Here is a 57671-nt window from a genome sequence, read left to right on the forward strand (position 1 = left end):
TCTTTTTTACACGAAACCTTAGTCCAAAAGAAAACAATTTTCTTATTTTGACTATTGAACTCAACATATTTTTCATCAAATACCTTGATAGACTTGACAAATGGTAGAAAAGATGCCCTCATCCGACTGAATAGGAAGCACTTCCTCCATACCAATGAAACAATAACATGCTCCAACAAAACTTAATAGGATAGAAAGCCCAATCACAAACCAATTCCATACTCTCTTCATAGCAAACCTCCGTTTTATATAGTATAACAGAAAAAGACTAGGAAACCTAGTCTTCGCTTGTTTTTTTTAGTAATCTTATTCTTAGGAATTTGGATCATCCAAACTACGTCCATGCAAGCCTTTTTCACGTTGGACTTGACGAAGTTTTTCAGGCGTCACATCATTACCGTCCTCATCGACTACCTTGATGCCTTCGATATGGGCACGCACGCTACGGCGGTAGCCCTCGATGTACTCCTCACGAAGAGCTGCTTGTTCCTGCAACTCCTCCTCTGTCAAGCCTTCCGCCTTTTTCTTGCGGGCCAGTTCATTGATGCGATCGATTTTTGCTTGTTCCATGAATGCCTCCTACTTACTATTCAAGAGATTGAAGACCGCCACAGCACTTGCCTTATCCGCCAGAGCTTTCAAGAGAGCCAAGCGGTTGGCTTTGACTGCTGCGTCATCTGCCATAACCATGGTATTGTCGAAGAAGGCCGCGATGACTGGGCTAAGAGCAAATAGCTTGTCCAAGTTGCCCGCCATGTCTTCTGTCAACTCCAAGCTCGCCACTGCAGCAGCAAGGGCTTTTTCCTGGTCGTTTTCGAAGAGGGCCTCATCAATGACAGTCGCCTCCGCCTTTTCAGCCAAGTTGAAGACACGTGACAAGTTTTCCACGGCTTCCTTATAGTCAGCCTCTTTTGATTTTTGGAAAATAGCAGAGCTGGCTGCCAGTTGTAGTCTGACCACAAAGGTTGAGCTGGCAAGTACAGCCTCACGGATGTCTTTCGGAATCGCCTTATCCATCATCTTCTCTACACGAGCACGGATAAAGTCCATCACAGCTGGCTGGTTGTCATAGGTCAAGCTAGCAAAGTTCAAGCTGTAGAGCTCCGCAATCAACTGATCCAATGGAATTTCCCAACCAAATGCTTCCAAAATCCGCACGATACCCTGTGTCGCACGACGAAGAGCGTAAGGGTCGTTTGAGCCAGACGGAATCAAACCAACTGAGAAGAAGGATAGAAGGGTATCGAATTTGTCAGCCAGTGCCAAGACCGCACCAACCTTGCTCTCAGGCAATTCGCCCTCTGCAGAGTTAGGAAGATAGTGCTCACGGATAGCTACTGCCACCGCAGGTTTTTCCCCTGCAAGCAGGGCATACTTCTCACCCATGATCCCTTGTAATTCGTCAAACTCGCCGACCATACCTGTCAAGAGGTCAAACTTGTAGATGTCCGCCGCACGTGCCACATCCGATTTTTCATCTGCAGACAAACCTGCCAAGTCAGCCAGTTTTTCTGCGATAACTTTGGTGCGTTCCATGTGCTCGTAAAGTGAGCCGATTTTCTCATGGAAGGTCACGACTTTGAGGCGTTCTACCAAGTCGGCAATCTTGAGTTTTTGGTCCTCACGCCAGAAGAACTCACCGTCTTCCAGACGAGCCACCAAAACTTTTTCATTTCCTTTGATGACATTGTCAAGGTGCTGGTCGTTCCCGTTGCGGACGGAGATGAAGTTTGGCAAGAGTTTGCCAGACTTATCACGCACCACAAAGTAGCGCTGGTGGTTTTTCATGGAAGTCACCAAGACTTCTTCTGGCACTTCCAAATACTTGGTATCAAAGGAGCCCATAAAGGCAGTTGGGTACTCGACCAGGTTGAGAACTTCATTGAGCAGATCTTCATCAATCTCAACCGTCACATTGTGTTTGTCCTCGATAGCCTTGATTTGCTCAACAATCATATTTTGACGCTCTGCAGGATCTGTAATGACAAACTGTTCACGCAAGTCTGCCTCGTAAGAATCTGCACTTGCAATCTCAGTTTCATTTCCAAGGAAACGATGACCACGGCTGATGCGAGCGGATGTAATGTCCAAGAAATCCATATCCAGTGCCTCATCGTCCAAGAGAACCGTCAAGGTGTGGACAGGACGGATGTAGGAGAATTTGTTGGACGCCCAGTTCATGCTGACTGGGAAGGTCATAGCCTTCAAGACCTCTGGAATGCCCGCAAAGACTGCCTTAGCTGGCTGACCAGCTTCGTGTTTGGTCACATAGACATACTCTTCGCCCTTGATCTCGCGGAATTCGATGTCCGCTGTCGTCAAGCCTTTGCCACGGACAAAACCTTCAGCCGCCTTGGTGAAGTTTCCGTCTGCGTCCAAGGCAATTTTCTTAGCAGGACCCTTGAAATCTTCCGTCAAGTCAGTCTGCTGGTCTGCCAAACCACGGACACGCACAGCCAAACGGCGTGGTGTTGAAAAGATATCGATGCTATCAAAAGCCAAACGGTTGTCTGCCAAAAAAGTCGCCATGCGGTCACGCAACTGGTGCATGGCTGGGGTTACGATGTAGGCAGGGATTTCTTCCAAGCCAAGTTCAACAAGTAAATTCTTTGTCATTATTCTGCGTCCTCCTTCAACAATTCTGCTCGTGTTGCTTCGTCTAAAAGTGGGAAGCCCAGTTTCTTGCGCTCTGCCACAAAGGTCTTGGCAACGACACGAGCAAGGTTACGGATACGGGCAATGTAGCCTGCACGCTCGGTTACAGACACAGCTCCACGCGCATCCAACAGGTTAAAGGTATGAGAACATTTGAGCACATAGTCAAAGGCTGGGTGAACCAAGCCTTCTTCCAGAGCGCGCTCTGCTTCTTTTTCAAACTTAGTGAAGTTTTCAAGGAGCATATCTTGGTCCGATACTTCAAAGGAATATTTTGAATGCTCATACTCTGGCTGGATAAAGATTTCACCGTATTTGACACCGTCTGCCCACTCGATATCGTAAACGGAGTCAACCTCTTGAATGTAAGAAGCCAGACGCTCCAAACCATAGGTTACTTCGGCTGTGACAGGACCTGTCGCCAAACCACCAACCTGTTGGAAATAGGTAAACTGCGTGATTTCCATACCGTCCAACCAAACTTCCCAGCCCAGACCAGCTGAGCCTGTTGATGGGTTTTCCCAGTTATCCTCAACGAAACGAATGTCGTGTTCCAAAGGATTGATGCCCAAACGCTCCAAAGATTCCAAGTAGAGTTCTTGGATATTAGATGGAGATGGTTTCATGACCACTTGGAATTGGTGGTGCTGATACAAACGGTTTGGGTTTTCCCCGTAACGACCATCCGCAGGACGACGAGATGGCTCTACATAAGCCGCATTCCATGGCTCAGGACCGATAGCACGCAAGAAAGTGTAGGGACTCATGGTACCCGCACCCTTCTCCGTATCATAGGCCTGCATGAGCAAGCACCCCTGCTCATTCCAAAATTGTTGTAAAGTCAGGATAATTTCCTGAAAGGTAAGTTTTTTAGACATATTCTTCCTTCTTTCTATTTTAAATAATCTTGCGACGTGAGCCTTCCTAGCCGATATTGCTAGGAAAGGCGAACTAGTACAGCGTCTAGCTCAATCGCACTAGCGATGAGCGTGTGGCAATTCGACTGAAAGGAGACGATGCCACTGACGATGTGAAATGTAAGTTTTTTAGACATATATTTTCTCCGTTTTTGTTAGACAGACAAAAAGAACCACATTCTCTTCCCCTGTCAGCAGACATAGGGGCGTTGAGAACGCGGTTCCACCCTAATTTATTACTTCATTTATATGATTGATAAGTAGTCGGATGAGGTCACGACTGGGAAAGCGCCAATTATTTCAAGACTGGCTTGGCTTCCACTCTCCCAAGCTCGCTAGACAGGCTTTTGAAACAACCTTCTTTCATGCTTAGTATTGTAGCAGAAAAAGAATATTTTGTCCAGAAAGAGCACTATTTATCCGATTATAAACCCATAGTAGGACTGTTGTAATCCAATAGATATTTTTCTGGCAATACTCCCAAGAATTTTTCTGCCTGTTGACTGATAAAATCTAGGGCATTTTCCAAATCCTCTACTCTATCAGAATTGACCAGTTCCATAACCAAGAAAGCATTCTTCGTGCTATCTGTAATCATGGTCCGCTCACCATCACGCCAGTTGAAACAGCGACAAACTGCTCCTTTATCATCCTTGTAGCAAACTTCCCCTGGTAGAGTTGGATTATTGGTTTCATCACCAATGAGATAGAATTCATCCCCACCCTCAGTGACCGTTAGTTGAAGATCGCCTACAAATGTATCTAAATCTTCAGCACCACATGGAAGACCGAAACGCAAACTTGCCGCATTATAGATATCCACTAGCGGAGAGATAGTTGAAACTGGACGGTCACTAGCAGAACGCTTCAAAAGGGCTTCGATACTAGAACGTGCGCCTTTTTTTGTTTTAAATTTTTGATAGGCTTGACGATATGTACGAATGACCTCGTTCTCACTAAAGGTATCTTCCGTAAGAAATTTCTGGGCAATTCCGTTGCTTTCTTCCAGTAATTTCACTAATTCATCAGGTGATTGCGCCGGCGTTTTATACCCCTTCAATAATAGCACTCCTATTTTTGCATCTGGAAATAAACTCCAAAACGATGAATCAACAATAAATTGTGACATATTCTCACTCCTTTTATAGAAAAATCAGCACCCTATGAACATCTTCTAAGACCTAACGATGTTCATAAAATGCTGTTGCATGACTACCCGATGGCAGTGTTTATTTAATTAAATTTATTGTATAAAAATGCTTTAAATAAGTCAAGGACTTTCCAAAATTTGAAAAAACACGGCAATATTTCTATCTATGACTAATCTTTCTGGTCAAGAAATCACCAATGAATTGAATGGCAAAGATGATAACCAAAATCAAAAGAGTTGCTAAAAAGGTCACATCATCATTGTAGCGCAGGTAACCGTAGGATAGTGCAACCTGCCCCAAACCACCTGCTCCGATGGCTCCTGCCATGGCAGTGTAGCCCACCAATGAAACCAGGGTCAAGGTTGTCACACGAATCAAGTCAGGCAGTCCCTCACGCAGATAGACAAGGACTATATCCCAGAAAGTCGCACCTGATGCCTGAGCTGCCTCAATGACACCACGGTCCAATTCTGACAAGACCACTTCAACCTGACGGGCAAAGAAAGGAAAGACTGACAGGGCTAGAGGCACCAAGGCTGCCTCTGTACCAATGGTTTTGCCAACAATAATTTTGGTTAAGGGAGAAATCGCCGCCAACAAGATAATAAAGGGAATGGCACGGAAAATCGAAGCCACCTTGTCCAAAATCCAGTAGGCAGTCTTATTAGCAATGACCCCACGTGGACCTGTCAGAACTAAGAACAAACCGGATACCAAGCCCATAAAACCACCAAAAGCAAAGGAAACAAAGGTCATATAAAGAGTCAAATTAAAATGTGTTAACCAACCTGTCTGACCATCCCAGCCCAATTTATAAATATCTGGAAAATTCGTTTGAATCCATTCTAACATCTAGTTCGCTCCTTTCAAAATCGTCACTTCTACACGGGCCTCTGTCACAGCTTCTAAAGCACGGTGTAACTGTCCAGGTTCTCCTGAGAGAATGACTACCATTTCACCGACTGGCGTATGGTCCAATATCTCAATATTACCATACAAAATATTGGCAGACACTTGATAGAATTTATATAAGTCATTGACAATCGCCGTATCCGTATTGGAACCAGCATACTTGAGTTGTACTAAAATGCTATTTTCAGGTAAATTCTGAACAATATCCTGCTGGTAAATTTTCACCAAGGCCTCATCAATTCCTGTTGCTGTTTTGATGAAATCCTGAGTCAATTCTTCTTCTGGATGTGAGAAGATTTCTAACACCGATCCCTCTTCAATCAAGCGACCATCCTGCATAACAGCCACACGGTTACAAATATCTTTTACAATCTGCATCTCATGGGTGATCATTACAATGGTCAAGCCCAATTTTTCATTCAATTCCTGCAAGAGTGCTAAAATTTGCTTAGTCGTTTTCGGATCCAAGGCAGAAGTTGACTCATCTGAAATCAAGATTTTAGGATCATTTGCCAAGGCACGCGCAATGGCAACACGTTGCTTTTGACCACCGGACAACTGAGCTGGATAGTTTTCAGCACGGTCAGAAAGCCCAACCAAGTCCAAGAGTTTGGCTACTTTTTCCTTCTTCTCTTCCTTGCTCAAACCCGAATGCTTAAGGGCAAAGGCTACGTTTTCTTCTGCCGTCATCTGCGCCATCAGATTGAAATGCTGGAAAATCATGCCAATCTCACGACGTTTGCTTCGCAATTGAGCTGGGGTCAGAGTAACCTTGTCCCCCTCGTAAATCACATCTTCATCAACGGTAATCTTACCCGCAGACGGCACCTGCAATAAATTGATGACGCGGACAAGGGTAGATTTACCAGCTCCAGAATACCCTACGATACCGTAAATATCCCCTTGATTGATATGAATGGTCACATCCTTGACCGCTTCAATGGTCCGTTTTTTCTGCTGGAAAGTTACATCAATATTATCTAGCTTAATCATTTCCTTACTCATAACTTGCTATTAACTCCTCTACTAATTCAACATGGCTATAGTAGTCAGCAATGCTGACATTCTCATCACCTGCATGGTCACGACTGTTGGCATTACCCAGACCAAAGCCCGCAATCGGTACTCCTAAAGCATGAAAGACGGTGTGCATTGGTCCAGTACCTGGCGAGGTAGGTAAAACTGCCACACCCTCTGGGGTCAACTTTTTAGCCAATTCAATCACATTGACAATGGCTGGAGCTGACATATCACTTCGATAACTCTTTTCACCCAAGGTAAAGATAACTTCTACCTGTTCAAAACCATGCTTAGCTAAATGCTGACGAATTTTTTCCAAAACATCATGGGGGTCCAAACCTGGCACCAAACGAACTTCCATCTTAGCAGAAGCCTGAGCTGGAATGATGGTCTTGACACCTTGACCAAGGTAACCTGTCGATAAACCTTCGATAGTGATTGAAGGCTCAAAATATAAACGCTTGAGAAACTCGCGCCGTTCCTCTACCAAAGTAGGCAGTGTTAGACCATAAATCTCCTTCATAGACTGACTGGTCGCAAGAGCAAATTCCTCCACCAAGGCCAGTTCACGTTCATTTGGTTCTTGAACTTGTTCGTAAATACCATCTACCAAGATTCGTCCATCTGCCGCTCTCATGGATTGAAGAGCTGACAACAAATACCAACTTGCCGAATCAATAACTCCTCCATAAGAAGAATGAATGTCCAAGTCAGCTGATTTAACCTGAAGATCGAAGGTCACAATTCCCTTATTGCCCCCAGCAATTTCTAGCTGATGCAAGCTATTGCGATGCCCCTGCTCCCAGACCAGCAAATCAGCACCAATCAAGTGTTCTTTGTATTTTGAAAGATACTTATCCAAGTCGACAGAAGCTGACTCCTCTGCCCCTTCCATAATAAAAATCACATTGACTGGTAAATGGCCATTCTGTCTAGACTGATATTTTTTCAAGGCCGACAGACGAGCTGTGATATGGCCCTTATCATCATCCACCCCACGACCATAGATATAGCCATCAGAAACAGTCAATTCAAAGGGTTTACCCTTCTCCCAGACCTGATCGGCATCAGCAGGAACAGTGTCATAGTGATTGTAAAAAATCAAGGTTTTGGCATTTGGAACACTTGCCTCAAACCTAGCCATGACAAATGGCGCTGCGTAGCTGTCATCTAAAACAACAGTTGCCCCAGCCTCTTCAAACATTTCTTTCAAATAAGTGGCTACATCCAGTAAACCAATCTGTTGAGCAAAGATGGATTTCTTTGAAATCAAGACTTTTAATTTTTCAAAATAGGTCTGAATAATCGCATCTTGCTCAAAAGCTTGAATTTTCACTTCTGACATATCTTCTCCTCTATCCAATCTACTAACCACAATCAAAAATACTATACTATTTCTAACTTTAGTTAAGAGATTGTCTTATCTCTATAAAAACAGATAGAGGGCTGAACAATTCTGTCCAGTCCTCGACCTATTTGCATTTTACCAAACTGGCTCATCCATACCGTCAGATGTTGTTTCAATAACTTCACGAACTTCATCTGTGTGGTAAGCAGCAACGATTTTCTTAATCGCTTCAGCTTGTTCTGATTTTTCCCAATCACTACGAGCCGCAATCAAGTTATACCATTGTGCTGAGTTTTCATCTTTTTGCTCTTTATAAAGGGCATTTTTGTAATCCAAACCAGCTTCCAATACGAAAGTGTTGTTTACAACCGCTGCATCAACTGAGCTAAGTGAGCTTGCTGTTTGGCTCGCATCCAACTCAGTAATCTTCAAGTTTTTCTTGTTTTCAGTAATGTCAGCAATCGTTGCCAATTCTGTACCAGATACACCAACCTTGATCAAACCTGCTGCTTGAAGAAGGTAAAGGGCACGGCTTTCGTTTGTTGGGTCATTTGGAACCGCAATTTCTGCACCATCAGGAATTTCTTCCACTTTCGTGTACTTGTTTTTACCATCAGCTGTACCTGAGTAAAGACGGATTGGTGAGATATAAGTATCCGCAATAGCCACCAAATCTTCACCGTTTTCTTGATTCCAGTTATTCAAGAAGTTGTAGTGCTGGAATGCGTTGATGTCTACTTCATTTTCAGCTACTGCCTTGTTTGGCTGTGAATAGTCCGTAAATTGAGTGAACTCCAATTTCACTTCATCACCAAGAATTTCTTGGATTTTGTTCCAACGTGCTTCTTCTGATTCGCTCAAGCTCATCACACCAACACGAACAGTTGTCGCTGAACCTGCAGCCTCATTTGAAGTTGAGCTACCACACGCAGCAAGAACACCTACTGACAAGGCAGCTGCTGCTAAACTAAACAATTTTTTTAATTTCATAAGAATATCTCCTTAATTTTTGAACTGAAACTATCTTAACACAGAAAAGACTATCTGGCTAATTGGCTTTTTTTATAGAATGTTATAACTTTTACTTATAACAAATACCCTTGCAATTATAAGGATTGATAATAAAAAGAGGGAAGTCATTTCCCTCTTAAAACACATCCACCAAATACTGAAACAAATCTCTGTGCTGCTTGCAATCCTTGTATAAAAACTCTGGGTGCCATTGAATACCAAACAAGGCCTGTTTGCCCTTGCTTTCATAGACCTCAATGGTCCCATCTCGTGGATCTAGTCCAGTTGCCACTAAGCCTGGCGCCAAATCCTTGATCCGTTGATGATGAAAGGAATTGATTTGACTGCCCTGTGCGAACAATTGACTGACACGACTTTTAGGTTTAACCTGCAAACGATGCGAAGTTCCTTCTATATCCTCTTGCCAATGGTCAGCCACTTCCTGTTCCAAACTTCCACCTAAAGCAACATTGAGCAACTGCATCCCTCGGCAGACTGCAAAAATTGGTTTTCCTTGCCGAATTGCTTCCTTAATCAAGGCCAATTCAAACTCATCCCGCTCCAAGAGGTAATCCTCACTATCTATCAAACGTTTTTGACCATACAAACTTGGATCCACATGCTGACCACCGGATAAAATCAACTTATCAATCATATCGATATAATCCTTGGCTAAGTCAGGAGTTCCCATGGGAATGACCAGTGGCACACCACCAGCCTGACGGACACTATCTGCCAATTCACGCGCTACCGTTACATAAACGCGACCAGATTTTGTTGGAAATTCTTGCTCATTGCCTGAAATACCAATAATCACCTTTCCCATAAAAAAACTCCTTTCTGTGATTTTCTACATTGTAACACGACCAGCCAAGTCTGTCTAATATAGAAGTTTTATAGACCGATTAAAAAATATTTATCAAGGATACATATAAATCATAATTTTAATTCCCTCTACCATCTCATAGATAAAACCTATCTCCCACATAAGAAAAAACTATACCAGTTCCAAGACCCAAAAATGCGATAGGAATAAATAGCCGTATTTCAGGCTTTTATATAGAAGAAATAGTGTCTAAACCCATCTCGTTCCAGTTTGTTATAGCCAAAACTTATAACATACCCTAATTTTTTCCAATTATACAAGTGGGATTTTTTCTGTTAGGATAAAAGCATAGAAATATTTTTGGAGGAAATCCCATGACGACAACTATTATCGGCTTCCCACGTATCGGAGAAAACCGCGAATTAAAATTTATCACTGAAAAATACTTTAGAAATAAAATTCCACAGGAAGAACTTTTGACGGCAGCTAAAGACTTGCGTGCCAAGCACTGGACTATTGTTAAAGAAGCAGGCATTACTGAAATCCCAAGCAACGACTTCTCTCACTATGACAATGTTTTGGATGCAGCTGTCCTCTTCAATATCGTACCCAAAGCAGTTCAGGAGCTTGAATTGACAGACCTTGAAAAATACTTTGCCCTTGCGCGTGGCTATCAAGGTGAAAAAGGTGACGTTCGTGCTAGACCCATGAAAAAATGGTTCAACACCAACTACCACTATATCGTTCCTGCCATCGAAAAAGACACAGAGATTAAACTAGCAGGTCATAAGATTTTCGATGAGTTCCAAGAAGCAAAAGACTTGGGCATCACTACTCGTCCAGTTTTGATCGGTCCATTCACTCTCTTGCAATTGACAGATTTCGAAGAAGGTACGACTGCTACTGATTTCGCTGACAGCTTAGTTGCAGCCTACGGACAAGTCTTTGAAAAATTGGCAGAGCTCGGTGCGGAAAAAATCCAGTTAGACGAGCCTAGCTTGGTCAAGGACTTGACTGCAGAAGAAAAAGCACTTTTCCTAAACATCTACCAAACACTCTTGGCAGATAAAAAAGGCTTGCAAGTCCTCATCCAAACCTACTTCGGTGATGTTCGTGATATTTACACAGAATTGACCAACCTACCAGTCGATGCCATCGGTCTTGATTTTGTAGAAGGTAAGGAAACGGCTGCCCTTGTGGCAACAGGCTTCCCAGCTGATAAAACGCTCTATGCAGGTATCGTCAACGGTAAGAACATCTGGCGCAACAATTATGAAAAGAGCCTGGCTGTACTCGATGCCATCCCTGCTGAAAATCTTGTCTTGACAACTTCTTGCTCTCTACTTCATGTACCATTTACAACAGCCAATGAAGAATTTGAACCAGCTATCCTCAACCACTTCGCTTTTGCAGTTGAAAAATTGAGCGAATTGCGTGACTTAGATGCTATCCAAAATGGTCAAGGAGATGCAGCTCTTGCAGCCAATAAGGAACTCTTTGCCCTTGAACGTGTTGGTCGTGATGCAGCACTTGCTGATCGTTTGGCAGGTTTGACAGACGCAGACTACACTCGCCTGCCTGTCTTTGCAGAACGTGAGGCTATTCAACGTGAAAAATTGAACCTACCCCTTCTTCCAACAACTACTATCGGATCCTTCCCTCAAACCAAGGATGTCCGTAGTACCCGTTTAGCTTTCCGCAAAGGAAATATCTCAGAAGAAGAATACGATACATTTGTCAAAGCGCAAACAGATGAATGGATTGCTTGGCAGGAAGAAGTTGATTTCGACGTGCTTGTACACGGTGAATTCGAGCGTAACGACATGGTAGAATACTTCGGTGAAAACTTGTCTGGCTACCTCTTCAGTAAAAACGGTTGGGTACAATCCTACGGTATGCGTGGAGTTAAACCACCAATCATCTGGGGCGATGTGACACGCTTGAACCCAATTACTGTCAAATGGTCAAGCTACGCACAAAGCCGTACCAATAAACCAGTCAAAGGCATGTTGACAGGTCCTGTAACCATCCTCAACTGGTCATTCCCGCGTGAAGATATCTCTATCAAAGAATCAACTCTTCAAATTGCCCTTGCTATCAAGGAAGAAGTTCTCGACCTTGAAGCAGCAGGTATCAAGATTATCCAAATCGACGAAGCAGCACTTCGTGAAAAATTGCCACTCCGTCGTAGCGACTGGTACAGCGAGTATCTTGACTGGGCAATTCCAGCCTTCCGTTTGGTTCACTCAACTGTTGCGCCAGACACACAAATCCATACCCACATGTGCTATAGCGAATTTACAGACATCATTCCTGCTATCGACAACATGGATGCGGATGTTATCTCCTTTGAAGCTAGCCGTTCAAATCTAGTCATCCTCGATGAACTCAAGGCTAAGAACTTCCAAACTCAGGTAGGTCCTGGTGTCTATGACATCCACTCTCCACGTGTCCCTGCAGTTGATGAAATTGCACACACTATCCAAGCCATCCTTGCCAAAGTACCGAAAGAAAAAGTTTGGATTAACCCAGACTGCGGTCTTAAAACGCGTGGCGAATCAGAAACAAAAGCTAGCCTTATCCACTTGACCCAAGCAGCTAAGGCAGCCAGAAAGGAACTCTAATTTATGATCGGTCAAACCCCAAGTCTATCATTTGAAATTTTCCCTCCAAAACCAGAAGTAGGCAATGAAAAGATTATCCAAACCCTTGATCAGATGCAGGGTTTGGCCCCTCATTTTATCAGTGTTACCTGTAGTAATAACAACCTCAATATTGAAGAAACCACTGTTCGCCTGGTCAACCATGTCCGCAACGAGTTGGGCATTCCAACCATTGCCCACCTACCAGCAGCCTATTTGACCAAAGAAAAGGTCAAATCTGTCCTTCAATCACTTGATGAGGTCGGAGTGCATCAGATTTTAGCACTGCGTGGAGATATTATCGATGGACTTCCACCCAAAGAGGACTTCCAATATGCAACGGATCTCGTTTCCTTCATCAAACATGAGGCTCCCCACTTTGATATCATTGGAGCTTGTTATCCAGAAGTACACCCTGAGTCCCAAAACTCTGTAACTGACATCAAAAATTTGAAAAAGAAGGTTGATGCAGGATGCTCAAGCTTGGTAACCCAGCTCTTCTTTGATAACGAAGCCTTCTATGACTTTCAAGAGAAATGTTCGCTAGCGGACATCGAAGTGCCGATTATCGCAGGTATTATGCCTATCATCAACAGGAATCAGGCACTTCGTCTCTTGAAAACCTGCGAGAACATTCGCTTGCCACGCAAGTTCAAAGCTATCTTAGAAAAATATGAGCACAATCCTGAGTCACTACGTGCAGCAGGCTTGGCTTACGCAGTTGATCAGATTGTCGACCTAGTGACCAACGATGTAGCTGGTGTCCACCTCTACACCATGAACAACGCGGAAACTGCCCGTTATATCCACAAGGCTACACACTCTCTCTTTAACCACTACCAAGGAAATTTATCAAGCGTAACTGGTAGATAGAACACCAAGAAGACTTGAAAAGTGTTTTAGAAGACACCTTCCAAGTCTTTTTTCGATGGCAAGAAACCCAAATATGATTGAGATAAGTGATAGGCATTCGAATAAAATAGACAGACAAATGCCATTCCTAGCAGTATCAGGAAGAAAAATTTGCCAACACTTCCTAAACCCTTCTCACTCCCCAAAATATAGATAATGTTTTTGAGGCCCTCTTCATCAAATTCCACTGACATAAATCAATTCTTTCATATTTATAGGTGAATTTGAAACAGCCCATTAGATGTCTTGAACAGCCTCTATTTGACAGAGTACAACAAGGCAAGTTCAAAATTCGGTAGGATAAAGTGTCCAAGGATTGGTTTTATCCAAGCCAAAAACTCGCAAACAAGGTTAAGAGATCGGAGATAGAGAAACAAAGTTGCAAACTCCAATCTGATATTGACAGGTGATAATACAAGAAATATTATAGCAATAAAGAGAAAACTAAATAGCGATAACTTGCACTAAAGTCTACCTAATCGAGAACAGTAACTAGAAGCCTTCGCTAACCGAAATGACTACTTCTTCTCGAACAAATAATAAGCAAACACAAAAGCTGACCACTTAAAGCAGTCAGCTCAGATAAATAAATGTTAGTTGTTTATCTTCTTATAAGAAGGCAAGAATGATAAAGTTAAGAATGAAGAGGGCAGTTGCTCCCCAAAGGATTGGGTGAATTTCTTTTGTTTTACCAGTTGAAATTTTTACCAAGCAATAGAAGATGAAGGCTGCTGCAATACCGTATGAGATAGAGAAGCAAAGTGCCATGAAGAAGGCTGCAAAGAAGGCTGGAAGCGCATCTTCAAAGTGACTCCAATCAACATCAAGGAATGATGAAACCATCATAACACCGACGATAATCAAGGCTGGAGCTGTTGCAGCTGCTGGTACAATACCGATAAATGGCAAGATAAGGATTGAAAGCAAGAATAGAACTGCTGTCGTAACAGCTGTCAAACCAGTACGACCACCCGCAGAGATACCTGCCGCAGACTCAACATAAGTCGTTGTATTAGATGTACCGAAAATAGCACCAATTGAAGTACCGATAGCATCAGCAAAGAGCGCTCTATCCATCTTAGAGTTAAATCCAGTACCATTTTCAAGAGCTTTCTCATCTTCTTCTGAGAAGATACCTGTCTTACGACCAGTACCGATAAAGGTACCGAGTGTATCAAAGGTATCTGACAAGCTGAAGGCAAAGATAGTCATCAAAACAAGTGGAAGACGGCTTGAATCAGCAAAGAGAGAAGACAAACCACCGAAGGCTGCTAGGAAAGTTGTACCCAATTCTGCAAAGGCAGTTCCAATATTGTTATTAGCCAAGTCAATTGTAGAAAGGTCTACAACACCTGCTGGAATACCTGCCAAAGTTGTCGCAAGGATACCAATCAAAATCGCACCACGAACATTTTTAATAACCAAGACAGCTGTCAAGAGAAGACCGAAAACAGTCAAGAGAACACTTGGATCAGTAAAGGTTGAAATACCAGGTACGACACCACCACCAGCAAAAACTGAGAAGACCCCATTTGCGAAAGTTTCTGCTGTAGCATCTGCAGGAGCAACCCCGTTAACAGTAATAATATCTGAACCAGAAGTCAAGAAGGTAATCAAGTTAGAGTTCTTGAAACCAAGGTAGGCAACGAATACACCGATACCACCACCGATAGCGTGTTGCAAGCTAATAGGAATAGCCTTAATGATGCTCTTACGGACCTTAGTAACTGTAATAAAGATATTGAATAAACCACAGAGGAAAACCATAGCCAAAGCTTCTTGCCAAGTAAAACCAAGACCGATAACAACTGTATAGGTAAAGAAAGCGTTCAAGCCCATCCCTGGTGCCAAGGCATAAGGAACATTTGCAAATAGGCCCATAACAAGCGTTGAAACCGCGCTGGCAATGATGGTTGCCAAGAATACTGCCTGAGTTGGCATACCAGCAACACTGAGGATGCTTGGGTTAACAAACAAAATATAGCTCATGGCGAAGAAAGTCGTAAGACCAGCCATAATTTCAGTAGAAACGGTCGTTCCATGTTCTTTTAGTTTAAAAAACTGTTCCATTTTTCAATTATTCTCCTTTTATTTACGAACGATATAGCTATTATATACAAATCGCTTTTATACTTCAAGCAATTCGTGTATGAAAACGTTATTTTCTCAAATAATGTTCGTTTTTAACGAACATTTTCTATTGATTTTGCTTCACATCCTAAAAACGATTAGCTTTTTGCTTTTCTACAGGCATTTTGCTATACTGGAACTTATTAGTTTCAAAAAGGATAAGACAAGTATGAAGAAAAAAATTATTTCCATTGACCTAGATGGTACCTTACTAAATCAAGATAGTCAACTAAGTGACTACACAGTTTCTACTATTAAAAAAGTAAAAGAGGCTGGACATACCGTTTTGATTGCTACAGGTCGTCCCTATCGTATGGCAGAGCAATTTTACAACCAATTAGAGCTAGATACGCCCATGATTAACTTCAATGGTTCCCTCATTCATCTCCCAGGAAAAAAATGGGCGTGGGAAAAGAATATTCTTATTGATAAAAAATACCTACTCGATTTTTTGAAGGAAGAGGAGCGGTTTGAAGCAGACTTTATCGCAGGAGAATACAAAAATAAATTCTTCATTACGCAAAAACATTTAGATAAAATCGACCCTTCCCTCATGGGAGTTGAGCAAATTACACCAGACACACTCATTAAACCTGAGCTGATTACCAGCGATCCCCACTCTATCCTCATGCAAACACGGGCTACAGATAAGTATCAGCTTGCCAAGGAAATGAAGGCCTACTTCAATGATGAACTGGAAATCAATACTTGGGGAGGTCCCTTAAATATTCTAGAAACTTGTGCTAAAGGAGTTAATAAAGCTACCGCCCTTAGCTATGTCTTAAACCTCTTCCAAGCCAGTCCGAGCGATCTAGTCGCTTTCGGAGATGAGCACAATGATGTCGAAATGCTGGAACTGGCTGGCATTAGCTATGCCATGAAAAACTGTAGTGATACCCTTCGTCCCCACGCAGACCGCTTGACTGAATTTACAAATGTTGAAGATGGGGTTGCCAAAGAACTAGAAAAATTATTTCTATAAGAAAGAACTGCGTCTGCAGTTTTTTTCTTTTGTTTTGCATAGCCAGCAACAGATTTCTGAAAAGAGTATGTAAAAATTTCGGAAATTTTTTCTGTTTTTAACACAAATTTGCTTGACAAATTACATGAAAACGTTTTATAATATACAAGTTCAAGGAAATGTAAGCCCATTCATTAGTTTTACATTTCAAAGGAACTAGAAAAAATTTAGGGGGAACAATAATGAGTATTGGAATCATTATTGCAAGTCATGGTGAATTTGCAGCTGGCATTCATCAGTCTGGTCAAATGATTTTTGGCGAACAAGAAAAAGTTCAAGTTGTAACTTTTATGCCAAGTGAAGGACCAGATGATTTATATGCTAAGCTCAATGCAGCTGTTGACTCATTCGATGCTGATGATGAAGTGTTGGTATTGGCGGACCTTTGGAGTGGTTCTCCATTTAACCAAGCAAGTCGCGTTGCTGGCGAACGTCCAGACCGTAAATTTGCCATCATCACTGGACTTAACTTGCCAATGCTAATTCAAGCCTACACAGAGCGTCTAATGGATGCATCTGCAGGAGTTGAAAAGGTTGCCGCAAACATTATCAAGGAAGCCAAAGATGGTATCAAGGTTCTTCCAGAAGAACTTCAACCAGCTGAGGCTGCTCCAGCTGCAAGTGCTGCTCAAGCACCTAAAGGAGCAATCCCTCCAGGGACTGTTATCGGAGATGGTAAGTTGAAAATCAACTTAGCTCGTATCGATACTCGTCTCTTGCATGGTCAGGTCGCTACTGCTTGGACTCCAGCTTCTAAGGCTGACCGTATCATCGTCGCTTCAGATACAGTTGCACAAGACGACCTTCGTAAGCAATTGATCAAGCAAGCGGCTCCAGGAAACGTTAAAGCAAACGTTGTTCCTATCAAGAAACTGATTGAGGTTTCTAAAGATCCTCGCTTCGGTAACACACACGCTTTGATTCTCTTTGAAACACCTCAAGAAGCTCTTGAAGCAATCGAAGGTGGCGTAGAAATCAAGGAATTGAACGTTGGTTCTATGGCTCACTCAACAGGTAAAACAATGGTGAACACTGTTCTTTCTATGGATAAGGACGATGTTGCAACCTTTGAACGCTTGCGTGAACTTGGTGTCAAATTCGATGTCCGTAAAGTTCCAAACGATTCACCAAAAGATTTGTTTGACTTGATTAACAAGGCAGATGTTAAATAATAACTGATTAACACTGTGTGATTATCAGAAATATGAAAGGATTATAAATATGTCAGATATTTCAATTATTTCTGCAATTTTGGTCGTTTTTGTGGCCTTTCTTGCAGGTATGGAAGGTGTCCTTGACCAATTCCAATTCCATCAACCAATCGTTGCATGTACCCTCATCGGTCTTGTTACCGGTAACCTAACAGCTGGTGTTATGCTTGGAGGAACTCTCCAACTTGTTGCTCTTGGCTGGTCAAACATCGGTGCTGCGATTGCACCAGACGCTGCCCTTGCTTCTGTTGCTGCCGCTATCATCTTGATTAAGGGTGGTGACTTCTCAGCAACTGCTATCTCAGTTGCTCAAGGTCTTGCTATCCCTCTTGCTGTTGCAGGTCTTTTCCTTACAATGCTTGTGCGTACTGCATCTGTTGCCCTTGTACACGGTGCTGACGCTGCTGCAGAACGCGGTGATTTTGGTGCACTTGAGCGCTACCACTTGATCGCTCTTTCACTTCAAGGTCTTCGTATTGCTGTTCCTGCTGCCCTTCTTCTTGCTATCCCAACTGAGGCTGTTCAAGCTGCTCTTGAATCTATGCCAGCTTGGTTGTCAGGCGGTATGAACGTCGGTGGTGGTATGGTTGTTGCCGTAGGTTTCGCTATGGTTATCAACATGATGGCTACTCGTGAAGTATGGCCATTCTTCGCTATCGGTTTCGCTCTTGCTGCTGTTAGCCAATTGACACTTATCGCTCTTGGTGCTATCGGTGTATCTCTTGCCTTCATCTACCTTAACCTTTCTAAAAAAGGTGGAAACGGTGGCGGAGCTGGTTCTAACGATCCAATCGGCGACATCCTAGAAGACTACTAAGAAGAAAGGAAGAACACAATCATGACAGAAAAAATTCAACTTTCAGTAAAAGATCGTAAAGCGATTTGCTGGCGTTCAACCTTCCTTCAAGCATCATGGAACTTTGAGCGTATGCAAAACTTGGGTTGGGCTTACACAATGGTTCCAGCTATCAAAAAACTTTACACTAAGAAAGAAGATCAAATTGCGGCTCTTAAACGCCACATGGAATTCTTTAACACACACCCATACGTTGCTGCACCTATCGTCGGTGTAACACTTGCCCTTGAAGAAGAGCGTGCAAACGGTGCTGACATCGATGACGCTGCTATCCAAGGTGTGAAAATCGGTATGATGGGACCTCTCGCTGGTATCGGTGACCCAGTATTCTGGTTTACAGTACGTCCTATCCTCGGTGCCCTAGGTGCTTCACTTGCTGTGTCAGGTAACATCCTTGGCCCAATCCTCTTCTTCGGTCTTTGGAACGCTATCCGTATGAGCTTCCTATGGTACACTCAAGAGTTTGGTTACAAATCAGGTAAAGAAATCACTAAAGATATGTCAGGTGGTATCCTCCAAGACATCACTAAAGGGGCTTCTATCCTCGGTATGTTCATCCTTGCCGTACTTGCTCAACGTTGGGTATCTATCGGCTTCAACTTCACGGTTTCTGAAGTTCCACTCTCAGAAGGTGCCTACATCGAGTGGGATAAATTGCCAGAAGGCTACGAAGGTATCCAAAAAGCCTTTGAATTGGTTGGTCAAGGTTTGTCACAAACTCCAACTAAAGTTACTACTTTCCAACAAAACTTGGACGGTCTTATCCCAGGCTTCATGCACTTGCTTCTTACCTTCCTATGTATGTGGTTGTTGAAGAAAAAAGTTTCTCCAATCACTATCATCGTTGGTTTGTTCGCATTCGGTATCGCAGCTCGCCTACTTGGAATTATGTAATCCATTAAGAAACCCCGCTCATGCGGGGTTTTATGGTATAATTAAACAAGAAATGAGGTAACTATGGCACAATCATTAAACAAACACGTCGAACTATCCACAACAGGCGTTTCCTATCTCAGTCTTGCAGGTGGAACGGTTGGCAAGTTCCTGCTAGGTGATCAAGCTCTGGAATTTTATGCTGATAACAACGTTGAAAATTACGTTCAAATTCCTTGGACATCTATCGATCAAATCGGTGCCAATGTTTCCAACAAGAAAATCAGTCGCCACTTCGAAGTCTATACTGATAGTGGCAAGTTCCTGTTTGCTTCTAAAGATTCTGGTAAAATCCTAAAAATTGCTCGTGAACATATTGGCAATGAGAAAGTTGTCAAACTGCCAACTCTCCTGCAAATTCTAGGACAGAAAATCTCAAATCTATTTGCAAAAAAATAAAAAATCAAGTATAATAAGACAAACGGATAAGTAGTATCAGGCGTTTTTCAGAAAGTCTGCGGTCGCTGTGAGCAGATAAACAAAGGATATGAAATTCTACCGTTGGCTAAAAATGACATACTTAAAGTGCACAGAATGTGAAGCTGGATGGAACCGCGGTAAATATCGCTCCAGCATCTCTCATTCTGTGTTTTTTATTCTAAAGGAGACAACTATGCTAGATATCAAACGTATTCGTACAGATTTTGAGGGAGTGGCTGCTAAACTTGCTACTCGTGGTGTGGCTGCTGAAACCTTGGCAAACATCAAGGACTTGGATGCTAAACGCCGCGAAATCTTGGTTACTGTAGAAGAATTAAAAGCAGAGCGCAACACCGTTTCTGCCGAGATTGCTCAAGCAAAACGCAACAAGGAAAATGCTGATGACAGGATTGCGGCTATGCAAAAATTGTCTGCCGATGTAAAAAACTTGGATGCTCAACTCTTGGAAATTGATGAAAAACTAAATGCCATCCTTGCAGTTCTTCCAAATACGCCGCACGATTCTGTTCCTGTTGGGGCAGATGAAGAAGAAAACGTGGAAGTTCGCCGTTGGGGTACTCCTCGGGAATTTAGCTTCGAACCAAAAGCTCACTGGGACTTGGGCGAAGACCTGGATATTTTGGACTGGGAACGTGGGGCAAAAGTAACCGGAGCCCGCTTCCTCTTCTACAAGAACTTAGGTGCCCGCTTGGAGCGTGCCCTCTACAACTTCATGTTGGACGAGCATATCGCAGAAGGCTATCAGGAAATCATCACACCTTACATGGTCAACCACGACTCTATGTTTGGTACTGGTCAGTATCCTAAGTTCAAGGAAGATACTTTTGAGTTGGCAGACACTAACTTCGTCCTCATCCCAACTGCGGAAGTACCATTGACCAACTACTACCGCAACGAGATTTTGGAAGAAAAAGACCTGCCAATCTACTTCACAGCCATGAGCCCATCTTTCCGTTCTGAAGCAGGTTCTGCTGGTCGTGACACCCGTGGTCTGATCCGCCTTCACCAATTCCACAAGGTTGAAATGGTCAAATTTGCCACACCAGAACAGTCTTATGATGAATTGGAAAAAATGACAGCAAACGCAGAGAATATTCTCCAAAAACTAGGCTTGCCTTACCGCGTTTTGGCCCTCTGTACAGGAGATATGGGCTTCTCAGCTGCTAAGACCTATGACTTGGAGGTCTGGATCCCTGCCCAAAATGCCTACCGTGAAATCTCTAGCTGTTCAAATACTGAGGATTTCCAAGCCCGTCGCGCTCAAATCCGCTACCGCGATGCTGCTGACGGCAAGGTCAAATTGCTCCACACCCTCAACGGTTCTGGTCTAGCAGTTGGTCGTACCGTAGCTGCCATTCTTGAAAACTACCAAAACGAAGACGGCTCTGTCACTATTCCAGAAGTTCTCCGTCCATACATGGGTGGGGTTGACGTGATTAAGCCTTAGAGGTAAGGAATATGAACAAGAAATGGTATAAGGACAAAAGTCGTGGTGAACTGGCTGGCGTTATCGCAGGACTTTATGACTACTTTGACCTATATGAAAACTACGGTTGGAAATTAGAGAACGTTCGTTTAGTGGTCATTATATTAGCTATTGTGACCAACCTACCCTTTCTAACTGCCTACATCATTCTGGCTATACTTTTACCAGACAAGTCTGAACTCACCTAAAGCACACAAAAGACGACTCCGAACGGAATCGTCTTTTCGTTTCCCTTATTGAAAATAGTAGAAAGCCACTACCGACCAGGCATTATTGATAAAATGCACTGCCATGGGGTAGATGAGGTAATCTGTCTTGTAGTAGAGGTAAGCCATTAAAAATCCTGGGCTGGCATAAATGATCCAAGAACCCAAATCTGTCGGTCCATGTAAGACGGCAAAAATCAAACCAGATACTACAATTCCTAGTATCTTGTGCTTTTCAAATAACTTTTTGAATAGATAGCCTCTGACAATGATTTCCTCGGTAATGGCTGCCTGACAGGCTATTCTTACAAAGGCTAACCAAAATGGGATTGTTTGTAACAGCTTTTCAATGCCAATCTGATTAGCGGTATCTTCAATCCCTTGAAGGTCCATGATAAACTGCCCGAGATACTTGAACAACTGGGCCACACTATAGGTTAAGAGAACAATACCCAGACCCTTCCAAGTTAAGATTTTTCTATCCCAAATGGCTAGCCCTTTCCTTTCTGCCAACCAACACATAAAGACCATTATTCCAATAGAAGATAGGCCTGCAGTCCATTGAGCGACTGGCGAGGTGGATTGTTCCAATATGGAAATTGGAATATGATCGATAAGCAACAATAGAAAGGCCAGCAGTAAAATCCAGATTTTCCGACAAAACCACTCTAATTTTTGACTGAATGTTTCTAGCATTTCCAAACTCCTAACCACTTCTTCATATAGTCCATGTCTATACCTTCCTGCTCAAAAACTATAGATAATAGTAAGCCAAAAAGGCCCAAGCATTATTGATAAAATGAACTGCCATGGGATAGACAAGATAATCTGTCTTATAATACAGGTAGCCATATAGGAAACCCGGAAGAGAATACAAAACCCAAGAGCCCAAGTCCGTTGGTCCGTGTAAGAGGGCAAAAATCAAACCAGAGACTACAATTCCCAAAACCTTGTACTTTTCAAATAACTTCTTGAACAGATAACCTCTAACAATTATTTCTTCTGAAATAGCAGGTAGACATACAAAATTTATGAAGGCTAACCAAGCTGGTATTTTCTCCAAAATCATTTCAATATACAGCTGATTAGCGGTATCCTCAATTCCTTGAAGATCCATGATAACATAACCTAGTTTTTTACTTAAATAAATCCCTGAAAATGTTAGTGCTACCAGTCCAAAGCCCTTCCAGGTCAAGATGTTCCTATTCCAAATAGCGAGGCCATTCCTCTCAGCTCGCCAGTACATAAAAACAATCAAAACCAGTGATACCAAACCAGCAGCCCATTGCGCGACTTGCGCGACAGAGCTATTCAATATTACAATCGGAATAACAGCAAGGACTAACAAGCCAAGCACTCTCACCAAAAGCCAAAGTTTTCGACCAAGCCATTTCAATCGTTGACTAAATGTTTTCATATCATCCTCCTACTCTAATAAAACAGCACACAAGTATAGCTCGTCGCTACAGAATTTATTATATTATTTAACAAGATTTTACAACGATAGTTTTCTTTTGTCAATATCAGCAAGAAAAAAATACTAGGTCTTCCTAGTATTTTCTAAAGCGTTGATAGCGATTTTCGAGTAGCTCATCAAGCGGCAAGGCTTGTAGTTGAGCCAAGTGGCTGACCAAGTTTTCCTTGATGTCAGCCAAGACTTCCTTGGTCGCTCTGCCATTTTCCAAAACAACCCGATCGACCACTTGGAGTTTCTCCAACTCGTAAGAAGTGATCTTCATGAGTTCTGCCGCTTCCATGGCCCGACTGCCATCTTTCCAGAGGATTGAGGCGAAACCTTCGGGGCTGAGGACGGCGTACATGGAGTTTTCCAACATCCAGACCTGGTCTGCGACCGCTAGAGCCAGAGCTCCACCAGAGCCCCCCTCGCCGATGATGATGGCGATAATGGGTACCTTGAGGTCGCTCATCTCCATGAGGTTACGGGCAATAGCCTCGCCCTGCCCACGCTCCTCGGCACCGACACCTGGATAGGCTCCAGCGGTATTGATAAAGGTGACAACGGGACGACCGAACTTCTCCGCCTGCTTCATGAGGCGAAGGGCCTTGCGGTAGCCTTCTGGGTGAGGCTGACCAAAGTTGCGTTTAAGGTTGTCCTGAAGGTTCTTCCCTTTTTGGATACCGATAACTGTCACTGGCTGACCTGCTAGAAAGCCGATGCCACCCACTACAGCACCGTCATCGCGGAAATTCCGATCGCCGTGCAGTTCGATAAAGTCATCAAAGAGTTGTGTGGCATAGTCCAAGGTCGTCAGGCGAGCCTGGTCACGTGCCAAACGGATCATACGTGCTACATCACTGGTCATCTGACACCTCCATGCATTCTCAACAAGCGACTAATGGTCGCTGGCAAGTCCTGGCGTTTGACAATGGCATCGACAAAACCATGTTCCTGTAAAAATTCCGCCTTCTGGAAATCGTCAGGTAGATTTTCCCGAACGGTTGACTCAATAACCCGCCGTCCTGCAAAACCAACCAAGGTCTGCGGTTCTGCTAGGATAATATCGCCTTCCATAGCAAAACTAGCCGTCACACCTCCTGTTGTGGGGTCTGTCAAGACCGTCAGGCAAAAGAGGCCAGCGTTGGAATGGCGTTTTACAGCTGCCGAGATCTTGGCCATTTGCATCAGGCTCATAATGCCTTCCTGCATGCGAGCACCACCAGATGCGGTAAAGAGGACGACTGGCAGTTTCTCTTCAGTAGCCAACTCAAAGAGGCGGGTAATTTTCTCACCAACTACCGTTCCCATAGAAGCCATGATAAAGTGCGAATCCATGATGCCAAGGGCAACTGGCTGACCGCCGATGGTCGCCTTGCCTGTCAGAACAGCCTCGTCCAAACCTGTCTTTTGACGGGTGGCTGCCAATTTCTCTAAATAATTGGGGAAGTCCAGCGGATTTGTGGTTTCAATCCCTGTAAACAATTCCTCGAACGAGCCTTTATCGACTGTCAAAGCCAGGCGTTCCTGGGCTGTAATCCGAAAATTATAGGAACAGTGTTGACAGGTTTTCTCTAATCCCAAATCATTCTTGTAAAGGATGACCTTACAAGCTGGACATTTAGAAAATAGTTCATCTGGCACCTCTGGCTTTGCTTGAGGTGCTGACTCTATCCGCGAACGATTGGGATTGATGCGGATATATTTGTCCTTTTTGCGAAACAAAGCCATAGCATTCTCCTAGTTTACTTTTTTAATTCTTCCTGATAGCGAGGTAAAAATTCTTCCATGAGGTAGGCAGTATCGTAGTCACCTGCCACCACTCGCTTATCGGAAATCAAATCCAGCTGGAAGTCGGTATTGGTCACCACTCCGTCAATTTCCAATTCGTAGAGAGCTCGCTGCATCTTCATCAGGGCTTCAAACCGATTTTCCCCATGCACGATGACCTTGGCAATCATAGAATCATAGTAAGGCGGAATAGTGTAGCCCGGGTAAACTGCCGAGTCCACACGCAGACCAACGCCACCGCTTGGCAGGTAGAGATTGGAAATCTTACCTGGACTTGGGGCAAAGTTAAAGGCTGGATTTTCAGCATTGATGCGGCATTCAATGGCATGACCAGTAATCTTCACATCTTCTTGGCGGACACTGAGTTCCTGACCAGCCGCAATCTTGATTTGCTCCTTGACAATATCCACACCAGTCACAAATTCGGTAACAGGATGTTCTACCTGCACCCGTGTGTTCATTTCCATGAAGTAAAATTCGCCCTTGGCTTCGTCCAAGAGGAACTCAATAGTCCCTGCATTTTCATAGCCGACTGATTGGGCTGCACGGACTGCAGCCTGACCAATACGGTCCCTCATGGTCTGACCAATGGCGATGGATGGAGCTTCTTCCAAAACCTTCTGGTTGTTGCGTTGCAGGGAACAGTCCCGTTCTCCCAGATGGATGACATGGCCGTGTTGGTCCGCCAAAATCTGCACCTCGATATGCCGGGCTGGATAGACAACACGCTCCATATACATGGCTCCGTTGCCAAAGGCTGCCTTGGCTTCGCTAGAAGCTGATTCGAAGGCTGGCACTAGGTCTTCAGCTTTTTCCACCTTACGAATTCCCTTACCGCCACCACCTGCCGACGCTTTAAGCATGACGGGGTAACCAATCTTTTCAGCGATTTCAAGGGCTTCTTGGCTGGTCAAAACTTCGCCGTCTGATCCTGGAATGACAGGGACTTGGGCCTTAATCATCTCTGCCCGTGCATTGATTTTATCTCCCATGGTATCCATGACCGCCCCAGAAGGTCCTATAAATTTGATACCGACCTCTTCACAGAGGGTGGCGAATTTAGAGTTTTCACTCAAAAAACCAAAACCTGGGTGAATGGCCTGGGCACCTGTCACAACTGCCGCCGAGATAACCGCCTGCATATTGAGATAGGAATCTGTCGAACGGGCTGGGCCGATACAGATAGCCTCATCTGCCAACATGGTGTGGAGAGCTTCCCTGTCCGCCTCTGAATAGACAGCCACCGTCGCAATTCCTAGCTCTCTTGCCGCACGAATAATCCGCACCGCAATCTCACCACGATTGGCAATCAAAATCTTCTCAAACATGATGAATCCTATCTCCTTTTTAACATAGAATAATTGTTATAACAATCTCAAGGTGAGAATATTAAATAATGGTTATCAATAGCAGTTCTTCATTTTACTTTTAGTGCTAGGCAACGAGTTGTAGACAGTACTTGGGTACGGCAAAACGAGTTAACGACTCAATAAAAGATAAAATGGAGAACTGATTTATTTCCCGATAGCAAAAGTCAACGTCCCCGACGCAGCCAGTTTTCCGTCCACCTCTGCCTTTGCCTCAACAACCGCAATGGTTCCACGGCGTTTGACAAATTTAGCTGTCATGATCAACTGGTCACCAGGTACAACTTGCTTCTTAAATTTAACCTTATCCATGCCGGCATAAAAAACCAGCTTGCCCTTGTTTTCTTCCTTGGACAACTCCAAGACACCTGCGGTTTGTGCCAAGGCCTCCATGATAAGAACACCTGGCATGACAGGATAGTCTGGGAAATGCCCGTTGAAGAAGGGCTCGTTAATGGTCACATTTTTGAGGGCGACAATCTCATCTTCCGATACTTCAAGGACACGATCGACCAAGAGCATAGGGTAGCGATGAGGAAGAGCCTCTTTAATTTTCAAAATATCAATCATTTGATGCGTACCAATCCTTGTCCAAATTCTACAACATCCTGGTTGGCCACCAAAATCTCTGTGACCACACCGTCACGGTCAGCAGGTACTTCGTTCATGACCTTCATGGCTTCGATAATCATGAGGGTCTGCCCTTTTTTGACCGTATCACCAACTGCTACAAAGGCTGGCTTGTCAGGAGCTGGGGACAAATAGGCCACACCAACAAGTGGACTCTCCACTACCGCACCCTCTGCCACAGAGCTGGCACCTGCTTCTACTGGAGCTGGCTCACTGGTTTCAACTGCTGGCACAGGTGCTGGGCTTGCAGGAGCTACTGGAGCAAGCGAAGCTTCTACGATTGGACTCGGAGCCGCTATCGCCTGCTGGTTTTTACTGAAATGCAAGGTCTCCCCAGCATTGCTATATGAAAATTCTCGCAAACTTGACTGGTCAAACTGACTCATCAGGTCCTTAATTTCTGTAATATTCACTTAGACCTCCCAACGTTTGAAAGCGATGACTGAATTATGCCCACCAAAGCCAAATGTATTTGAAATGGCATGACGGATTTCCATGTCACGACCTTGACCATAGATAACATCCGCTTCGATGTAGTCAGATAATTCCGTTGTACCAGCTGTCTTTGGTGCGTAAGAATGACGCATAGCCTCAATAACAGCTGCTGCTTCAACGGCACCTGCTGCCCCCAACAAGTGACCCGTGAAGGACTTGGTGGAAGAAACTGGCGTATTCTTACCGAAGACGGATACGATAGCTTGACTTTCCCCTTTTTCATTAGCCGGTGTCGAAGTCCCATGGGCATTGATGTAGTCAATATCAGCTGGCTCCAAACCTGCCTCTGAAATAGCCAACTTCATGGCCTTGATAGCACCCAAACCTTCTGGGTGCGGAGAGGTCATGTGGTGGGCATCGCAGGTATTTCCATAGCCGACGATTTCAGCCAAGATGGTTGCCCCACGCGCCTCTGCATGCTCCAAACTTTCCAAGACCAAGACCGCAGCCCCTTCTCCCATGACAAAACCATTGCGGTCCTTGTCAAAGGGAATAGACGCACGTTCTGGATCCTCAGTTGTCGACATAGCTGTCAAAGCCTGGAAACCACCGATGGCAAAGGGAGTAATAGCCGCTTCTGAACCACCTGCCAACATAACGTCTTGGAAGCCAAACTTGATTTCACGGAAGGCTTCACCCAAGGCATCATTTGACGAAGCACAGGCTGTGATGACACACTTGCAGACACCATTGGCACCAACCTGCATAGCAATATTTCCAGCAGCCATGTTTGGCAAGGCCTTTGGAAGAGCCATCGGACGAATGCGTTTTGGACCTTTTTCGTTCATGCGAGCAACCTGCTCCTCGATTTCCAAAATCCCACCGATACCAGTTGACAAGATAACACCGAAACGATCGCTGTCAACTGCTTCTGTATCAAGATTGGCATTGGCTACTGCCTCTTGAGCCGCATAAAGAGCATAGAGGGAGTAGTTGTCGTAGCGGTTAGTATCTTTTTTAACAAAGTATTTGTCAAAAGGAAAATCCTTGATTTCCGCTGCATTATGGACAGTGTACTGGCTAGTGTCAAATTTGGTAATCTTTCCGATACCAATCTTGCCATTGACCAGGCTATCCCAGAATTCTTCTGGCGTATTACCAATTGGAGATGTCAGACCGTAGCCTGTCACCACTACACGATTTAGTTTTGTCATTTTCAAACCTCTCTTAAAACAACACACAAAACAATATTGAATTCAAAGTGCGGCATTGCAGTCTTTCAGTTTGCTTTTAGTACTACGAACAAAGTTCATTTCAACAAGCCGCAGACAGCTTCAATAGTCCAGTGGACTATTGAAGATTGAAAATCGTACTTACGATAGTAAGTACCGCTCCGTTAGTACGGCAAAGCGAGTTAACGTAGTAATAAAAGATAAACTGGAAGACTGGATTACTGCATGGTCAAGCCGCCGTCAATAGCAATCACTTGTCCAGTTAGGTATTCTTGCTTAGCCAAGAACACAGCTACATCCGCTACTTCTTCCGTCAAGCCAAAGCGTTTCATAGGAATTTGCCCCAACATGGCATCCTTGATTTTATCAGACAGAACATCTGTCATATCTGACTGGATAAAGCCTGGTGCGATAGCATTGACACGGACATTGCGACCAGCGACTTCACGAGCAATGGATTTTGTAAAGCCGATCACACCTGCCTTAGAAGCGGCATAGTTGGCCTGACCAGCATTCCCTGTCAAACCGACCACACTGGAAAGGTTGATAATAGCCCCTTCACGTGCCTTGGTGATGGGCTTCAAAACAGCCTGGGTCATATTGAAAGTACCAGTTAAGTTGACACTCAAGACACTCTCAAAGTCCTCTTCCGTCATTCGCAAGGCCATACCGTCTTTGGTAATTCCTGCATTGTTGACCAAGATATCGACGCTACCGAGAGCCTCAACTGCCTCAGCCACCATCCGTTTGGCATCTGCCGAGCTAGAAATATCTCCTGAAATGGCCACTACTTTGACACCGTAGCTTGAAAAGCTATCCAGCAAGTCCTGCCCCAACTGACCACGACCATTTAGCACCACATTGGCACCAAGGCTAGCAAACTTATGGGCAATGGCCAAGCCAATCCCACGACTCGAACCCGTTACAAACACATTTTTATTGGTAAGTTCCATGTTTTCTCCTTATTGGCTAGTCAATAAGCCTTCTAGACTTGCCACATCTTCTACTGTCACAACCTCGGCTGTCTTATCAATTTTCTTGATAAAGCCTGCCAAGACCTTACCTGGACCGATTTCGATAAACTTGGTCACACTAGCCGCCTGCATGGTTGCAATGGACTCGTAAAAACGGACAGGCTCCATAACCTGACGGGTCAAGAGGGACTTGATGTCCTCTTTTCTCATGACCTTGGCTTCCGTATTGCCAACTAATTCTACTTGGAAGTCTGTAAACTCCACCTCTTCCAGAGCTTGAGCCAATTGCTCCGAAGCTGGACGCAAGAGAGCTGTGTGGAAAGGCCCCGACACGTTGAGGGGAATCATGCGTTTGACACCCGCCGTCTTCAAGGCTTCCACCGCCTCATCCACAGCAGCGACCTCACCACCGATAACGATTTGGGCTGGTGTATTGTAGTTGGCTGGGGAAACAATCCCAGAGGTGACTGATAAACAGACCTCTTCGATCAAGTTGACATCTGCATTGAGGACAGCGACCATCTTCCCAGTTCCTGCTGGTGCAGCCGTTTCCATAAACTCACCCCGTTTGGCAATCAAAGAAATGGCATCTTCAAAGGAAAGAGCACCTGAAGCCACTAAAGCTGCATATTCTCCCAAGGACAAACCAGCCACCATGTCTGGCTCAATTCCTTTTTCTGCCAATAAGCGATAGATAGCAAGGGAGGTTGTCAAAATCGCAGGTTGAGTATAGCGGGTCTGGTTGAGTTTATCTTCCTGGTGGTCAATCAAGTCCCGCACATCATAGCCCAGAATTTGACTAGCCTGGTCGTAGGTTTCCTTGACAATGGGATAGGTGTCATAGAGGTCACGGGCCATACCGAGTGTCTGAGCCCCCTGACCTGCAAATAGAAAGGCTGTTTTTGTCATCTTATTCTCCAACGGAAGCCCAGCGATTCGCCTCTTCGCGAATCACCTTGGCAGCTCCAAAATATAAATCTTTCAAAATTTCTTCACAGGTTTCTTCTTTAGTCACCAAGCCAGCAATCTGACCTGCCATAACCGAACCATTGACCACGTCACCATCAACAACGGCATTGCGAAGGGCACCTGCACCCAGTTCTTCAATGGATTCTGCAGATATTTTCCCAGCAAGGAAGTCTTTTTCCGCAGCCGCATAGGCTGTCGAAAGCTTGTTCTTAATCGCACGCACCGAGTGACCTACAACGGATGCCGATACTGTTGTGTCAATATCCTTAGCCTTGAGGACTTTTTCCTTATAGGCAGGGTGGGCGTTGGATTCTTTTGCTACAACAAAACGTGTTCCCACCTGAATTGCTTCTGCTCCCAACATGAAGGCAGCTGCAGCACCTGCACCATCTGCAATACCACCTGCAGCAATCACAGGAATAGATACGGCATCCACAACCTGACGAACCAGGGTCATAGTTGTCAATTTACCGATATGGCCACCTGCTTCCATCCCTTCTGCGATGACGGCATCAACTCCCAATTTTTCCATGCGTTTAGCAAGAGCCACACTCGGTACTACTGGAATAACAATAATACCAGCTGCGTGCAAGCGTTCCATATATTTACCAGGATTACCCGCACCCGTAGTCACCACCTTGACACCTTCTTCAATGACCAAGTCAACAATGTCATCCGCAAAAGGCGACAAAAGCATGATATTAACACCGAAAGGTTTGTCTGTGATGGACTTGACTTTATCAATGTTTGCCTTAACAACTTCTTTGGGAGCATTGCCTCCGCCAATGATACCCAAACCACCAGCATTTGAAACCGCACCAGCCAAGTCACCATCAGCCACCCAGGCCATACCACCTTGGAAAATCGGATAATCAATGTTTAATAATTCTGTAATCTTTGTTTTCATACTTCCCTCAATCTATATTTGCTTAGCTAATCATTTGAACATCAAACAATTAGCTAAACAAGCGAGGGTCAGGCCCTCACTTGAAAATTAGTTTGATACTTCAATGTTTTGAATATCAAACTATCTATCCAAAGAAAAATGCTCACTAGCACTTTTCTCTTGAAATCTTATTTAGTTTTTTCTTCAACGTAAGCAACCAATTCGCCTACAGTTGTCAATCCTTCTTCTGTGTCGATTTGGATGTCAAACGCATCTTCGATTTCAGAGATAACTTGGAAAAGATCCAATGAATCTGCATCCAAATCTTCAAAAGTTGTTGTAAGGGTTACTTCTTCAGCATCCTTACCCAATTCTTCAACGATAATTTCTTGTACTTTTTCAAATACTGCCATGATAGTGCTCCTTTTTATATAAAAATATTTTTAATCTTGCCAGAGGCAAGGAATTAACTAAAGTTTAAGTAGTAGCGTTCCCCAAGTCAGACCGCCACCAAAGCCTGCCAACACAACCGTTTGGCTACCGTCCAAGCGCAGACTACCTACCTCCACACATTCTGATAAGAGAATAGGGATACTAGCTGCACTGGTATTGCCATAGTGCATCATATTGGCTGGAAATTTCTCAATGCCAAGGCCCAGCTTTCGTGCCATCTTGTCCAAAATCCGACTATTTGCCTGATGAAGCAGGAAGTAATCCACCTCATCACCCGTCAAACCTTGGCCTTCTAGCAACTCTGCAATGGTCTTGGTCACATCGCGAACAGCAAACTCGAAAATCGCTCTGCCATCCATCTGCAAATAGGGTTGCTTGCCTTCCTCTTTTGAAAAAGGAGAGTGCAAACCTATTTGACCAGAAGTTAAACTAAGACCACGACTGCCATCGGTTCGGTTGATTTCCGCTAGAAAATGCTGCTCAGGACTAGCTTCAAGCAAAACCCCACCAGCACCATCTCCAAACAAGACTGCCGTTCCACGATCTGTCCAGTCAAGAGTCTTGGACAAGACCTCCGCTCCAATCACAATTCCCTTTTGGTAAATCCCAGAGGAAATCAGTTTGTCTGCGGTGGATAGTGCAAACACGAAACCCGAACAAGCGGCGACTAGGTCATAGGCAAAAGCCTTCTTAGCACCGACTGCCGCCTGAACCCTAGCTGCCGTTGACGGCATAGCGGAGTCTGGCGTGATGGTCGCAACGATGATGAAGTCAATGGCTTCAGCAGCTACACCTGACTTGTCTAGTAGGTCTTGGGCAACACGACTAGCTAAATCGCTGGTATTCTCATCAACTGTAATTCGTCGTTGTCGAATACCGGTCCGTGCTACAATCCAGTCGTCGCTGGTATCCATGATTTGGGCTAAATCATCATTGCTCACAATTCGTTCAGGAACATAGTGGGCAACCTGACTGATTTTAGCGAAGGTTCTCATTTCAAATCCTCCAAGAAATTATAGAGTTTGTAGAGCCCTTTTTTCATCACTTGGTATTCTGCCTCGTCCATCCCGTCTGTAATCTGCTTGACCATTTCATTATGAAATTTTCGATGCAAACGATAGACCAGACGACCTTTCTTGGTCAGATAGAGATGAACCACCCGTCTATCTTTAGTGGAACGGATTCGCTCAACATAGCCTTTTCGTTCTAAATTATTTAGACTGGTCGTTACCGTACCAAGTGTGACCATCAAAGTACGAGCCACATCGCTCGGCGTCGCTCCAGCGATTTCACCGATGACGTCAATGGTATGCATTTCCTTAATGGAAATATCATTGAAACGACTACCTCGAAGACTTGTTTCTTCAATCACCAACACATTATTAAATATAGCGGTCAGATATTCATTGATTTTTGGATCTTCCAAAACAGGCCTCCTTTACTTTGATATTCAAAGTATAAGCCAAAATAATTTGAATGTCAAATATTTTTTCTAAAAAATTAAATTATTTTCCTGTGAATACTGGTCTTCTCCGCTCAGCGTGGGCCCGAACACCTTCTTTAAAATCTTCTTTAAAAGCCAAGCTTTCTTGCAAGTTCAACTCTAAGCGGCGATAGGATTGCCAGTCCTTGAATTGACTTCCCCAGACCAGTTGCTTTATGGCAACATAAGAGTTGATAGATCCACGCGTGAGTTTCTTAAGGACCTGCTGAACCGTTTTTTCCAACTTTTCTGGCTCAACCAGCTTATAAACGATGCCGTATTCCAAGGCTTTCTCAGCAGATAAGCCTTCACCAGTCATAGCCAACTGGCTGGCACGATTGGCACCAATAGCACGACTAAGCAGAAAAATTCCACCCGCGTCTGGTGCAAGACCAACACCAACAAAGGCTTGGATAAATTTAGTCTTAGTAGAGGAGATTACAAAATCAGCCGCCACTGCCATATTGGCTGCCGCACCTGCCACCACACCATCGGTGACCATAATGACAACTTTAGGAAGTTGTTTAAGGGCGAAGGAAATATCATTAACCAACTCCGCAATGCGGACCAAAGAAGGAATATCATCTTCATCCACTGCTCGCTTCATCTCTACCAGATCACCACCAACAGAGAATATAGGTCCCACAGCAGCTATCTGGAGAAAGTGGACTTGGTCATTCTGAGCCGTTTCTTCGATGGCTGCAAGAATTTCTTCACACATAGGGATGTTAAAACCATTAGCCACATGGGGACGATTAAAGGTTAGAACGGCAAGATTTCCTGTTACCTGATAGGAAATTGTTTGGTAGGTCATCTCTTCTCCTTTGAAAATGATTTGATCGTTAAAACATTTGAATATCAAATTTCAAACTCTTGTATCTCATTCTAGCACAGATTTGCAATTTGTCACTGTTTTTCCAAAAATATAGTGTGACATCCGAAAAAAAGCTGGCAAAACCAACTTTTTCTATTAAACATCTAAGTCATTCATTGCCTGTCCTAAGCTATCTACTAACCTATCAGCTTGGGACTGGTCGATACCGTAATGCCGATCCCGAATAGCCCAGACAGCCAGATCTGCCGCTTTTGCTGCAGCTATCCCTTTGGAACTGTCTTCAAAGACCAAAATATCCTTTTTATCCACTCCTAAAGCTTGGACCGCCTGTTCATACACTGCTGGATGTGGCTTTGGTGCTTGACAATCCATACCCGAAAAAGTTTGATCAAAGTATTTTGCAATTCCCACCTCAGACAAGGCACGTTCAATCTCTGCTCCATCTGTATTGGAGGCCAATGCCAAAGGGAGGCCCTTGTTTTTTAACCGCTCCAGACTATCTCTTACATCTGGAAACAGGCGCTCAGCATAAGGTGTTGGACGTTCTTCTTTATAGAGCCGGTATTCTGCTTCTAAGGCTGGAACATCCCAATTTTCATAATCATCTCCTAAAATCCGCTTCCACATTTGGCTGGCTCTTCCACCAACAAAAATAGATGGTTCCAAGTGCTCTACTGATAAATCCTTAGTAGCTAGAAAATCAATTCGGCGTTGAAAATAAAACGTTTCCGTATCAAACAGGACACCATCCATATCAAAAATAATTGCTTTTACCATGTCTTTCTCCTCTTTCCTTCTATTGTAACATAGGCAGAAGTTTTTTGTTTTCAGAAAATTTTCAAAAGAGCAATTGTTCGTTTTAAAGGCCAGTAGCCATAAGATTTGTTTATATGTACTGACAATCCCTTACTATTCTGCTATAATAGAAAAAAATATCCAAGGAGTTTGAAATGAAAGTCATTAAATTTGGCGGAAGTTCTCTTGCATCTGCTGGGCAAGTTGAAAAAGTATTCAATATCGTACAGTCGGATCCCGAACGACGCTTTGTTGTGGTATCAGCACCAGGAAAACGAAATGCTGAGGATACAAAGGTTACAGATGCCTTGATTAAGTACTACAAGGACTATATCCATGGAAAAGATGTTACTGCAAGTCAAGATTGGATTATCAATCGCTATCAGGCAATGGTCGACGAACTTGGTTTCACTGCCAAGAGCATGAAGAAAATTACCGAAAGCATCAAGGATTTAGCAAGTTTGCCAATTGAGAACAACGATTTTCTTTACGATGCATTCTTGGCAGCTGGTGAAGATAATAATGCTAAGTTGATTGCTGAGTATTTCACCTACAAGGGACTGCCTGCACGCTATGTCCATCCCAAGACGGCTGGCATCATCGTCAGCTCGGAACCAGGTAACGCTCGTATTCTTCCATCAAGCTATGATAAAATTGAAGAACTGCGTAACTCAGATGAAATCTTGATTATTCCTGGTTTCTTTGGTGTTACGATTGACAATCAAATTTGTACCTTCTCACGTGGAGGGTCAGACATCACTGGTTCTATCGTAGCAGCAGGGGTAAAGGCTGATCTTTACGAAAACTTTACCGATGTAGATGGCATCTTTGCTGCCCATCCTGGTATTATCAAAAATCCACATTCTATCAAGGAATTGACTTATCGTGAGATGCGCGAATTGGCCTATGCTGGTTTCTCCGTTCTTCACGATGAAGCTCTTCTTCCAGCCTATCGCGGTCGCATTCCATTGGTTATTAAAAATACCAATAATCCTGGTCATCCTGGCACTCGCATTGTTCACAAACACACTGAAGAAACTGTTCCTGTTGTTGGTATTGCGGCAGATGATGACTTCGTAAGTATCAATATGTCTAAGTACCTGATGAACCGTGAAGTTGGTTTTGGACGCAAGGTCTTGCAAATCCTTGAAGATCTCAATATACGGTTTGAACATATGCCGACTGGTATTGATGACCTATCTATCGTTCTCCGCGAGCGTGAGTTAACGCCTATCAAGGAGGAAGAAATCCTTCGTCAACTCAAGACCAAACTAGAAGTTGATAAGGCAGAAATTGAACATGGGCTCTCTACCATCATGATTGTTGGTGAAAATATGAAGAGCCATGTCGGTGTAACTGCTACTGCAACGGCTGCACTTTCTCAACAAAATGTCAACCTGGCCATGATTTCGCAAGGTGCCAGCGAAGTTTCCGTTATGTTCGTTGTCAAAACAGAAGAAAAAGAGAAGGCTCTCAAGGCCCTCTACGATGCATTTTTTGAGGAGAAATAAGTAAAAACCATGCTAGATTACTTCCTAGCATGGTTTTTTTATTCGAAAAAGCGTGGCAAACGGTCAGTTAATAGGCAGACAACCTCATAATTGATAGTACCAATATAGTCTGCCCAATCTTGAACGCTAATGCTATTTTTATTATCTTGCCCGATTAAGGTAACTCTTTCACCGATTGGATAGTAATCTGGTAAGCGAATGGTAATTTGGTCCATCGAAATACGACCTACTATTTCACAAGGTTTGCCATCGACTAAAACATGAAAACCTTGCAAACTCCTCACCATTCCATCCGCATAGCCAATCGGAACGGTGGCAATCCACTCTGTTTCTGGGCTAGTATAAGTAGCTCCATAACCAATTACAGTCCCAGCCTGAACCTGCTTGACATGGACAATTTCCGAAACCAGGGACAAGGCTGGTTCCACCGAAAATGGTAATTCTAGGGTCCTCCCACTTGGGTTCATTCCGTAGAGAATATTGCCCAGACGAACCAGATTAAAGACAGTGTCTGTATGCCAAATGCTGGTCGCAGAATTGCTGGCATGAACCCAGCGTGGCAAACGTGGCAAGAGAGCCAAATAAGCTTTAAAGCTAGACAACTGTTCTTGGAATTGCCTTTCATCTACCTCGTCTGCTGTTGCAAAATGGGTAAAAATACCTTCTAGCTCAAACTCTAAATCATCTAACAAATCCAGAGCCTGTTGCAATTCCTCTTCACTTCGAAAACCAATTCGCCCCATACCCGTATCGATTTTTAAATGAACTGCTAAGCCTGATAAGTCCTCATTTACATTTCGCGCTTGCTCCAGCCATTCTAAACTAGCAACCGTCACACTGATATTTAACTGATGGGCTAACTGTAAGAAGTGCGGAGGCACGATACCCAAAATCAAAATCGGGTCTTCGATGCCTGCCCTGCGCAACTCTAAAGCCTCATCCAAGTTAGATACACAAAAGCCTGCTACTTTATTGGATAATCTTTTAGCTACTGCAACTGCACCATGACCATAGGCATTGGCCTTAACAACCGCAAAAGCTTCTGCCTTAACCGGTAAGTGTGCCATCACCTGCTCAAGATTTCCAACTATAGCGTCTAAATTGACTAGAACTTGCGTGGGGCGATGTTCACTTTCAATCATCTTTCTCCTCCAAAATAACACTGGCCTGGGCAAAATTCCCTGAATGACTAATACTCAACCAAACTTTCCCTGAAAAATGGCTACAAACAATGTAAGGTGCACCACTGCTAGCATTTAAAATTTCAATTTCCCGAAAGGTCACCTTACCTATACCAGTCCCCATCGCCTTTACAAAAGCCTCTTTTGCCGCCCAACGACCTGCTAGATATTCTAGCTGACGACGTCCGTGTAGTTTTTGATAGCGTTCAAATTCCCTATCCGTGAGAATTCGTTTGGGAAAACCATCATGTTTCTGCCTGGCACGCTCAATCGCTGCTATTTCCTGAAGGTCAATTCCATATCCAACTATCATTGAAGAGTTTCTCCCTATCAAAAATTTTCTCTAAAATAGCGAAAAGGATTGGACAGCCGTCCAGTCCTTTCGTTCTTTCTATTTACGGCCGTGACAATTTTTGAATTTCTTGCCAGATTGGCATGGACATGGGTCATTTCGATCCACGCCTTCAAAAGATACTTGTTCTTCTTCAGCTTGTGATTGAACCGGCATAATATTTTTGGCTGCTGTTGTATGAGCCTCTTGAGTAGCACGTTCACGCTCAATATTGTCGTGGATTTGCGCTTTCATCATCAGGCGAGTAACCTCAAATTCAATAGCACCGATCATATCATTAAACATCGTAAAGGCTTCTGATTGGTATTCTACAATAGGATTATTCTGAGCATAGCCACGCAAGCTAACTGCATTACGCAATTGATCCAGAGCATCAATATGGTCTGTCCACTTGCTATCTACTACACGGAGAATTAGAACTTTTTGGAACTCCCGCACCCTCTCCTCATCACGTAGTTTTTCAAGCTGTGAAGCATACACTTTCAAGGCTCGGTCATAAAGCTCATCAATGATTTCTTTTTTATTTAATCCTTCAAAGTAATAAACACTCAAAGATCCTTCATCAATCAAATTAGCATGAGCAAATTTTAGAATTCCTTCAACAGCCTCTTCTTTAGAACCAAGGAAATGCCCCTCGACTTGGCGCTCAATTGTACGCTTGATCATAGCTTTGATTTCAGGAGATAAATCGCGATTAGATGTGATGACATCCTGACGTTGGCGGTAAATAATCTCACGCTGTTCACGCATCACATCATCATATTGAAGAACTTGTTTACGAGAATCATAGTTATTTCCTTCAACACGCTTTTGAGCCGCTTCGACTTGACGAGTTAGCATTTTAGACTTGATGACAGATTCTTCCTCAGTCAAGTTCATACGTTCCATAAAGACCTTGATACGTTCTGAACCAAAACGCTTCATCAAATCATCTTCTAATGAAAGATAGAATTGCGATTCACCCGGGTCACCTTGACGACCAGAACGACCACGCAACTGATTATCAATACGGCGACTTTCATGTCGCTCAGTACCAATCACACATAGACCGCCTAGCTCCAAAACACCTGGACCTAACTTAATGTCTGTTCCACGACCTGCCATGTTGGTCGCAATGGTAACTGCTCCACGCTGACCAGCATTCATAATAATTTGGGCCTCACGATAGTGGTTCTTAGCATTCAATACTTCGTGAGGAATTCCAGCAGCCACCAAACGTTGAGAAAGGTAATCAGACGTTTCCACAGCCACTGTACCTACAAGTACTGGCTGACCTTTTTCATAGCGACGTTTGACATCTGCAACCACCGCATTGAACTTATACTCCAAACTTGGGTAAAGCAAATCTTCATGGTCAATACGTTGAATTGGACGGTTGGTTGGGATTGGAATAATGCGAATGTTATAAATTTCGCGGAATTCTTCTTCTTCTGTCTTACCAGTACCTGTCATTCCCGAAAGTTTTTTATACATACGGAATAAGTTTTGGTAGGTAATGGACGCACTAGTTTTGGATTCGTTCTGAACTGGCACACCTTCTTTAGCCTCAATAGCTTGGTGCAGACCATCAGAATAGCGACGACCTTCCATGGTACGACCTGTAAATGGATCAATGATCATGACTTCTTGTTCGTCATTCACAAGGTAGTCCACATCGTAGATCATAATATAGTTGGCACGAAGAGCATTGTCCAAGAAATGTGTAATGGCCACATTTTCAATATCATACAAGTTATCCAGCTTAAAGAATTTTTCAGCCTTATCAATCCCCGAATCTGATAGACCAATCGTTTTTGATGGAACATCAATGATGTAATCTTCGCTGTTCAGGGATTTAACTAGTTTATCCGCTAAGAAATAAAGTTGATTGGTTTCTGAACTCTGTGGACCAGAAACAATCAGAGGCGTACGTGCTTCGTCAATCAAGATTGAGTCTACCTCATCAACCAAGGCATAGTTGAGCGGACGTTGTACCATATCTTCCGCACGAACAACCATGTTGTCACGAAGATAGTCAAAACCGATTTCAGAGTTTGTAGAATAGGTAATATCACAGCTATAAGCTTCACGCTTTTCAAAAGATGATTTTGCCGCCAAGTTGATTCCAACAGATAGACCTAGCCAAGAATAGAGTTGCCCCATTTCCTCTCCGTCACGAGTTGATAGGTATTCATTGACTGTAACAACGTGTACACCTTCTCCAGAAAGTGCATTTAAGTAAACTGGCATGGTCGCAGTAAGGGTTTTTCCTTCACCTGTACGCATCTCTGGCACATCACCATTATGGAGAACAATTCCACCCATAACCTGGACTTTATATGGATACAGACCTAGGACACGTTTTGCCGCTTCACGTACAACGGCAAAAGCTTCATACAATAAATCATCCAAGGATTCTCCGTTTTTATACCGCTCTTTAAACTCATTAGTCTTGGCTTGTAATTGTTCGTCGGTCAGGGCTTCCATCTCATCTGCATAAGAGAAGACCTTATCTGCCATTCTTTCAAGTTTTCTTTGTTCTCCTTTGTCATTTTCGATAAGAGAACGAAGTTTATTTGCTAACATATATTTCATCCTATTTCAAGTTTTAATCAATAATCTATTGTAGCAAAAAAATAGTTAATTTTCAAGGTTTGTATGATTAGTCCAAAGCATACATTGTATAAAATTAAAAATAGTGTACTGCCCTTTATCGTTTTATTCATTTTGAATATAATGTCAACTTTAATTCAGCAACACCTATATTATTCCATCCAACACCTAAGCTCTAAAGAAATCCATTAGTAAATAGAAGTGTAAGACAAGTTAAGTAGTACGAACGAAACACAATTTCTACTATAGTCGAACATAACTACATTTATAATTGTCAATAAACTCTTATGTGAAAAATAAAAAATGCAAGGCCTAGCCAGACCTCACATCATATTCTGTGGTTCATTGTCAATAATCAGCCGCAAATCTTGATTTTCTCTCTCCTGTGTCCAATCCAAAATCTGATTGAGCACCTCTTCCAACCGGTCTTCATGCCGGTATTTCAAGATAATCTGGTAGTGGTAGAGATTATGGGTTCTGGCAATGGGCTTGGGCGTCGGTCCCAGGATTTGAATTGAATCTGTTAAGTGTTGACGTAGAAAGGCTACAGTTTCATAGGCTTTTTTCACGACAAATTCTTCCGACTTGTGCGAAAATGTTAATCCAACTGTGAAATAGTAAGGCGGATAGCCAAGATTTTTCCGAATGCCCATCTCATAACGATAGAAACCTTCATAGTCCTGCTCTTTGGCAAAGGCAATAGCATAGTGGTTTGGGTTGTAGGTCTGAATTAAGACCTCCCCCTCCTTATCTGCCCGACCAGCCCGACCAGCTACCTGAGTTAGCAACTGGAAGGTTCGCTCAGAAGAACGAAAATCAGGCAAATTGAGGGCCGTATCAGCATTGAGCACCCCAACCAAGGTGACATTTGGAAAATCCAAGCCCTTGGCAATCATCTGGGTTCCCAGAAGAATATCCGCATCTCCTCGACCAAAGCGTTCTAGTAAGTCCTCGTGAGCCCCTTTTTTCTTTGTGGTATCTACGTCCATCCGCAAAATTCTAGCCTCTGGCAAGAGCTCCTGTAACTCATCGTAGGCCTTTTGCGTACCAGTTCCATAATAGCGAATGGAACGACTTTGACAGTTTGGACAAGTCTGGGGAATTCCTTTTTGAAAACCACAGTAGTGGCAATTCATGGTTTTTGTATCCATGTGAAGCGTTAGGGAAATATCACAGTTAGGACATTGGTCCACAGTCCCACAATCCCGACACATAACAAAAGAAGAATAGCCTCGGCGGTTCAACATAAGAACGACCTGCTCCTTACGAGCCAACTTTTCTTTTATCTTTTCAATCAAAACAGGGGTAAAATTACTAGCCTCCTGCTGACCAATGTAATCACGGAAATCCACAACTTTCACTTCTGGAATACGAGCCAAGGGATTGGCCCTCTGGTTAAGAGTAAGTCTTCCATAAACTCCGCGACTAGCCCGAGCCCGTGTTTCAAGGCTAGGCGTAGCTGAACCCAAAACCAGAGTCGCTCGATTGTAGTCTGCCCGCAACTTTGCCACATCACGCGCATGATAGCGTGGATTGCTGTCCTGCTTGTAGGTCGCCTCATGCTCCTCATCAATGATGATAACACCCAAATTGGTCAGAGGGGCAAAGATGGCCGAGCGAGCCCCGACAACTACTTGGGCATTGCCTGCCTCAATCTTCCGCCACTCGTCATACTTCTCTCCATCAGACAGTCCAGAGTGGAGAATGGCAACCTTCTGACCAAAACGAGAGATGAAGCGATTGGTCATCTGAGGGGTCAAGGAAATTTCAGGCACCAGCATAATAGCTGTTTTTTCCATTTTCAAGACCTGGTCAATGACCTGGAGATAGACCTCCGTCTTCCCAGAACCTGTCACTCCTTGAAGAAGAAAGGTCTGGCTTTCCTGACCGATAGAGGCTACAATCTCCCGAACCGCAATCGCCTGCTCTGGATTCAAATCCAAGGCTTGCGTTTTTTCCACCTTATCAAAAACTCCCTGAGTCCGCAAAACTTCCTCTTCCCATACTTCTATATAGCCCTTTTCTTGGAAATAGCGGAGCGTATCAGCTGAATAGTCCAATTTTAGATTTGAAAGGAGCTGGTCTTCCGAGTGTTCCAGCAAAAATTCCCTTAACTGCTGCCGTTTTTTAGCCCGATTACTGATTTCTGCTTCTCGTAATTTCTCCAGACAAACCCGATACCATTTTTCTGTCTTGATTTGCTTTTTATCCTTGGCCACATAGTCAACCAAGATTTTTCCAGACTGGGCCAGACGCATGATTTTTCCTTGCTCTTTCACGTCTAAGTCAGAAAAACGAATCTGGTCCTTATCACCGAACAGACTGACCTGCTCTGCTGTTTCCAAGCCAAGCCCCGGTCTGAGTAATTTGTCATAGGTCGAATTGAGCAAGCTGGGCAGCATGGATTTTAAGAGTGTAATTTTATAGGAGAAGACCGACTTTCTCATCTGGTCAGCCAACCAAAATTGCTCTTGATTGAGAACAGGACTATAGTCCAAGACTTCTACAATCTCTTTCAACTCCTGCAAATCAAGCCTATCATCTTCATCAATCAAGTTAACTACAATTCCTTGAATGAGGCGATTGCCTTTGCCAAAGGGAACATGGACTCGTACGCCAACCATGAGGCCCTCTTCCAAGTCAGCTGGAACTCGATAAGAATAAGCTTGATCCGTCTGCATCAAAGGAACGTCTACAATGACCTCTGCTAACATAGAACCTCCTCTCTTTCAATAATTATAAGTGAAAAGAAACCCGGATGGCAAAACCAACCGAGTTTTCTATTAGATCTTTTCGCCTTCTTCTTTTTCTTTTGCGATTTGTTCTTTGATTTTCTTCTCTTCCTCTTCTGCCAAACGCTTCGCTTCTTCCGCACGGCGACGAACTGCCTCACGTTTTGCTTCTGGATCTGGGTGAATAACCACATTGCCTGATTCAATTTCTTCCAAAGCACGAAGGGTTGACTTTACGGAAGTAAATTCTTGAGTTGGTTTTGCGCCAGCTTCTAATTCATGGGCACGTTTTGCCTCAAGAATGACCAAGGAATACTTAGATGGTACCTTGTCCAACAAGGTATCGATAGATGGTTTCAACATCATAGTTCTATTCTCTACTTTCTGTTAAGGTTCTGTTACTTGTTCACATCACGAATCATTTCGTCATAACGACCGATTACGCGATCGACACGAAAATGCTCTGCTTCGATAATTCGTTTGACACGTTCTGCTGCCAAAGGAACTTCATCATTGACAACCGCATAGTCATACTCACGCATGAGGGCAATCTCTTCCTTGGCACGTTCGATACGTTGCGCAATGACTTCCTCACTATCTGTCCCACGACCAACCAAGCGATCTTGTAATTCTTCTAAATCTGGTGGCGTCAAGAAGATAAAAACTCCATCTGGAACTTTTTTCTTGACTTGAAGAGCTCCCTGTACTTCAATTTCCAAGAAAACATCAATGCCCTTATCAAGTGTTTGATTGACATAGGTCAAAGGAGTTCCATAGTAGTTGCCAACATACTCAGCATATTCCAACATCTGACCCTGACGAATCAAATCTTCAAACTCCTCACGGCTACGGAAGAAATAATCTACCCCATCAACCTCTCCAGGTCTTTGCGGACGTGTCGTCATGGACACAGAATATTCAAATTTATTATCCGAACTCTCGAAAATTTCCTTTCGAACCGTTCCCTTCCCAACTCCCGACGGGCCGGAAAATACGATGAGTAAGCCTCGCTCTTTCATGATATCTCCTTTAAAATCTTTCATTCTAGTGTAACAAAATTCCCTAGGAATTTCAACTGATTTTAAATGAGCAGGGTATTTTTTCAAACAGAAAGGGAGCTAATCGGGCTCCCTCTGCACTATTTAGCAATATCTGTCGCTCTTGTTTCACGAATGACAGTAATCTTGATATTTCCTGGATAATCCAAGTTATTCTCAATTTTTTCACGAACATCGTGGGCCAAGATAGTGATTTGATCATCTGAAATTCTATTTGGATGAACAATAATCCGTACTTCACGGCCTGCTTGAATAGCATACGATTGTTTAATTCCATCGAAGCTATTAGCAATTTCTTCCAGGTCTTGTAGGCGTTTGATATAGGCCTCCATAGACTCACGGCGAGAACCTGGACGAGCTGCACTCAAGGCATCCGCTGCTGCTACAATAACTGCGATAGTACTTGTAGCCTCGACATCACCATGGTGACTGGCGATAGTGTTGACCACAATCGGATGTTCCTTGTACTTCTTAGCCAACTCTGTACCAATTTCAACGTGGCTACCATCTACCTCACGGTCAATGGCCTTACCAACATCATGGAGGAAACCTGCACGTCGAGCCAAGTTGACATTTTCACCCAACTCAGCAGCAAGGACACCTGCCAATTTAGCCACTTCAATCGAGTGACGGAGGACATTTTGACCATAAGATGTACGGAAATGCAAACGTCCCATAATCTTAATCAAATCTGGGTGAAGGTTAGGTGCGCCAACTTCGTAAGCAGCAGCCTCGCCATACTCACGGATGCGATTGTCCATTTCCACACGGTGCTTTTCAACCAATTCCTCAATACGAGCCGGATGAATCCGACCATCTTGAAGCAAGGTTTCCATGGTCATACGAGCAATCTCACGACGAATGGGGTCAAAACCTGATAGGACAACCACTTCCGGCGTATCATCAATGATAACATCGATACCGGTCAAACTTTCAAAGGTACGAATATTACGTCCTTCACGTCCGATAATCCGACCTTTCATGGCATCATCTGGTAGATGAACAGAGGTAATAGTCTGCTCAGCTACATATTCACCTGAAATCCGTTGCATAGCCTGGGCCAACAAGTCCTTGGCCATCTTATCCGAACGTTCTTTGACCTCACGCTCTGCATCTCGGATTTGAGTTGCAATCTCATGTGTCAACTTATCGCGTGTATCTGTCAGGATAATATCTTTCGCTTCTTCCTGACTGAGTGCTGCCACGCGTTCTAATTCTAGAGCCTTTTGCTCTTCCAATTTAGCAACTTCTTGCTCACGCTCATCAATGTGTTTAGATTTATCCGTTAGACTTTGTTCTTTTTGCTCCAAAGTCTTTTCTTTAGTCGTCAAATTGTCATCTTTTCGATCCAAATTGCTGGCACGTTCGGTCAAACGCACTTCAATTTGTTTCAATTCTTGACGCTCTGACTTAAATTCTTCTGCGATTTCTTCTCGGTACTTACGAGCCTCCTCCTTAGCTTCCAAGAGTAATTCTTTTTTCAAGGTCTGGCGGTCACGTTCAGCTGTTCTTAAAATAGCTTCTGCTGCTTCTTCCGCACGACCACGAACATTACTAGCTTCTTGTTCTGCATTTAAAAGGGTTAATTCTGCAGTTTCTTTTGCAGATTTCATCTTCAAAGAAATGGCAAAGTAGCCAATTACTAAACCAATGAGAGCAGAAACAAAAGTCACTACAAGTGTAATGATTTCCATATTTCTACCTCTTTTTTAAATTCGATTTTCACAAAATCTGTATCTATTTTACCATAATTGAACCGATTTCACAATTCCAAATTAACAAATATGTTATAATAAATTCATCACATAGTTTGGAGGAACAAATGAAAAAAGAAGTTACCGTTGAAAGTTTTGAATTGGACCACACTATTGTAAAGGCTCCTTATGTCCGCATGATTTCAGAAGAAGTTGGTCCAAAAGGGGATATTATCACAAACTTTGATATCCGTCTAATTCAGCCCAATGAAAATGCCATGGATACAGCTGGTCTGCACACCATTGAACACCTCTTGGCTAAACTCATCCGTCAGCGGATTGACGGTCTGATTGACTGCTCACCCTTTGGATGCAGAACTGGTTTTCACATGATTATGTGGGGCAAGCAAGATCCAGCAGAAATTGCTCAAGTCATCAAAGCGAGTTTGGAAGAGATCGCAGATGGCATTACTTGGGAGGATGTCCCTGGAACAACCATTGAATCCTGTGGAAACTACAAGGACCACAGCCTACATTCAGCTAAAGAGTGGGCAAAATTGATTGTTTCACAAGGTATTTCAAGCGATGCCTTTGAAAGAAAACCGATTTAAGAAGATAGGGTATAAAAAAAGCGGTTCAACCGCTTTTTTTGTTTTGCTTAATAATCCAAGGCATCCGAATGACCTGAGCCATTACCAACAAAGTAACCTGTCTTACAGTTAATCGAGAAGAGATAGCTACCATCCGGTGTAAACATATTGTAATAACCATTTCCGTTAATGATGTTCACTTTTTCCAAGATATATTGGTTGCCTGTAATATAACCACGCTGTTGAGAAATAGCTACAATATTTTCTAAAATACCAGGGTTGAAAGTCCAAGCTTCATTGTTGACATCGTCAATCATGGCTTGATTGTAAGGAACACGGCTGCGATCACGCTGTAGAGCAACTCCTTCTGGTACAGGAATTCCGTAAATAGTTGCTGCTCCACTAATAGCACCAACAACGCTATCATTGACTACCGCACTCTCGGTTGAGGCTGGAGCAGTGGTTTCTGCAGATGCCGAAGCAGCCTGAGAGTTTTCAGCTGGAGCAGCAACAGCTGTGGCAGAGCTAGCAGCAACTTCCTGTTGAGAACGTCCAAAATTGACAACAGAAGCCAATAAGCTATCCACTGAGCTAATACCCGTGTTAGTAGCAGAAAGACTGGCTTCCGCTTTAACAGTGGCAGTGGTATCAATTTCACCATTTACGATAACTTCTTTATCAAATTGCCCATTGATTGCCTGAATAGCAGCAATGGCTTTTTCAAGATTATCATACTGTTCCTTGGCTTTTTTATAACTATCTGAATTTTTCTCCATCTTGTCCAAGAGGGCCTTCAACTCCGCCAATTTACCAAACTCAGAATTCTTCAACTTTGTCAAACTACTATCTGTAAAGAAGCTAGCATAGAGTTGTTCAAAGGCTAGACTATTAGCATCTGCCGAGCTACTTGCAGTGGTCGATGTCTGACTGCTGCTTGAACTACTAGCTGTTTCCGTGGTCGATTTATTCACTGAGTTCAACCACATGAAAGCCGTTGCTAAGATAGTGACAAAAAGAGCTGCTAAAGCTGACCAGAAATAGATTTTTTTCTTTCTATCCTTCTCAGCTTCCTCCGCCTGACCCCAATCATCCACTTCTTGTTCTCGGGAAACAGTCGCTATACTGTCAACCACTGCCGCACCTGCAACAATTGTTTCTTCCAAAGGAGCAGTCGGTACTTCTACCTCCTCAGTCACAGCCTTGCCAACTGCAAGAATCTCATCAGTCACAGCCGTCGAAAGACTAGCTGTCTGAACATTCGTTTCTTCCCCATCGCCAGTAGGTTCTACCAGTGGCAAATGATTGACCTTGGTTTCAAATTTCTGCGACTCAATCTCTGTCCGATGTTGCTTGATATAACGATCTAAAAGACTATCATCCTCAGTCACACCTGCTTCGATTTCCTTATGTTTCTTTACGGCTTCTGCAATGGTTAAATCCTTAGCTACTTCAAAATCCAAAACTTTCTCATTTTCCAAGGGTAGCTTATTCTTATTTTCTTCCACGATATCCTCCTATTATTTCTCTTCTACCATTTGACGCTTGACACGTTGACCAAAAAATTGATACAAATCTACTTTTAAGGTACCATTATATAATTTTCTCTTTTTATCAGCCTGCCTACCAAAACGCTTCTCGAATTGCTCATCACTGGTCAAAATAAACTTAGACCAGGTTTCTAAAGGCTCAAAGGTTTGCCCCATCTCACGATACAGTGTGATGATTGCGTCGTCATCCAACAAACGTTCTCCATAAGGTGGATTTGAAATGATAACACCATTGATTTTATCCGTCCGCAAATCCTGAACTCGCATCTGTTTGAAAACAATGTCCTGATCTACTCCAGCCGCAAAAGCATTTTTCTTGGCAATTTCAACCATACGAGCATCGATGTCTGAACCCGCAATATCCAAGACCAAATCTGATTTAATAGCAGCCTGAGCTTCTTTTCGTACATCTGCCACTAACTGGTCATCAACCCATGGCCATTCTTCAAAAGCAAAGCTACGTTTCAAGCCAGGAGCCATATTTTTTGCCAGCATAGCAGCTTCAATACAAAATGTCCCTGAACCACAGGTCGGATCGATGAGAGGCTTATCAGGATACCAGTTGGACAGTTGCAAAATCGCTGCTGCCATATTTTCCTTGATCGGTGCTCCACCTTTTTCTACCCGATAACCACGTTTGAAGAGACTAGACCCAGTCGTATCAATCATGATTGTTGCTAGATCTTTCAAAATAGATACTTCAATCTTGAACTCTGCTCCAACTTCCTGGAGCGGCACTCCCTCTGGACGAGAGAAGTGTTTTTGTAATTTCTTAACAACTGCTTTTTTCGAAATAGCCTGTACACTCGGCTCATTGTGTAACTTGGATTTAACACACTTGGCCTTGGAAATTGGAAACTTGCATCCCAAAGGCAGATAATTCTCCCAATCCAAACCAAAAACTCCTTGGAAAAGCTCTTCAAAGGTTCTTGCTGGAAATTGACCAACAATAATTTTTATCCTGTCCGCCGAACGTAGCCAGAGGTTGGTTTCGATAATCGCCTTCACATCACCCTCGAATCGTACACGACCATTTTCCACCTGGCACTCATAGCCGAGATTGCGAATTTCACGACCAACAACTGCCTCTAAGCCAGCTGCAGCGGTCGCAATCAATTCAAACTGTTTTTTCATTTTTTTCCTTCTAAAATAAAAGCTAGCAAAGCTAGCTACCTATTTATGCAATTTTCTGTAAGCCATGTTTTGTTCCAGTGGCACTAGGTTCTACCACCTTCGATAATCATCTGTCTACTGTTTTCACAGTCAGGATTTCAGTTCAATTCCATCCATCCCATGCCCCGACCAAAGTTTGGGTTGCTAGCTTGAGGGGTTTACCGCGTTCCATTTTTTACGTTTCCATAAAAACTTCGTCACTGTGGCACTTTCAGGTCTACTTTGGCATATCTGATGACGTAGCCATTTTAACCGCCGTAACGTTACCAACGTCCCTAGGCTTATTGATTCGCCTAGCACAAACACTACCGGCATCGCAGCCAGTGCTAGCATGGACTTTCCTCATGGTTGAAACCTACCACGCGATTATCCAAAAATTGCACGCAATTTCTATCTATCAGTCTTGAACGATTTGTTTGCCGAAGACTTCTTTCTCCAAACGATTTAAACGACGAAGAATATCAAAGTTTGTAGCCGAGGATGGACGTTCCGTAGGAAGCACATCTTTTACTTCCTCAACAGCAGCAACTTTAGGAGTGTTTGCTACCTGAGCTTTCAAGCGAGCAATCTCGCCTTTCAACTCCTTGATAATAGCTTCGTAAGCATCATAATCCTTCATGATTTCATCTAAAAAGTCATTGACTTCATCTTGATCGTAGCCACGGAAACCGACTTTAAAATCTTGTTCAAAAATATCTTTAGTTGTAAATTTAATACTTGCCATTTCTCTCTCCCATATCTAAAACATCACTAGTCCTATTATATTAAAAAAAATAGGGAAAAATCAAGTCAAATCACTCAGAATTTGAAAAATTTTCTGCCACCTCATTCAGTTGTTCAAAGGTAAGCGTTTTTCTATCATACTCCTCTTTTTTTAAGACTTGATGATATAAATATTTCAAGTTGGTTTCATTTTCAGCATCGTAAAACAGATAGATTCCGTCAGTATTATCCACTAAAAATTTATTGTAATCTTTAAACTGACCAGGATTCTCATAACGAGGGTAGGCATACTTAATGAAATCCGTCTGCTTAAAGCGCTGCAATTTCAGCTGGTTGGCTTCATTCCATTGTTCTCCATGATTTTCAAACATGAAGATGGTCGCTATTTGAAAACCATAACCTTCCGACCGCAAATCCTCTAAAACTTCTAAAGTCCAATATTCAAAGCCCAACTGACCTGTCAGAACAAACCAGGTCACTCCATCCTCCAAAATTCGAACAAGATCCTGCTTGATAGCCAATTTTATGATGGCTAGCCGCGGGTCCTTGTCTGAAAAAATCCCTAGCTCGGTATGTGTATATCCCCTTATCAAAAGGCTCTTAGTATGCATTCCTTGTACTCTTTTCTCTAATTGTGGTATAATATGCTGATATTTATTTTATCAAGAAGGAGTTCTATGGTCAATTATCCTCATAAGATAGCTAAAAAAATCAATAGAACCAATTCTGTTTCATCTCAAAAAATTAGCTTCGCTAATCGGGGAATGTCCTTTGAAGCTGCTATCAATGATAGCAACCTTTACTATCTTGCTCACGAGATTGCGGTTATACATAAGAAACCTACTCCTGTGCAGATTGTAAAGGTTGATTATCCGAAGAGAAGCCGTGCGAAAATTGTAGAGGCCTATTTTCGACAGCCATCTACAACGGATTATTCAGGAGTCTTCAAAAAACATTATATCGATTTCGAAGCCAAGGAAACGCGACAAAAAGCATCCATGCCCATGAAGAATTTTCATGAGCATCAGATTGAACACATGAAACAGGTTGTAAAGCAGGGTGGCGTATGCTTTGTTCTTCTTCACTTTTCAACGCTAAAAGAAACCTATCTCTTACCGGCTGTCCACTTGATTGAGTTTTATCAAACAGATAAGGGGAGTAAATCTATGCCTCTCTCTTTCATTAGGCAATTTGGCTTTGAGGTTCAAATGGGACGTTTTCCTAGCGTACCTTATCTTGAAGTGGTTGAAAAAAATTTATTAGGTGGTGACTCTTTTGAAAACTACAAGTATTAAAAAAACTCTCCTAGTAGTTGCAAATATCTTATTAGCTGGCTTTATTATTACCTTTCTAGCTGGTTCTCTCTTGGTAGGCTACTGGATCGCAACAGCACCCAAGCTAACCGAAGAAAGCTTGATAGCCACAGTATCCAGTAAGATTTATGACAAAAATGGCAGTCTGATTGCTGACCTAGGAGCAGAAAAACGATCCAGCGCAAAAATCGAAGAAATTCCGACTGATTTGGTCAATGCCATCGTTGCCATTGAGGATCAGCGTTTCTTCAACCATCGAGGTGTGGACGTTATCCGTATCGCTGGTTCTTTGGTTAACAACCTGACTGGTGGACGCTTACAAGGTGGTTCAACACTGGACCAGCAGTTCATCAAACTGACCTACTTCTCAACTTCTTCCGAGGACCAAAACATCAAACGGAAAATCCAAGAAGCCTGGTTAGCAACCCAATTGGAAAAAGACAAGACCAAACAAGAAATATTGACCTATTATGTCAATAAAGTCTTTATGGCCAATGGAAACTACGGGATGAAAACAGCTGCACATTCCTACTATGGTAAAGAATTGAAAGATCTTACTTTAGCCCAGCTCGCCTTACTGGCAGGTATGCCTCAAGCTCCTAACCAATACGATCCTTATACCAACCCTGAAGATGCTAAAACACGCAGAGATTTAGTCCTAGCTGAAATGTTGGAAGAAAAGTACATCGACAATGCCCAGTACGAGCAAGCTGTGCTGACTCCAGTCACTGATGGTTTACAGGCTCTATCCAATGAAGCAGCTTATCCTGCTTATATGGATAACTATCTCAAGCAGGTTATCGAAGAAGTTGAGGCTAAAACAGGCTACAACTTGTTAACTACGGGTATGGATGTCTATACAAACGTAGATCCTGCTGCTCAACAGCAGTTGTGGGACATTTACAATACCGATATGTATGTCAGCTACCCGGATGATTTGATGCAGGTAGCCTCTACGGTCGTGGATGTATCAAACGGTAAGGTCGTTGCACAGTTGGGCGGACGGCACCAATCAAGTAATGTTTCCTTCGGTACCAACCAGGCTGTTGAAACCAACCGTGACTTTGGTTCGACCATGAAACCCATCACCGACTATGCTCCTGCTTATGAACATGGCATCTACACTTCAACGGCTGACATTATGGTCGATGGACCTTACAATTTCCCTGGCACAACTATCCCGATCAATAACTGGGACAAGCAATTCTACGGATCCATTTCAATCAAGACAGCTGTTCAGTATTCACGTAATGTGACAGCAGTCAAGGCTCTTGAAGCAACTGGACTAGAAAACTCTCTGGCATTCTTGAACAGTATCGGTATTGACTATCCAGAAATGCACTACTCAAATGCGATTTCTAGTAACACTTCCGATACAGGTCGTCAATATGGTGCAAGTTCTGAAAAAATGGCTGCAGCCTATGCTGCCTTCGCCAATGGCGGAACTTATTACGCTCCACAATATGTCAATAAGATTGTCTTTAGCGATGGAACAGTTTCGGAGTATGCTCCTCAAGGGAACCGTGTTATGACGGAAGAAACAGCCTATATGATGACAGATTTGATGAAATCTGTATTGAGTTATGGTTACGGACTAAACGCTACTGTCAGCGGTATTCCGATGGCTGGTAAAACCGGTACCTCAAACTATACCGACAGCGAAACAGAATCCATTCTTGCTTCTGTTCCTGAAGCTAACTATAGCTACAGTGTCGTTCCAGATGAGAACTTCGTCGGCTACTCTAGCCAGTATGCCATGGCCGTTTGGACCGGTTACACCAACCGTATGACCCCGATCTTAGATAATGGGATGCGAGTTGCTACAGACGTTTATCACCATATGATGGCCTATATGCATTCTGACTATACTGCTACTGAATGGGAAGTGCCGAGTGGTTTGGTTCGCTATGGTTCAAATTACTATTTGAAAGGCAGCCGTTCTCTATCCAATGCTTATAATAGTTATAATACTTACAATAACTATAGTAGCACAGTGTCTAGTTCCAGTGAATCCACTGAGCAATCAACACAAAGTTCCTCTTCAGAATCTCAAACTGAAAATACTACAGCTGACTCAGAAGCAACCAATACTTCATCCTCAGAGCAGTCATCGGATGGGGATTAAGAACAGAGTTGGGCCTAAGCCCAGCCTTTTCTTATTGTATTGGTGATAAAAGTATGAAACCACTGACATACTAAATTAGCACTCTTGTCTGTTCTTTCTTATCCACAATTTCAACAATTTATGGTAAGATAAAACTATGAAACCTGAAGTATTTTATAAGACCTTGGCGGACCAAGGCATCCAGCTAACTGACACCCAGAAACAACAATTCCATCGCTATTTTCAACTGTTAGTAGAATGGAATGAAAAAATCAATTTGACAGCTATAACTGAAGAAGAGGACGTCTATCTCAAACATTTTTATGACTCTATCGCTCCCATTCTTCAAGGCCATATCCAAAACGAACCCCTTCGCTTATTAGACATAGGAGCCGGAGCAGGTTTTCCAAGTCTTCCCATGAAAATCATCTATCCTCAATTAGATGTAACTATCATTGACTCTCTCAACAAGCGGATCAATTTCTTGCATTTATTGGCAGAGGAATTGGGTTTGGAGAATGTGCATTTCTATCATGGGCGGGCTGAAGATTTTGCCCAAGACAAGCAATTTCGTGCCCAATTTGACCTTGTCACCGCTCGGGCAGTTGCACGTATGCAAATCTTATCAGAGCTAACCATTCCGTATTTAAAACTCAATGGCAAACTCATTGCCCTCAAAGCCTCTAGCGCTGAGGACGAATTGGCTCAAGCTAAGAACGCCCTGACCCTCCTTTTTGGTAAGGTCATTGAAAACGTTGACTATCAATTGCCAAACGGCGATCCACGCACACTGACCATTGTGGAAAAGAAAAAGGAAACTCCCAATATGTTTCCACGGAAGGCTGGTATGCCAAATAAACGACCACTGTAAAAGAGGCTGAGCAAAAAGCCCAACCTCGCTTCTCAGGGTTTGTGTCAACATCTCAGCGCAGTGGTTGATTGGCAGATTTGTTCGTATTTTACACTCCAAATCTGACCTAATCAACTGTGCGGGGGCGGGAAGACGAACTCTTTTTTTACCAGTCGAGTTCTTTCCCGCTCCCTTTCTCTATCTCCACGGGTTGTAAAAACGTCCACCATTCACAAATAAAAGTCCAATTGTAATGAGAATAAGCACAAAAATAAGGGCTAGAACCAGATAATCAATACTTTGCAAGGCTTGGTAGCTATACCAGGTTCTTTTTTTATTTTTCCCGAAACGACGTAATTCCATGGCTGTTGAAATGGTATCAATCCGCTCTAAGGAACCAAAAATCAAGGGGATAACCAGAGCTAGATTACCCTTAATACGGTCCATTAACTTACCTTTCTTAGATAACTCCAAACCACGCGCTTCCTGGGACATCCGAATAGTATAAAACTCCTCCTGAATATCTGGGATATAACGCATGGTCAAACTAACCGCATAGGCTACCTTATAAGATACCCCAATCTGATTTAAACTTGAAGCAAACTGGCTCGGATGGGTTGTCATCAAAAAGACAAGAGCCAGAGGCACTGTACAAAAATATTTCAAGAGTAAGTTAAATAGATAAAAAAGCTGCTGACTAATCAAGGAATAGGAACCAAAACCAGAAAGGATAACCGTTTCAGCCCCATAGAGCTCTACTCCGTACCTTGGTGCAAACAGATGAACCATCAAGGCATTTAAGAGGGCAAAAACAATTGTAAAGAGCAGAACAAGGGACACATCCTTATAGCGAATACCGGATAGTTTGAATAAGGCCAGCGAAAATAGGGCAATAAAGGCAATCAAACGGGTATCGTAAGTCACCATGGCAAGAATAGTCACAATCAGGAAAAACAAGAGCTTGGTAACAGCAGACAAATCGTAAATAATGCCTCTTCCTTTATGGTAACCAATTAAATGTTGTTGGCTCATGCCTCCCTCCTTTCTTCCTGCATATAGAACATGGTCAATTCCAGTGGGTTTACTGCCAAGCGTTCTGCCAAGTGGAATATAGATGTTTCCTTCAAATTGGCTTCTTCAATGACCTGGCTATTTGACAAGATTTCTGCTGGACTAGCATCTTCGATAATCTGTCCATCCACCACAACAATAGCCCTATCTGAATAATCCAACATCAACTGCATATCGTGGGTAATCATCACAATGGTGTGTCCTTGAGCATTAAGTTGATCCAAGAAATCCATCATCTCCTGGTAATGACGTTGGTCCTGACCAGCCGTCGGCTCATCCAACAGAATAATCTCAGGATTAAGCACCAAGATAGTGGCAATCGTCACCCTCTTCTTCTGACCGTAGGACAGGGCTGAAATCGGCCATTTGCGGTACTGATACAAGCCACAAACCTCTAAAATCTTGAAGACCCTAGCCTCAATTTCTTCTTCCGCCACTCCCCTCATTCGCAAACCAAGGGCCACTTCGTCAAAAATCATGGTCTGACTGATCATCTGATTAGGGTTCTGAAGAACGTAACCAATCCGCTCCGCTCTCTCCTTGACAGAATCATCCTTAATGGATTTACCTTGCCACAATATCTCCCCCTCAGGTTGAATAAAGGCACACAAGGCCTTGGCCAAAGTGGATTTGCCAGCCCCATTTTTTCCGACGATAGCCAAACGCTCACCCTTATAGATGTTTAAATCTATGCCTGAGAGAATGGTTTTATCAGAGTAAGCGAATTGCAAATTGCGGGCTTCCAACAAGACTTCCTTTTCCACTTCTGTCAAGTTGACACTTGGGAGTTGCCCCATTTCTAAAGAACCTAGTTCAAGTTCCCAGACAGAAGAGAGGTGGGCAGCCCTTTCAATTGGATAACCTAAGCCTCGTAAGGTAGAAATATAGAGCGGCTCACGGATGCCGTTTTCTTTGAGCAGACTAGTCTGCAAGAGCTGATCTGGATGACCATTGAAGAGAATACGTCCATCGTTTATCAACACAATTCTGTCTACCTGTCGATAAAGGACATCTTCCAAGCGGTGCTCAATAATAATGGTCGTTGTTCCCTCTTGAGCATGCAAACGATCAATCAAGTCAATGGTATCTTGTCCAGATTTGGGATCCAGGTTGGCCAGAGGTTCATCGAATAACAAAATAGGACTTTCATCAATCAAGACCCCTGCTAGGCTGACCCGTTGCTTCTGACCTCCCGAAAGATCCTGGGGACGATGGTTGAGCAATTCATTTAGTTCCAAGCGCTCTGCCCAATCATGAACTCGTTCTCTCATGGTCGCCAAGGTTTCCATGTCATTTTCCAGTGCAAAAGCCATATCTTCAGCAACAGAAAGCCCAATAAACTGACCGTCCGTATCCTGCAAAACAGTGCTGACCAAGAGAGATTTTTGGTAAATGGACTGGTCAAAAGCAGACTGCCCCATCAACTTGAAATCTCCAGAATGGGTTCCCTTATGGATATTTGGAATAATCCCATTTAAAACTTGACCAAGAGTGGACTTGCCCGATCCAGATGGACCAATAATGAGAACCTTTTCCCCCTCGAAAATGGTCAAATCAATACCATGTAAGGTCGCTTCCGTCTGCGCATTGTATGTAAAAGAAAAATTCTTGAATTCGATGACTTTTTTCATATCCCTATTATATCAGAAACCAGCATGAAAAAAAGGAAGAATTCTCCCTTTCTCCCAATCTATAAGCTATGACGAACGATATAACTCGCTAAAGAACATTCCTTAACCGATGTAAACAAATATTTCCCGACAAATAAATGTTTCTTACATCACAATCACATTAAAATGATGCCCATCAAGGTCTGTAAAACTTGCTCCATAGAAGCCATGGGCATCTGTCGGGCGACCTGTAATTTGCCCGCCATTTGCTTCAACACGCTCGATAAGGCTATCCACTTCTTCCCTACTCGCCACATTAAGCGAAATCAAGACTTCATTGCCACTAGTTGCTAGCTGAAATGGTACGCGTTGGGTAAAGGTCCCTTCCTGCATCAAAATTAAGTTACCACCTTCTGGCAGGGTTGCTGACTTGATATCTCCAAAAGTCGCCACAGAAAAACCAACTGCTTCATAAAACTGACCAGCTTTTTCAAGGTCTGCTACTGCTAAGTTCATCCAAAATGATTTCATCTTCTTCTCTTTTCTGGTTGATTGGCTTAGTATAGACCGGACCAAAGAAAAAGTC

At 43.3% G+C, this 57671-nt stretch carries 56 protein-coding genes and 1 other RNA gene; 14 read left to right on the top strand and 43 right to left on the bottom strand.

Features of this window, described 5'->3' with window-relative positions; all coding sequences use genetic code 11:
- Window positions 1-75 precede the first annotated feature (75 nt).
- The 10 genes from C1G53_RS13100 to C1G53_RS09860 form a co-directional block, all read right to left on the bottom strand.
- Entirely contained in the window at window positions 76-231 is a 156-nt protein-coding gene (locus tag C1G53_RS13100; protein WP_161941407.1) for a hypothetical protein, read from the bottom strand.
- An 81-nt stretch (window positions 232-312) separates the two neighbouring features.
- Window positions 313-570, bottom strand: coding sequence for a DUF896 family protein (locus C1G53_RS09820; protein WP_002939394.1), 258 nt, complete (start codon window positions 568-570; stop codon window positions 313-315).
- Between the two features lie 9 nt (window positions 571-579).
- Window positions 580-2616 carry a glycine--tRNA ligase subunit beta gene (gene glyS, locus C1G53_RS09825; protein ID WP_105118511.1) on the bottom strand — a complete coding sequence of 679 codons (2037 nt, stop codon included), beginning with the start codon at window positions 2614-2616 and terminating at the stop codon, window positions 580-582.
- Window positions 2616-3533 carry a glycine--tRNA ligase subunit alpha gene (gene glyQ / locus C1G53_RS09830; RefSeq protein WP_002939388.1) on the bottom strand — a complete coding sequence of 306 codons (918 nt, stop codon included), beginning with the start codon at window positions 3531-3533 and terminating at the stop codon, window positions 2616-2618. The genes glyS and glyQ overlap by 1 nt, the downstream gene beginning before the upstream one ends.
- Window positions 3534-3996: 463 nt before the next feature.
- The gene (locus tag C1G53_RS09835) at window positions 3997-4701 is read right to left on the bottom strand and encodes a B3/4 domain-containing protein (protein ID WP_105118512.1); all 705 of its coding nucleotides are present in this window, start codon (window positions 4699-4701) and stop codon (window positions 3997-3999) included.
- Window positions 4702-4882: 181 nt separating this feature from the next.
- On the bottom strand, window positions 4883-5575 hold the full coding sequence (locus tag C1G53_RS09840; RefSeq protein WP_105118513.1) for a methionine ABC transporter permease: 693 nt from the start codon (window positions 5573-5575) through the stop codon (window positions 4883-4885).
- The gene (locus tag C1G53_RS09845) at window positions 5576-6640 is read right to left on the bottom strand and encodes a methionine ABC transporter ATP-binding protein (protein ID WP_105118514.1); all 1065 of its coding nucleotides are present in this window, start codon (window positions 6638-6640) and stop codon (window positions 5576-5578) included. It lies immediately after the preceding gene.
- The gene (locus C1G53_RS09850) at window positions 6633-8000 is read right to left on the bottom strand and encodes a M20/M25/M40 family metallo-hydrolase (protein ID WP_105118515.1); all 1368 of its coding nucleotides are present in this window, start codon (window positions 7998-8000) and stop codon (window positions 6633-6635) included. The genes C1G53_RS09845 and C1G53_RS09850 overlap by 8 nt, the downstream gene beginning before the upstream one ends.
- 138 nt (window positions 8001-8138) lie before the next feature.
- A complete protein-coding gene (locus tag C1G53_RS09855; protein ID WP_105118516.1) occupies window positions 8139-8993 on the bottom strand; it encodes a MetQ/NlpA family ABC transporter substrate-binding protein in 855 nt (284 codons plus the stop codon).
- A gap of 157 nt (window positions 8994-9150) precedes the next feature.
- A complete protein-coding gene (locus C1G53_RS09860) occupies window positions 9151-9840 on the bottom strand; it encodes a gamma-glutamyl-gamma-aminobutyrate hydrolase family protein (RefSeq protein WP_105118517.1) in 690 nt (229 codons plus the stop codon).
- A 374-nt stretch (window positions 9841-10214) separates the two neighbouring features.
- Here C1G53_RS09860 and metE point away from each other — a divergent pair, with 374 nt between their 5' ends.
- Entirely contained in the window at window positions 10215-12464 is a 2250-nt protein-coding gene (gene metE / locus C1G53_RS09865) for a 5-methyltetrahydropteroyltriglutamate--homocysteine S-methyltransferase (protein WP_105118518.1), read from the top strand.
- 3 nt (window positions 12465-12467) lie between these two features.
- A complete protein-coding gene (gene metF / locus C1G53_RS09870) occupies window positions 12468-13355 on the top strand; it encodes a methylenetetrahydrofolate reductase [NAD(P)H] (protein WP_105118519.1) in 888 nt (295 codons plus the stop codon).
- A gap of 26 nt (window positions 13356-13381) precedes the next feature.
- On the opposite strand, the gene C1G53_RS09875 is transcribed toward metF, so the two are convergent.
- Both C1G53_RS09875 and C1G53_RS09880 read right to left on the bottom strand, forming a co-directional pair.
- Window positions 13382-13588, bottom strand: a complete 207-nt coding sequence (locus tag C1G53_RS09875; RefSeq protein WP_105118520.1) for a hypothetical protein — start codon at window positions 13586-13588, stop codon at window positions 13382-13384.
- Window positions 13589-14003: 415 nt separating this feature from the next.
- Window positions 14004-15464, bottom strand: coding sequence for an NCS2 family permease (locus C1G53_RS09880; protein WP_105118521.1), 1461 nt, complete (start codon window positions 15462-15464; stop codon window positions 14004-14006).
- A 229-nt stretch (window positions 15465-15693) separates the two neighbouring features.
- Between C1G53_RS09880 and C1G53_RS09885 the strand changes: the two genes are divergently transcribed.
- The 7 genes from C1G53_RS09885 (at window position 15694) to C1G53_RS09915 (ending at window position 21660) form a co-directional block, all read left to right on the top strand.
- Window positions 15694-16506: a Cof-type HAD-IIB family hydrolase gene (locus tag C1G53_RS09885; RefSeq protein WP_105118595.1), complete on the top strand. Its 813-nt coding sequence runs from the start codon at window positions 15694-15696 to the stop codon at window positions 16504-16506.
- Between the two features lie 221 nt (window positions 16507-16727).
- Window positions 16728-17717 carry a PTS sugar transporter subunit IIB gene (locus tag C1G53_RS09890; RefSeq protein WP_105118522.1) on the top strand — a complete coding sequence of 330 codons (990 nt, stop codon included), beginning with the start codon at window positions 16728-16730 and terminating at the stop codon, window positions 17715-17717.
- A 49-nt stretch (window positions 17718-17766) separates the two neighbouring features.
- Window positions 17767-18573, top strand: a complete 807-nt coding sequence (locus C1G53_RS09895; RefSeq protein ID WP_105118523.1) for a PTS mannose/fructose/sorbose transporter subunit IIC — start codon at window positions 17767-17769, stop codon at window positions 18571-18573.
- Between the two features lie 21 nt (window positions 18574-18594).
- Complete coding sequence (locus C1G53_RS09900) at window positions 18595-19506, top strand: PTS system mannose/fructose/sorbose family transporter subunit IID (RefSeq protein ID WP_105118524.1); 912 nt, start codon at window positions 18595-18597, stop codon at window positions 19504-19506.
- Window positions 19507-19569: 63 nt separating this feature from the next.
- Window positions 19570-19944 (top strand): DUF956 family protein, encoded by a 375-nt coding sequence (locus C1G53_RS09905; RefSeq protein WP_105118525.1) that lies wholly within the window; start codon window positions 19570-19572, stop codon window positions 19942-19944.
- Window positions 19945-20158: 214 nt separating this feature from the next.
- Window positions 20159-21433: a serine--tRNA ligase gene (serS, locus tag C1G53_RS09910; protein ID WP_105118526.1), complete on the top strand. Its 1275-nt coding sequence runs from the start codon at window positions 20159-20161 to the stop codon at window positions 21431-21433.
- An 11-nt stretch (window positions 21434-21444) separates the two neighbouring features.
- A complete protein-coding gene (locus C1G53_RS09915) occupies window positions 21445-21660 on the top strand; it encodes a PspC domain-containing protein (RefSeq protein WP_105118527.1) in 216 nt (71 codons plus the stop codon).
- Between the two features lie 45 nt (window positions 21661-21705).
- Here the strand turns inward: C1G53_RS09915 and C1G53_RS09920 are convergent, their stop codons facing one another.
- The 16 genes from C1G53_RS09920 to C1G53_RS09995 form a co-directional block, all read right to left on the bottom strand.
- Window positions 21706-22374, bottom strand: a complete 669-nt coding sequence (locus C1G53_RS09920) for a CPBP family intramembrane glutamic endopeptidase (protein WP_105118528.1) — start codon at window positions 22372-22374, stop codon at window positions 21706-21708.
- A 58-nt stretch (window positions 22375-22432) separates the two neighbouring features.
- A complete protein-coding gene (locus C1G53_RS09925) occupies window positions 22433-23095 on the bottom strand; it encodes a type II CAAX endopeptidase family protein (protein WP_105118529.1) in 663 nt (220 codons plus the stop codon).
- A gap of 133 nt (window positions 23096-23228) precedes the next feature.
- Window positions 23229-24002, bottom strand: coding sequence for an acetyl-CoA carboxylase carboxyl transferase subunit alpha (locus tag C1G53_RS09930; RefSeq protein ID WP_105118530.1), 774 nt, complete (start codon window positions 24000-24002; stop codon window positions 23229-23231).
- On the bottom strand, window positions 23999-24865 hold the full coding sequence (gene accD / locus C1G53_RS09935) for an acetyl-CoA carboxylase, carboxyltransferase subunit beta (protein WP_105118531.1): 867 nt from the start codon (window positions 24863-24865) through the stop codon (window positions 23999-24001). Before accD ends, C1G53_RS09930 begins: the two co-directional genes overlap by 4 nt.
- Before the next feature lie 14 nt (window positions 24866-24879).
- Entirely contained in the window at window positions 24880-26253 is a 1374-nt protein-coding gene (locus tag C1G53_RS09940; RefSeq protein WP_105118532.1) for an acetyl-CoA carboxylase biotin carboxylase subunit, read from the bottom strand.
- 186 nt (window positions 26254-26439) lie between these two features.
- Window positions 26440-26862 (bottom strand): 3-hydroxyacyl-ACP dehydratase FabZ, encoded by a 423-nt coding sequence (gene fabZ / locus C1G53_RS09945; RefSeq protein ID WP_024411006.1) that lies wholly within the window; start codon window positions 26860-26862, stop codon window positions 26440-26442.
- Complete coding sequence (gene accB, locus C1G53_RS09950) at window positions 26859-27335, bottom strand: acetyl-CoA carboxylase biotin carboxyl carrier protein (protein ID WP_105118533.1); 477 nt, start codon at window positions 27333-27335, stop codon at window positions 26859-26861. Before accB ends, fabZ begins: the two co-directional genes overlap by 4 nt.
- Window positions 27336-28571, bottom strand: a complete 1236-nt coding sequence (gene fabF, locus C1G53_RS09955; protein ID WP_105118534.1) for a beta-ketoacyl-ACP synthase II — start codon at window positions 28569-28571, stop codon at window positions 27336-27338. It abuts the gene before it with no gap.
- Between the two features lie 236 nt (window positions 28572-28807).
- Window positions 28808-29542, bottom strand: a complete 735-nt coding sequence (gene fabG, locus C1G53_RS09960) for a 3-oxoacyl-[acyl-carrier-protein] reductase (RefSeq protein ID WP_105118535.1) — start codon at window positions 29540-29542, stop codon at window positions 28808-28810.
- A 9-nt stretch (window positions 29543-29551) separates the two neighbouring features.
- Entirely contained in the window at window positions 29552-30472 is a 921-nt protein-coding gene (gene fabD, locus C1G53_RS09965; RefSeq protein ID WP_105118536.1) for an ACP S-malonyltransferase, read from the bottom strand.
- 1 nt (window position 30473) lies between these two features.
- Complete coding sequence (fabK, locus tag C1G53_RS09970) at window positions 30474-31439, bottom strand: enoyl-[acyl-carrier-protein] reductase FabK (RefSeq protein ID WP_105111571.1); 966 nt, start codon at window positions 31437-31439, stop codon at window positions 30474-30476.
- Between the two features lie 167 nt (window positions 31440-31606).
- Entirely contained in the window at window positions 31607-31831 is a 225-nt protein-coding gene (locus tag C1G53_RS09975) for an acyl carrier protein (protein WP_105118537.1), read from the bottom strand.
- A gap of 57 nt (window positions 31832-31888) precedes the next feature.
- Window positions 31889-32866 (bottom strand): beta-ketoacyl-ACP synthase III, encoded by a 978-nt coding sequence (locus tag C1G53_RS09980; RefSeq protein WP_105118538.1) that lies wholly within the window; start codon window positions 32864-32866, stop codon window positions 31889-31891.
- The gene (locus tag C1G53_RS09985) at window positions 32863-33297 is read right to left on the bottom strand and encodes a MarR family winged helix-turn-helix transcriptional regulator (RefSeq protein WP_105118539.1); all 435 of its coding nucleotides are present in this window, start codon (window positions 33295-33297) and stop codon (window positions 32863-32865) included. The genes C1G53_RS09980 and C1G53_RS09985 overlap by 4 nt, the downstream gene beginning before the upstream one ends.
- A gap of 79 nt (window positions 33298-33376) precedes the next feature.
- Window positions 33377-34168, bottom strand: coding sequence for an enoyl-CoA hydratase (locus C1G53_RS09990; RefSeq protein WP_105118540.1), 792 nt, complete (start codon window positions 34166-34168; stop codon window positions 33377-33379).
- A 156-nt stretch (window positions 34169-34324) separates the two neighbouring features.
- Complete coding sequence (locus C1G53_RS09995) at window positions 34325-34966, bottom strand: HAD family hydrolase (protein ID WP_105118541.1); 642 nt, start codon at window positions 34964-34966, stop codon at window positions 34325-34327.
- 173 nt (window positions 34967-35139) lie between these two features.
- On the opposite strand from C1G53_RS09995, the gene C1G53_RS10000 reads away from it, so the two are divergent.
- Window positions 35140-36495, top strand: coding sequence for an aspartate kinase (locus C1G53_RS10000; RefSeq protein ID WP_105118542.1), 1356 nt, complete (start codon window positions 35140-35142; stop codon window positions 36493-36495).
- Window positions 36496-36533: 38 nt separating this feature from the next.
- Here the strand turns inward: C1G53_RS10000 and alr are convergent, their stop codons facing one another.
- The 7 genes from alr to C1G53_RS10035 form a co-directional block, all read right to left on the bottom strand.
- Window positions 36534-37637: an alanine racemase gene (gene alr, locus C1G53_RS10005; protein ID WP_105118543.1), complete on the bottom strand. Its 1104-nt coding sequence runs from the start codon at window positions 37635-37637 to the stop codon at window positions 36534-36536.
- Window positions 37630-37989, bottom strand: a complete 360-nt coding sequence (gene acpS / locus C1G53_RS10010; RefSeq protein WP_105118544.1) for a holo-ACP synthase — start codon at window positions 37987-37989, stop codon at window positions 37630-37632. Before acpS ends, alr begins: the two co-directional genes overlap by 8 nt.
- A gap of 78 nt (window positions 37990-38067) precedes the next feature.
- Window positions 38068-40593, bottom strand: coding sequence for a preprotein translocase subunit SecA (gene secA / locus C1G53_RS10015; RefSeq protein WP_105118545.1), 2526 nt, complete (start codon window positions 40591-40593; stop codon window positions 38068-38070).
- A 350-nt stretch (window positions 40594-40943) separates the two neighbouring features.
- The gene (locus C1G53_RS10020; protein WP_105118546.1) at window positions 40944-43334 is read right to left on the bottom strand and encodes a primosomal protein N'; all 2391 of its coding nucleotides are present in this window, start codon (window positions 43332-43334) and stop codon (window positions 40944-40946) included.
- A 69-nt stretch (window positions 43335-43403) separates the two neighbouring features.
- Window positions 43404-43718, bottom strand: coding sequence for a DNA-directed RNA polymerase subunit omega (gene rpoZ, locus C1G53_RS10025; RefSeq protein ID WP_004195201.1), 315 nt, complete (start codon window positions 43716-43718; stop codon window positions 43404-43406).
- A 32-nt stretch (window positions 43719-43750) separates the two neighbouring features.
- Entirely contained in the window at window positions 43751-44371 is a 621-nt protein-coding gene (gmk, locus tag C1G53_RS10030; protein WP_043025413.1) for a guanylate kinase, read from the bottom strand.
- A gap of 119 nt (window positions 44372-44490) precedes the next feature.
- Complete coding sequence (locus C1G53_RS10035; protein WP_105118547.1) at window positions 44491-46104, bottom strand: ribonuclease Y; 1614 nt, start codon at window positions 46102-46104, stop codon at window positions 44491-44493.
- Window positions 46105-46232: 128 nt separating this feature from the next.
- On the opposite strand from C1G53_RS10035, the gene C1G53_RS10040 reads away from it, so the two are divergent.
- Window positions 46233-46715, top strand: coding sequence for an S-ribosylhomocysteine lyase (locus tag C1G53_RS10040; protein WP_105118548.1), 483 nt, complete (start codon window positions 46233-46235; stop codon window positions 46713-46715).
- Between the two features lie 47 nt (window positions 46716-46762).
- On the opposite strand, the gene C1G53_RS10045 is transcribed toward C1G53_RS10040, so the two are convergent.
- The 5 genes from C1G53_RS10045 to C1G53_RS10065 form a co-directional block, all read right to left on the bottom strand.
- A complete protein-coding gene (locus C1G53_RS10045; RefSeq protein ID WP_238139140.1) occupies window positions 46763-48199 on the bottom strand; it encodes a cell division site-positioning protein MapZ family protein in 1437 nt (478 codons plus the stop codon).
- 12 nt (window positions 48200-48211) lie between these two features.
- Complete coding sequence (locus tag C1G53_RS10050) at window positions 48212-49375, bottom strand: THUMP domain-containing class I SAM-dependent RNA methyltransferase (RefSeq protein ID WP_105118550.1); 1164 nt, start codon at window positions 49373-49375, stop codon at window positions 48212-48214.
- A gap of 53 nt (window positions 49376-49428) precedes the next feature.
- An RNA gene (gene rnpB / locus C1G53_RS10055) (RNase P RNA component class B) lies at window positions 49429-49792 on the bottom strand.
- Window positions 49793-49811: 19 nt separating this feature from the next.
- Window positions 49812-50138 (bottom strand): cell division regulator GpsB, encoded by a 327-nt coding sequence (gpsB, locus tag C1G53_RS10060; protein ID WP_105118551.1) that lies wholly within the window; start codon window positions 50136-50138, stop codon window positions 49812-49814.
- Window positions 50139-50208: 70 nt separating this feature from the next.
- Entirely contained in the window at window positions 50209-50748 is a 540-nt protein-coding gene (locus tag C1G53_RS10065; protein WP_105118552.1) for a DUF1273 domain-containing protein, read from the bottom strand.
- Between the two features lie 66 nt (window positions 50749-50814).
- Here C1G53_RS10065 and recU point away from each other — a divergent pair, with 66 nt between their 5' ends.
- The 3 genes from recU to rsmG all read left to right on the top strand — a co-directional run bounded on the left by recU (window position 50815) and on the right by rsmG (window position 54425).
- Window positions 50815-51432: a Holliday junction resolvase RecU gene (recU, locus tag C1G53_RS10070; RefSeq protein WP_105118553.1), complete on the top strand. Its 618-nt coding sequence runs from the start codon at window positions 50815-50817 to the stop codon at window positions 51430-51432.
- Window positions 51413-53575, top strand: coding sequence for a penicillin-binding protein PBP1A (pbp1a, locus tag C1G53_RS10075; protein WP_161941408.1), 2163 nt, complete (start codon window positions 51413-51415; stop codon window positions 53573-53575). Before recU ends, pbp1a begins: the two co-directional genes overlap by 20 nt.
- Window positions 53576-53711: 136 nt before the next feature.
- Complete coding sequence (rsmG, locus tag C1G53_RS10080; RefSeq protein WP_105118555.1) at window positions 53712-54425, top strand: 16S rRNA (guanine(527)-N(7))-methyltransferase RsmG; 714 nt, start codon at window positions 53712-53714, stop codon at window positions 54423-54425.
- A 177-nt stretch (window positions 54426-54602) separates the two neighbouring features.
- Here rsmG and C1G53_RS10085 read toward each other — a convergent pair whose 3' ends face one another.
- The 3 genes from C1G53_RS10085 to C1G53_RS10095 all read right to left on the bottom strand — a co-directional run bounded on the left by C1G53_RS10085 (window position 54603) and on the right by C1G53_RS10095 (window position 57616).
- A complete protein-coding gene (locus tag C1G53_RS10085) occupies window positions 54603-55436 on the bottom strand; it encodes an energy-coupling factor transporter transmembrane component T family protein (RefSeq protein WP_105118556.1) in 834 nt (277 codons plus the stop codon).
- The gene (locus C1G53_RS10090) at window positions 55433-57106 is read right to left on the bottom strand and encodes an ABC transporter ATP-binding protein (RefSeq protein ID WP_105118557.1); all 1674 of its coding nucleotides are present in this window, start codon (window positions 57104-57106) and stop codon (window positions 55433-55435) included. The genes C1G53_RS10085 and C1G53_RS10090 overlap by 4 nt, the downstream gene beginning before the upstream one ends.
- A gap of 144 nt (window positions 57107-57250) precedes the next feature.
- Window positions 57251-57616 carry a VOC family protein gene (locus C1G53_RS10095; protein WP_153046709.1) on the bottom strand — a complete coding sequence of 122 codons (366 nt, stop codon included), beginning with the start codon at window positions 57614-57616 and terminating at the stop codon, window positions 57251-57253.
- Between the last annotated feature and the right edge of the window lie 55 nt (window positions 57617-57671).

Origin of the sequence: Streptococcus suis (assembly GCF_002960445.1) — a bacterium.
GTDB lineage: Bacteria > Bacillota > Bacilli > Lactobacillales > Streptococcaceae > Streptococcus > Streptococcus hyiners.

Excerpts from the sequence above, each read along its gene's own strand:
- C1G53_RS09930 (WP_105118530.1), bottom strand. The coding sequence starts at position 24,002 with ATGACCAGTGATGTAGCACGTATGATCCGTTTGGCACGTGACCAGGCT.
- C1G53_RS10040 (WP_105118548.1), top strand. The coding sequence starts at position 46,233 with ATGAAAAAAGAAGTTACCGTTGAAAGTTTTGAATTGGACCACACTATT.
- C1G53_RS09905 (WP_105118525.1), top strand. The coding sequence starts at position 19,570 with ATGGCACAATCATTAAACAAACACGTCGAACTATCCACAACAGGCGTT.
- C1G53_RS09990 (WP_105118540.1), bottom strand. The coding sequence starts at position 34,168 with ATGACCTACCAAACAATTTCCTATCAGGTAACAGGAAATCTTGCCGTT.
- C1G53_RS10050 (WP_105118550.1), bottom strand. The coding sequence starts at position 49,375 with ATGAAAAAACAGTTTGAATTGATTGCGACCGCTGCAGCTGGCTTAGAG.
- C1G53_RS10085 (WP_105118556.1), bottom strand. The coding sequence starts at position 55,436 with ATGAGCCAACAACATTTAATTGGTTACCATAAAGGAAGAGGCATTATT.
- rsmG (WP_105118555.1), top strand. The coding sequence starts at position 53,712 with ATGAAACCTGAAGTATTTTATAAGACCTTGGCGGACCAAGGCATCCAG.
- rpoZ (WP_004195201.1), bottom strand. The coding sequence starts at position 43,718 with ATGATGTTGAAACCATCTATCGATACCTTGTTGGACAAGGTACCATCT.
- C1G53_RS09880 (WP_105118521.1), bottom strand. The coding sequence starts at position 15,464 with ATGGAACAGTTTTTTAAACTAAAAGAACATGGAACGACCGTTTCTACT.
- C1G53_RS09920 (WP_105118528.1), bottom strand. The coding sequence starts at position 22,374 with ATGCTAGAAACATTCAGTCAAAAATTAGAGTGGTTTTGTCGGAAAATC.
- C1G53_RS09915 (WP_105118527.1), top strand. The coding sequence starts at position 21,445 with ATGAACAAGAAATGGTATAAGGACAAAAGTCGTGGTGAACTGGCTGGC.
- fabF (WP_105118534.1), bottom strand. The coding sequence starts at position 28,571 with ATGACAAAACTAAATCGTGTAGTGGTGACAGGCTACGGTCTGACATCT.
- C1G53_RS10095 (WP_153046709.1), bottom strand. The coding sequence starts at position 57,616 with ATGAAATCATTTTGGATGAACTTAGCAGTAGCAGACCTTGAAAAAGCT.
- C1G53_RS09900 (WP_105118524.1), top strand. The coding sequence starts at position 18,595 with ATGACAGAAAAAATTCAACTTTCAGTAAAAGATCGTAAAGCGATTTGC.
- C1G53_RS09835 (WP_105118512.1), bottom strand. The coding sequence starts at position 4,701 with ATGTCACAATTTATTGTTGATTCATCGTTTTGGAGTTTATTTCCAGAT.
- C1G53_RS09850 (WP_105118515.1), bottom strand. The coding sequence starts at position 8,000 with ATGTCAGAAGTGAAAATTCAAGCTTTTGAGCAAGATGCGATTATTCAG.
- C1G53_RS09855 (WP_105118516.1), bottom strand. The coding sequence starts at position 8,993 with ATGAAATTAAAAAAATTGTTTAGTTTAGCAGCAGCTGCCTTGTCAGTA.
- accD (WP_105118531.1), bottom strand. The coding sequence starts at position 24,865 with ATGGCTTTGTTTCGCAAAAAGGACAAATATATCCGCATCAATCCCAAT.
- C1G53_RS09860 (WP_105118517.1), bottom strand. The coding sequence starts at position 9,840 with ATGGGAAAGGTGATTATTGGTATTTCAGGCAATGAGCAAGAATTTCCA.
- secA (WP_105118545.1), bottom strand. The coding sequence starts at position 40,593 with ATGTTAGCAAATAAACTTCGTTCTCTTATCGAAAATGACAAAGGAGAA.
- fabZ (WP_024411006.1), bottom strand. The coding sequence starts at position 26,862 with ATGATTGATATTTTGAAAATTAAAGAGGCTCTTCCTCATCGCTACCCT.
- C1G53_RS09890 (WP_105118522.1), top strand. The coding sequence starts at position 16,728 with ATGAGTATTGGAATCATTATTGCAAGTCATGGTGAATTTGCAGCTGGC.
- acpS (WP_105118544.1), bottom strand. The coding sequence starts at position 37,989 with ATGATAGTTGGATATGGAATTGACCTTCAGGAAATAGCAGCGATTGAG.
- C1G53_RS09940 (WP_105118532.1), bottom strand. The coding sequence starts at position 26,253 with ATGTTTGAGAAGATTTTGATTGCCAATCGTGGTGAGATTGCGGTGCGG.
- C1G53_RS09925 (WP_105118529.1), bottom strand. The coding sequence starts at position 23,095 with ATGAAAACATTTAGTCAACGATTGAAATGGCTTGGTCGAAAACTTTGG.
- gmk (WP_043025413.1), bottom strand. The coding sequence starts at position 44,371 with ATGAAAGAGCGAGGCTTACTCATCGTATTTTCCGGCCCGTCGGGAGTT.
- C1G53_RS09975 (WP_105118537.1), bottom strand. The coding sequence starts at position 31,831 with ATGGCAGTATTTGAAAAAGTACAAGAAATTATCGTTGAAGAATTGGGT.
- serS (WP_105118526.1), top strand. The coding sequence starts at position 20,159 with ATGCTAGATATCAAACGTATTCGTACAGATTTTGAGGGAGTGGCTGCT.
- C1G53_RS13100 (WP_161941407.1), bottom strand. The coding sequence starts at position 231 with ATGAAGAGAGTATGGAATTGGTTTGTGATTGGGCTTTCTATCCTATTA.
- C1G53_RS09980 (WP_105118538.1), bottom strand. The coding sequence starts at position 32,866 with ATGAGAACCTTCGCTAAAATCAGTCAGGTTGCCCACTATGTTCCTGAA.
- gpsB (WP_105118551.1), bottom strand. The coding sequence starts at position 50,138 with ATGGCAAGTATTAAATTTACAACTAAAGATATTTTTGAACAAGATTTT.
- C1G53_RS09820 (WP_002939394.1), bottom strand. The coding sequence starts at position 570 with ATGGAACAAGCAAAAATCGATCGCATCAATGAACTGGCCCGCAAGAAA.
- C1G53_RS09875 (WP_105118520.1), bottom strand. The coding sequence starts at position 13,588 with ATGTCAGTGGAATTTGATGAAGAGGGCCTCAAAAACATTATCTATATT.
- C1G53_RS09845 (WP_105118514.1), bottom strand. The coding sequence starts at position 6,640 with ATGAGTAAGGAAATGATTAAGCTAGATAATATTGATGTAACTTTCCAG.
- metE (WP_105118518.1), top strand. The coding sequence starts at position 10,215 with ATGACGACAACTATTATCGGCTTCCCACGTATCGGAGAAAACCGCGAA.
- recU (WP_105118553.1), top strand. The coding sequence starts at position 50,815 with ATGGTCAATTATCCTCATAAGATAGCTAAAAAAATCAATAGAACCAAT.
- alr (WP_105118543.1), bottom strand. The coding sequence starts at position 37,637 with ATGATTGAAAGTGAACATCGCCCCACGCAAGTTCTAGTCAATTTAGAC.
- C1G53_RS10065 (WP_105118552.1), bottom strand. The coding sequence starts at position 50,748 with ATGCATACTAAGAGCCTTTTGATAAGGGGATATACACATACCGAGCTA.
- C1G53_RS10020 (WP_105118546.1), bottom strand. The coding sequence starts at position 43,334 with ATGTTAGCAGAGGTCATTGTAGACGTTCCTTTGATGCAGACGGATCAA.
- C1G53_RS10035 (WP_105118547.1), bottom strand. The coding sequence starts at position 46,104 with ATGGAAATCATTACACTTGTAGTGACTTTTGTTTCTGCTCTCATTGGT.
- metF (WP_105118519.1), top strand. The coding sequence starts at position 12,468 with ATGATCGGTCAAACCCCAAGTCTATCATTTGAAATTTTCCCTCCAAAA.
- C1G53_RS09885 (WP_105118595.1), top strand. The coding sequence starts at position 15,694 with ATGAAGAAAAAAATTATTTCCATTGACCTAGATGGTACCTTACTAAAT.
- glyS (WP_105118511.1), bottom strand. The coding sequence starts at position 2,616 with ATGACAAAGAATTTACTTGTTGAACTTGGCTTGGAAGAAATCCCTGCC.
- glyQ (WP_002939388.1), bottom strand. The coding sequence starts at position 3,533 with ATGTCTAAAAAACTTACCTTTCAGGAAATTATCCTGACTTTACAACAA.
- C1G53_RS09995 (WP_105118541.1), bottom strand. The coding sequence starts at position 34,966 with ATGGTAAAAGCAATTATTTTTGATATGGATGGTGTCCTGTTTGATACG.
- C1G53_RS09895 (WP_105118523.1), top strand. The coding sequence starts at position 17,767 with ATGTCAGATATTTCAATTATTTCTGCAATTTTGGTCGTTTTTGTGGCC.
- C1G53_RS09840 (WP_105118513.1), bottom strand. The coding sequence starts at position 5,575 with ATGTTAGAATGGATTCAAACGAATTTTCCAGATATTTATAAATTGGGC.
- fabK (WP_105111571.1), bottom strand. The coding sequence starts at position 31,439 with ATGAAAACAAAGATTACAGAATTATTAAACATTGATTATCCGATTTTC.
- fabG (WP_105118535.1), bottom strand. The coding sequence starts at position 29,542 with ATGGAACTTACCAATAAAAATGTGTTTGTAACGGGTTCGAGTCGTGGG.
- C1G53_RS10090 (WP_105118557.1), bottom strand. The coding sequence starts at position 57,106 with ATGAAAAAAGTCATCGAATTCAAGAATTTTTCTTTTACATACAATGCG.
- C1G53_RS10000 (WP_105118542.1), top strand. The coding sequence starts at position 35,140 with ATGAAAGTCATTAAATTTGGCGGAAGTTCTCTTGCATCTGCTGGGCAA.
- fabD (WP_105118536.1), bottom strand. The coding sequence starts at position 30,472 with ATGACAAAAACAGCCTTTCTATTTGCAGGTCAGGGGGCTCAGACACTC.